Below are 47,575 nucleotides of genomic sequence, written 5' to 3'. Positions count from 1 at the left end.
TCGGAGGGCTTTTTTTGGCCTTCCTATTGCAGCCAAATACGGATATACTTTCGCGAGGAGGCTCTCGTGGCACTGATTCCTTTCCATAAACCCACCTTGCGCAGAAAAGACATGGATGCTGTATTGCAGACCATGGTCGATGAACGCATCGGTCCAGGCGAACGAAAGAATGCATTTCTCAAGCAATTTTGTGAGTTGATCGGCGCCAAAGGCGGCATCGCCCTCCGTTCCTATGTGGATGGACTTTGCTGTGCACTGCAAGCCTGTGAATTGGAGGGCAAGGCAAAAATCGGAGCAAGCATCCTCTCTCCCTCCTGGTATCAGAGTGTGGTAGAGTCCATGGGCTATGAACTGCTGTGTGGCGATATCGATCCCGAGCATGGGTGTCTTGCGCAAGAGGAAGCGCAAAGACTCGTCGAACAAGGCTGCAGCGCCCTGTTGATCCACCTGCCCATGTGCCAGATTCCGATAACCTGCGATTACAAGCAGCTGGGAGTGCCCGTCATCGAGGATATCACCCAAAGTCTGGCAAGTGAGTATGAAGACCGGAGGGCTGGAAGTTTCGGCGACCTGATTCTCTGTGCCTTCGAAGAGGATTGCATCGTAAGCACCGGTGGAGGTGCAGTCCTTGCCTATACCGGTGAAACGCATCAAAAGTCGGTGAAAGCATTTGCCCCCCAAGTACGTCCCTATATCGAATTGCCGGATATGAATGCAGCCCTTGGCATGATCCAGCTGGCCACACTCGGCGAGCAACTGGCCAAACGTCGTGAGCTCTATGCTCTCTTTGCAAAATCCCTGCTGAAGACACCACATCGGATTTTCGGAATCGGCAACATCGATTTTCTCCCCAACGGGTACAGCTTCTGCGTCGCCTTGGACTCAAAGCCCGAGGATGCCATCAAATTTGCCAACAAGTATCAGGTATCTGCGAAGAAAACCTTCACCGATACGCTTGCCATGCATGCCGGCGACCGCTTCGACCTCTATCCGAAGGCTATTCCGCTCTATCTGAGAGCACTGACATTACCTTTGTATCCGTTTCTGAAACAGGGCGAAGTTGAACTGCTGATCAAAGTCATTTCTCACTTGAGCTAAGGAGTCTACCATGGAAGAGAGGCCTGTACGGCATGTATTGATTATAGCAAACTGGGGAAAGGAAGCTTCCCATGCACTCTCAAAGACCATCTCGGAGTATCTGGATGCAAAGGGAATCTCGAATTCAGTCTTCCCGACCAATGCAGAAAATGAACCCTTGGAGGTACAGCAAGGCACCGACTTGGTTATCTGCCTCGGTGGCGACGGGACGGTCCTCTACAGTGCACGATACCTGCAGGACCTTGGGATCCCCATTCTCGCGATCAACTTGGGGACCTTCGGATTCATCACCGAGATATCGGTCGATGAGTGGCAGGAAGCCATCGAATTTTACCTTTCGGGGAAGAACTGCATCAGCAGGCGATTGATGATCCGCACCGCAGTCATTCGTGACGGGGCCAAGGTCTTTACCGGTCACGGCCTCAATGAGATGGTCGTATCCTCAAGCGGCATCAGCAAGGTGATCAGCATGGCGCTGCGCATCGACAACACCGATGCAGGGTTTTTCCGCTCCGACGGCATGATCATAGCAACACCCACCGGTTCAACCGGATACAGCCTGGCAGCCGGCGGTCCCATCCTCGATGTCGACCTCTCCTCGCTGATCATCACCCCGATCTGTCCTTTCACACTCTCCAACCGGCCCCTGGTGGTCAGCGGGGAATCACGGATTACATTGACCATACCCAAGGGGCAAAGAACCGGTCTCGTGCTCTCCCTCGACGGCCAGCAAATCTTTCCTTTGCAGGAGGATGATGTGATCATTGTGGAAAAATCGCGCAGCAAGGCGCTGTTGGTCACAAGCGAAAGGCGTAATTTCATAGAAGTACTCCGTGATAAACTGAATTGGTCGGGAGGAGGACTGCATGCTTGAACGGCTTGAGATACATCACTATGCACTCATAGAGGACAGCGTCATCGAATTTCCTGGGGGATTTAGCGTCATCACCGGTGAAACCGGTGCCGGCAAGTCCATCCTGTTGGGAGCTTTGACCCTGTTGCTCGGAGAGAAAACCGAGGTCCAGTCGATTCGAAGCGGGTGCGATTCTGCAACAGTCAGCGCCTCGTTTCATATTGCCGAACCGATGGGAGCTCATCTGGCTTCCTATTTGGCGAAAGAGGAGTTGGAACTGGAGGACGACACCTTGGTGGCAAGCAGAACCATCAAGAGCAATGGACGTTCCTCCATAACCATCCAAGGCAGGTTGGCAACACGGTCGGAGCTTGCCCTCATTACCGCTGAGTTGCTGGACATCAGTGCACAAAGAGACCATCAGAGTCTTTTGTCCACCTCCCATCAGCTTTCAGTCCTCGATTCCTTCGGTTCTTGCGGGGCGGAAAAATCGGCATACAAGAGCGCATATGACCAGTACCAGAGCCTGAAAGCAGAGCTTGAACGCGTCCAAGCAGACTTGGAGGCGGCAAAACGTGAAATGGACTATCTCAGCTATGCCGTCGATGAGATCGAGAAGGTAAATCCAAAACCGATGGAGGATGAGGAGATTGCAAATCAGGTGCAGGTCATTGCATCCTTCGAGCACATCCACGAGGCATTGAGTCAGGCGGTCTCGCTTCTGCACGGAAATGACCAGGGTTTGAGCACGCTGGCCTTGCTTCATCAGGTGAAAACCCAGCTGGATTTGGCAGGCAAGGCCGATCCCTCCCTGCAAACCCTTGGTGAACGGCTTGAAAGCTCCACGATTGAGATCGAGGACATCTACGAGAGCGTTCGCGACTACCTCAACGGTATGGCTTATAGTGAAGAGGAGCTGGATAGGTTGCAAGGCCGGCTCGCACAATTGCAGCGATTGAAGAAGAAGTATGGTCCCAACCTGGAGGCCGTGCAAGCCTTCCTTGCAAAAAGCAAGGAGAAGCTCTCTCTGTCCGAGCAGGGGGAGATTGTGTTGAGCAAGTTGGAAAAACAGATAAAGCTTGCCTACGGGACACTGCTTGAGCAAGCCCGGGCACTCCAGGACAAACGGAAAGCGTCGGCATTGCTTCTATCGGGCGAAGTGGAAGAGAAGCTGAGAACCTTGGGGATGAAGGAGGCGGTCTTTTCCATTGCTTTTACCCAAACGAGTCCGACGGCAAGCGGGATTGATGAAGTCAGCTTTCAGATTTGTGCAAATCCAGGGCTTGAAATGCGTTCGATAAAGGATGTTGCAAGCGGTGGAGAATTGAGCCGCATCATGCTTGCGGTCAAGACCTCGCTGGCCCAAAGTGACGCAATACCCACCTTGATCTTTGACGAAGTCGATGCCGGAATCGGAGGAAGTGTGGCGCTTTCGGTTGCAGAGCAGCTTAAAAACCTAGCTCGAACGCATCAGGTCATTGTAATTACCCATCTTGCGTCCATTGCAAGCAAGGCTGATCATCATCTGGTGGTGAGCAAGGAAATTCGCAATGCAATGAGCTACTCAACCATTTCCCCGGTCAAGGGTGAACAGCGCCAGAGGGAAATTGCCCGTATGCTCAGCGGAGACGATACCAGCCAGGAGAGCCTCGGGCATGCAAGGAAACTGTTGGAGAAAGGAAGTTGAGAATGGAGTACTACCAGACCGAGAACGGATTTGCCTACGGCAAGCCCCCGGTTGCCTGCATTGTGACCCGAAAGCCGGGTAATGATAAACTTACCATCGACCACACCTATGTTTCGCCGTAGCTCAGGGGGCAGGGCATCGCCCGCATGCTGGTGATGCTTGTTGTCGAACAAGCACAAAAAGAGGGACGTTTGATCGTCCCCCTGTGTTCGTATGCAGCAAGAGTGCTTGCAGAAAATCCCGAGTTATCGGCTTTGGTCACAACCCTGTAATCTTGATGTCGAAGTTCAGGACGTCACCCAACTTGTTGATCAGATCGACATCGGTTGATTGCGGAAGTTGTTTTTGCATGCTCAGGTAGTGATATACAGCATCCTGGATGGCGGTGAGATTGGGTTGGAAACCCCGCTTTCGGATGATGTCCAAGAATTCCAGCACGAACCTGCTGTTCAGATTATACAGTCCGTACGTCTGGATTTTTTGTGCCATGGCCGTCATCTGGTTGTCGAAGAGGGTTTGGATCAAATCAAGGTCGGGTTGTTTGCCGTACTTGATGAAGAAATCGAGCATCAAGGTGAAGTCGCCCTTGAACTCGTCCCACATCGCAAGCGCCCCGAACATGAAAAGATTCTTGATTGCCTGCAGGGAGGACCCGATCAGCTCCTGATAGAGCGAACCCATTGGAAGATAAGGTATGTTTGTAGCCAGGCTTGCATAGTGGCCGAGGTTCTTTGAAAGCTGCTTGATCTGGCTTTGGTCAAAGGAGCATACCGTTCGGTCAATCTGGTCGAACAGCTCATCGCGCATTCTCAAGTTGATATCCTCGTGGTCCAGGTAGTAGATTTGCTCTTCGCTCTCGTTGGAGCCTTGGATGGTCATCGAGTATTCGAGCTTCATGGCAGCCGGGTGCAGGTCTACGGCCTTGCACTCATAGCAGACCAAGGACTGCTTGTTCAGGACAACCAGGTTCACACTGCCGTCTTCCTGCAGGGCGAAGGACTCGAGCTCAAAGTATCCATATGTGGATGCATGGTCGATGCTGTTGGCGATCCTCCGGTTCAAGGTGAAGTACAGAGCAGCCTCAACCTCTCCTTTGAGCTGTTGCAGGCTCTCCATGGCGAGGCTTTGGCCGTTTCCATCCTGCTTTCGATTTGCTTTTGCCTTGCTCAGGTCATCCAGCAGGTTGATCATCAGTTCCCCACCGTTGAATTGCTGGCAGAGCTGGGCAGCCATCAGGGCATAGGTGATGTTCTGCCTGGGTTCCAGACCGGCGAGGTCGTTGAAAAACCAACCGCAACTGGTATAGGAGAAATGCTTGTACTTTTGTGCCAGCAGCAACTGGGCCAACTGCACCTGTACTTCCTGGTTGTCGCTGTACTGCGCCAGGAAAGTCTGCATGTCCATCAGCTCGGAAGCCACCGGGGCGAAAGCATGCAGCAGTGAAGCCGGCTGCACCTGGTCTCCCAAAAGTCGCCTTACTTCTGTAGGGTAGATTGCGTCGATGGCTTGGCTGAGGTTGTCAAACGCCTTGCGCAGGGGAGTCCTCCACTTCTGGTTCCAACTTTCATCACCGCCGGTATGGCAGCCGCAGTCACGATACCATCGGCTGACGCCGTGCGGGCAGGACCAGCTGGTGCCCTTTTCTTCCTCACCCTCATGCAGGTGGGCCCATTCGGTTGCCGGATGAGAAGCGAGGTAGGTCCCGTAATTGGAGAAGGAGAAATCATCGCGATCGTTGACCTTCTTGATGAGGGCCGCCAAGGCCATGTCCCCGTAGGGCTCGTGGTGGCCGTAGATTTCCCCGTCGGTTGCGGCGTGTATGAGCTGGACCTTGTCCCCGTTCCTGATTGCCAGCAGCCGCTCGTACAACTGATCTGCATCCCTGAGAAAGTGTCCGAAACTGATGCCCTCCGCCAACTGGGGGTTGTAGAAGAATGCGTTGATGGTTTTTCCGCTTTTGCCCTGCAGAAGGAACGGCCTGTCATACGGTGCCGGTTTGCCATTGAGTTCCTGGATGCTCGACTCATCCTTGGAAATGGCACGGCACTGCCAGGGCGAGAGGATGACGAATGATACCCCGCATTCTGCGAGTAGGTCGACCACCATGGGGTTTATGGCGGTTTCTGAAAGCCACATGCCTTGGGCTTCCCTGCCGAAACGCCTGTTGAAATCATCCAAACCCCACAGGATTTGGGTCCTGGCGTCTTCCTTGGTGCAGAGTGGGAGTATCGAGTGGTTGAAAGCTTGGGCGATGGCATTGCCCCAGCCCAACCGTTGAACACTTTGTCGGTCGGCTTCCAGGATCAGGTCATAGGTCTGGGGGTGCTCTTTTTGCATCCAGGAAAGCAGGGTGGGGCCGAAGTTGAAGCTCAAGTATGCATAGTTGTTGGTCATGCTGAGGATCCTGCGATACGCCGATAGATAGCGTGAGTGGCTGTTTGCGCTGTAGCAATCAGCATGGATCCGTTCGTTCCAGTCCGGGTAGGGGCTGGCAGAGAGCTGCTTTCCTATGATTCCGGTCTGGGGGTTCTCTCTTGGGGGCTGGTAAAAATGCCCATGAAGAATGAGTGAGGTTTTCTCTTTTTGCAGTGTTTTCATATAGCAGGCCGAAGTATAGCATAGCGTTCCAATCGATAATAGATGCATCTTGCTCTTTAGTCCTTTCTGTTCGAGAATATGATGATAGGAGGAGCTTATGAGCATTCATATAGTTGCCGATCCCTCGAGCATTGCCTCTACGGTTCTTTTGCCCGGCGATCCGCTGCGTGCACGTCACATAGCACAAACCTATTTGACCGATGTCACCCAATATAACGAGATACGGGGTATGTACGGCTTTACCGGCTACTGGCAGGGCAACAGGGTCTCGGTGCAAGGAACCGGAATGGGAATACCCTCGTTCTCCATTTATGCAAATGAACTGATCGATTCGTATGGAGCTAAACGGCTTGTTCGCGTGGGAACCTGTGGAACCATGAGTGAAAAGCTCAAGCTCAAGGACATCCTGATCGCCCAAGCCGCCGACACCGACAGCGCCATCAATAAAAGCCGTTTCGGTTCGTATCAATTTGCCCCGACGGCTTCGTTTGAACTGCTGAACAAGGCATATGGGCATGCAAAGGCGGCAAAGGTTGGCTTTGCCGTGGGAAACGTGTTTACAAGCGACCAGTTCTACGATATGCATGGTGAACAAAAAAAAGCCATCGCCCGATCGGTGGGGACCATGGCCATCGATATGGAGACGTGTGAGCTCTACACCCTTGCCCGTCTGAAGGGAATCGAGGCTTTGACGCTGCTGACTGTCAGCGACTCCTTGCTGACCGGCGAGCAGGTCAGCCCAAAAGAGCGGCAGATAACCTTCAATGCCATGGTGGATCTAGCCCTGCTGACTCTCTTCGACTAAGGCCTTGTATTATACTGTGTTGACTAAGACGGATGATTCTTTTACGATTGAACGAAAGACCATCCGTTTGGATGCATTGCGGGAGTAAGCATGATTCTCATCAATATTGATTCCTTGTCTACTACCGAGCTGCAGTACATTGCCCAACAAGAAGGGCTTGCTACCTGGCAGTCACTGGATCGAGAAGCGCTCATCGATGCTCTTGAGGAGGCATTCGAAGACCAGGATGATGAAATACCTGCTGCTTTGAAAGGTAAGATCAACCGAAACCGATATTGCAACTCCCTTACCGATTACCGTGGAAGCATGCAGCATATCAATGGGTTGCCCGGGGTCGAGGAGCTTCCTGAAAGTTACTTTGACACATCCATCCATCTGTTGCTTCGCGATCCCCAATGGGCATACGCCTACTGGTCTCTCTCACAATCGGCCATGCATACCGTATTCGGCGAGCAAGGGGAGCTGGACGGATTTCTTTTTTTGCGGGTGCAAGAGACAGTGCTCGACACGAACGAGATTAAGACCTTCGATATCGCTATCACCAGTGAGGACACCCAGTGGAACATCAACCTGCCGAATATGGGTTCCTCCTATCTGGTGGACTTGTGCTACCGCGACCACAAGGGCAATGAGATGTCTCTCGCTCAGAGCAAAAGCGTGGAGACTCATTCCTCGTACTGGCAAAACAATGGAGAACAACTTGCTCTGGACGAAGACCTGTTTACGATTCATTTTTCCTCCTTGGTGACCAAGGAAGGGGAAATTGTTGACAATGCAGTGATTCGTGATATCGCTCAATTCTTGAGCAAGGGGGTGCTCTAATGCCTGCCAATTCCGTTGTATTCATCCTGAATGCCCATCTTCCGTTTGTACGTCATCCCGAATACCCACGTTTCCTTGAGGAAGACTGGCTGTTTGAATCCATCAGTGAGAGCTATCTGCCCCTTTTGAGGATGTTCAACAACCTCAAGGCGGACAAGGTTCCCTTTAAATTCACAATCAGTCTTTCTCCGACCCTGTGCTGCATGCTTACCGATCCCGTCCTTCAGGAGCGGTTCGTTCAATATGAGGAGCGGCTCATCGAGCTTGGAGAGAAGGAAGTCGAGCGTTGCGGCAACGAACAACCGGAATTCCTGGAAATGGCCCAATTCTACCTTGGCCAGGCAAAGCAGAACCTCTCCGATTATCAGGACCTCTACCGTACCAATATCCTCGATGGTTTCAAGGCCTTGGAGACCTCCGGGCATCTGGAGCTTGTCACCACCGCAGCAACGCATGCCTACCTGCCGTTGTACACGGAGTACCCGACGGCCATCAATGCCCAGATCGAGCTCGGTGTACAGTCGTTTTTGACCACCTTCGGTCATCTTCCCAAAGGCTTCTGGCTGCCTGAGTGCGGCTACTACCCGGCTCTGGAGGAAAATCTCAAGTACCATGGGATTTCCTGGTTCCAAACGGCAAGCCAGAGCATGCTGCTCTCCCCCGACAAGGTGCAGTACGGTAATTATCGTCCAGTGCGATGTCCCAACGGTGTTGCCGCTTTCCCCCGTGATTTCCAAGGAACCAGCTTGGTCTGGTCCAACACCAGCGGCTATCCGACCGACAAGGCCTATCGGGAATTCTATCGCGATATCGGCTACGATCTGCCGATGGAGTACATCAAACCCTATATCCATGAACCGTCAGTCCGTGTCTTCACCGGATACAAGTACTGGGCGATCACCGGCCACACCGACCAAAAGGTGCCGTATCAGCGCTCCGAAGCGCAAAAGAGAGTAGTTGAACACGCTCACAACTTCATCTACAACCTGAAAAAGAAAGGACGGCAGCTCTCTTCTGCCATGGGCGTAGCCCCACTGTTCACCCTTGCCTACGATGCCGAACTGTTCGGCCACTGGTGGTTTGAGGGAATTGAGTGGCTTGATCAAGTCATCCGTCTTGCCGCAAAAGAAAGTGAGGAGATCTCATTGGTCACTCCTTCGCTTTTCCTTTCCAAAGAGGGTACCAGTCTGCAGACTGCAAGGCCTGCCTTCTCGTCCTGGGGACAAGGCGGGTACAGCGCAGTATGGCTTGACGGCTCCAATGCATGGACCTATCGTCACATCCACAAGGCCATCGAACGGATGGAGGAGCTTGCAGTCAGGTTCAACGACCAGATCAGTCTCAAGCAGCGCTTCCTCAACCAAGCCGCAAGGGAGGTCCTGCTCGCCATGGCCAGCGATTGGCCGTTCGTCCTGTTCAATAAGAGCAGCACCGCATATGCCGAAAAACGGGTACGCGACCATCTGAGGAATTTCAACGTGGTCTATGGGAATATGTGCAAGAATGCAGTCAATACCGAATGGCTGGTGAAAGCTGAAAAGCGAGATATCATCTTCAGCGATATAGATTACAATATCTTCAATCCAGACCGATAAGCCCCTTTTTTCTGATTTCTCAGCCCTTCTCCAACCCGAGAGGGGCTTTTTTGTGTACCGACAAACCTCCAACATTGTAGGAATAGGCTTACACCTGTTAAGCATGGCAGGTGAATTTTGTTGTGTTTGGACGGTGAAAGGGGGAGATCATTGGTTGTGTACTGGTGGTAAGAAGTGTACATTAATGGGTACAAGTGGGAAAAAATCCCAACATTGTGGGAATCACAGAGGAGCAAAGGCATGTTGACTGGTGAATTTTACAACACCATAGACGACAAGGGTCGCATTCTCATTCCCTCCCGATTGCGTACAGCACTCGATGGAGATGCCTTGTATGTGACCCGCGGCCTGGAAAATTGCCTGTGGCTTATGCTCCCAACCGATTTTGAGAAATTGAAGAACACAATCATGAACGGCCCGGGTTCGATGTTCGACCGAAAGTTGCGCATCCTGCAGCGGGGCATGATAGCACCTGCACAGCTGTGCGAATTTGACAAGGTCGGAAGAATCAACATTCCCGCAAGCCTCAGGGAGAGCGTAGGACTCGGTATGAAAGAGGAATCGGTGCTGCTGGGAACCGGCAACTACTTGGAGCTTTGGAACAAGAGCGAGTATGAGCAATACTTGCACACAAGCATGGGTGAATTCCTCGACGCCGCCCAATCGCTCAGCGAAATGATCAGGGAGGAACAATAATGGAGTACGTGCACTATCCAGTCATGGCCCAAGAAATCCTCCAACATTTGGTTGTCGGCAAGGACAGCGAAGCCATCATGGTCGATTGCACCTGCGGCGAGGGGGGGCATACCCATCTCTTTCTCTCAACCTATCCAAAGCTGACCGTCATAGGCCTCGACCGTGATTCGGCCATACAACAGAAGGCTATTGAGCGGATGAAGGAGTTCTCCGGCCGTTTCATTCCAAAGAATATGTGGTTCAACGATTTTTTTGACCAGGGGGAGGAGCAGGTGTATGACTTGATTCTCTTCGACTTGGGAATTTCCAGCTTTCACTATGAAGAGTCGCAAAGGGGCTTCTCGTTCCGCAAGGACGAGGCCCTTGACATGCGCCTCGATGAGCATGCCCCGATCAGTGCGTATGACGTGGTGAACGGATACCAGCAAGAGCGGCTTGCCGATGTCATCTTCAACTTCGGTGAGGAACGGTATTCAAGGCGCATAGCCAGGGCCATCGTTGAAAAACGCAAGCTTGCAAAGATTGCAACCAGCGAAGAACTTGCATCGATCATTTACAAGGCGGTTCCAGCCAATTACCGGTATGGTCACATACACCCGGCGACGCGAACTTTCCAGGCCATCAGGATTGAGGTGAACAGGGAACTTGATCGGATCGAGCCGGCGCTTCGGGGGGCGGTGAAGGCTTTGAAGAGCGGAGGGCGTTTGGCGGTCATAAGCTTTCATTCGCTGGAGGACAGGCATGTCAAGTGGCTGTTCAAGGGAATGGCTGAAGGCGATGAGCCGACTATCCGTCTTCTTACCAAGAAACCCCTGATCCCGAGCGATCAGGAACGAGAGGAGAATGCAGCAAGCAGGAGTGCCAAACTGCGCATTATAGAGAAACGCTAAAAGGGAGTGGGATATGGGCAACGACTGGTATACTACTGATCTGAAGCAACGACCGACGCACAAGCAGAGTGGAACACGGCATGTCGAGCAGCTGGTCATCATTCTTATGTTGCTCTGTGTCATGGGAGCCATTTTCATGCCCCTGTGGCAACAAGGTGTCAACCGTGCCCTTGAAGTTGAATATCAGACATTGCTGAAGAACCGCCAGGTATTGGAAGAGGAGCAACAGGTCCTCAAGGCCTCAATAGCCAGCCTCAGCATGCCGGAGGCACTTGTGCATGGTGCATGGAAACAAGACATCGAATTTAAGCCGATCAAGGCCGAGGCTGTGGTGATGGTGGCAAGGAGCATGCTATGAGTAGTGGATACCAGCATATCGATGCATGCCGCCTCACCGCCGCCTCCATAGCACCGTTGATGCACGCTGATTGCCTGAACGCAAACACCACCCTCATCACCGATGTGCAGATCGATAGCCGTGCCTGCACCAAAGGATCTCTCTTTTTTGCCTTGAAAGGCGAGAAAAACGATGGGTTTTCATTCCTTTCGGATGTCTGTGACCAAGGCGCTGCAGCGGTGGTGGTGCCCAAGAGCCGTGCCAAAGAGGCGAGGGCACGTGTGAGCTGCCCGGTTCTTGCGGTGGATGACGTGCTGACGGCCTTGCACGATTTGGCACAAAGCTACCTGCAGCGCCTGTCGTCGGTCAAGACCATCGGAATCACCGGGAGCTGCGGAAAGAGCACAACCAAGGAAGCCCTTTCCAGGATAACAGCAGTCATGGGCCCGACTGCCAAGACACCGGGAAACCTGAACAGTGAATACGGCCTTCCCTTGAGTATGTTCGGGTTGCAGGAAGACTCCCGGTACGGGGTATTTGAGATGGGCATCGACCATGTAGGCGAAATGGACAGGATGGTCGGCACGCTCAAGCCCTCGATCGCCCTGCTTACCAACATCGGCATCTCCCACCTGGAAAAGATGGGAAGCCAAGAGGTGATCGCCGAGCAGAAAGCACGGATCTTCCATCCTGGCCTGGAAGCCGGGTTTGTCAGCAGCAATTGCTCCCATCTCGACCTGATCGAGCGTGTTGCAGGGAGGAATCTTGTCCGCTACGATTCCAATGAGATCTCTGCAATCGATCTCGGCCTCGACGGCTGGATGCTCACCTATGAAGGCCATACCTTCAGTGTGAAATCAGTAGGGCGTCACCTGCTTGAAGATGTAGTGGGGGCGATCAGGGTGGCTCGTTACCTGGGAGCACATGCAAGCGATATCGCTGAGGCTTTACAGGGGTTTGAACCGATGCAGGGCCGCTCCTTCGTCCATAGGAGCGAGGTGACCATCATCGACGACAGCTACAACGCAAGCCTCGATTCGGCCAACAGCATTCTCACCTACCTGTCCGGTCTCAGCTGGCAGGGCTCGAAGAAGGTGGTGCTCGGGCCTATGAAGGAGTTGGGTGCGCTCTCCAAGCAAGCCCATCGCATGGTTGCCCGAACGGTTGCCTCCTCGTCCTTCGACCAAACCTATTTGTATGGTGCAGAAATGGAGGAAGCCTCCCAGGAGTTGAGAGAGCTTGGATACCGGGGCGAAGTGAGCTATACCCGGGATTTTGAGGAGCTTGAAAGCATGGTGCAGAAGCACAGGCGCAGGGGAGACTTGTTCTTGCTCAAGGCCTCCCGGTCGGTTGCCATGGAGCGGCTGATACCCTCGCTGCAAAGGAGGTCGCTTGGATATGCCATCTAGATACCTCATGCTCCTGCTCTCCTCCTTTCTTGCGACCTTCGTACTATCGAAGGTCCTGTTGTCTGTAATCGGACAGAGCAAGGTTGCAATCAAGCCGGAGTTGCTGGGAACACAGGCAGAGAAGCAAGGCACCCCGGTGATCGGGGGAATCGCCTTCTGCATGGGAACGCTGCTTGCCTCGTTCCTTGATCCTGCGCTGCTTGAGAGCGGGGTTGTCCATCCCTTGCTTGCCTTATTGCTTTTCGCCCTCATCGGATTCATCGATGATCGGATGAAAAGTCGTTCCAGCAACGGGGACGGCCTTTCAAGTCTTCTCAAGCTCGCCCTGCAATGTGCGGCGGCAATGGTGATGCTGCTGCTGCTTTACAACGGAAATTTGCTTGACACCTACCTGGACATCGGTCCGTTCGGCCTGGAGCTGGGCGTGTGGTATTATGGTTTTGCCTGCATGTACCTGTTGTACTTTGTCAACGCAGTGAACATCACCGACGGTCTTGATGCCCTTGCGGCAGGATCTGCCATGCCGCTCCTGGCTCTGTTGCTCCTGCTTGCCCATCGAAGCGGGATCTCCGCTTCCCCGGCATTGTCGGGGTCGTTGCTTGCCTTCCTTGTTTTCAACAAGAAACCCGCCAAGTATTTCATGGGCGACTGCGGCAGTCATGCCTTGGGCGGCTATATTGCAGTTTCGGCCCTTTTGATGGGCTATGAGGTGGTGATGTTTCTTGCCGGCGGGCTTTTCTTGGTTGAACTGGCCACCAGCCTGATTCAAATCATCTCCATCAGACGGTTTGGGCGCAAGGTGTTCACCATTGCCCCCTTGCATCATGCATATGAGCAAAAAGGAGTGGCCGAGGGACGTATTGTCTCCTCCTTCATCCTCGTCTCCTGGGCCTTCGCCCTGCTCTCGCTCTTGATAAGCAGGTGATATGATGGATATACGACGCGAATTTGATGATTGGCAGAACCATGAACAAGCGATGGATGTGATGGGAGGAAGCTTGAGCGCTTTCACCTTCCTCTGCATCATCGTACTCATCACCACCTTGGGGCTGGTCATGCTCTACAGTGCCTCGTACAACGAAGCCCTGATCCACGATCTTCCCCACTACTATTTCTTTACCCGCCAGTTGATGTTCGTGTTGCTTGCCTTGGTTGCCTCCCTTGTCATCCGCTTCATCCCCCTCTCATTTCTCAAGGCATTGAGCTATCCGGTCCTGGCTGTCTCGATCCTTCTGCTTCTTATGACGCTTTTCACACCCTTCGGGCAGGAGAGGCTGGGATCGCGGAGGTGGTTGCAGATCGGGTCTCTGCCCTCTCTGCAACCCTCGGAGTTTGCCAAAATCGCCATCATCCTTTTTTATGCCACCTACTACCAAAAGGACCGCAGCGCGGAGTCCCCCGTCCGTCGTTTCGGAGCCCCGATTATTGTGAGCTTGGTCATCACCGCCTTGATTTTCGCCCAACGGGACTACTCTTCGGCCTTGCTTTTTCTTGCCCTCAGTTTTGCACTCCTGCTTGCCAGCGGTTTCAAACTTGGTCATCTGCTTGTTTTGCTCGCCTTCCTCGCAGCCCCCGCCTTGATCGCCATGTTCAGTCAGAGTTATCGGGTGAAACGGGTTTTCTCCTTCCTGTTTCCCGCCCTCGACCCTGCCGGCATGAATTATCAGGTATCGAACAGTCTGAAAGCCATCAGGGCGGGGGGGCTGTTCGGGGTGGGGTTGGGCAACGGACAATACAAGCTCGGCCTGCTTCCTGAAGTGCAGAGCGACTTTATTTTCGCATCCATCTGTGAAGAAATCGGTTTTGTCGGCAGCTCTTTCATTCTTGTTCTCTTTGCCATGATAGCCATCTTGGGATACAACGCTGCAAGCCGGATGGAAAGCCGGGACCGGTTTTCAAGCATCATGGCTTATGGCCTTACCAGTATGATCCTCTTCCAGGCCATCCTCAACCTGGCGGTTGTGACAGCCCTGCTGCCGCCGACCGGAATCCCCATGCCTTTCTTCAGCCAAGGGGGCTCCAACCTTTTCGTGGTTCTCTCCAGCAGTGCCTTACTCTATCGGATCATGTTGATCAGCAGCGGAAAAATCCCGCTGCAGAAGAGCTCGCTGAAACGTGAAGAGCGAAAGTCCATCCTTTTTCCTGATGCGGGGAGCCTGTCATGAAACCGGTGGCGATCAAGGTGAAACTGACCTTGCTCATCCTTGTATTTGCCATCATCCTGGGCCTGTTGCTTCTCCAATCGATACCCGCCTTCAACCTTCGTACGGTCCAGATTACGGTAGAGGGAGGCAGCGGGGAAGTTCCCGTAGAGGCGAAGCAGCAGTTGGCTTCATTGGTGGGTGTTTCGCTGTTCTCCATCAACATGATGAAACAAAAAAGAGCGCTTACGGACATTACCGGAATACAAAAAGCGGACCTCCGGCGAAAACCGCCCTCGACCTTGCAGGCTACTCTGCATCTTTTTGATGCGTCGGCGGTAATCAGGGAGGAGGATGGAGGGCAGGCCTATTTGGTTGAGGATCATCATTTGAGGAAGCTGCATCCTGATGATGTATCCGCTTGGCAGAAAGTCGTCGTCACCATCGAGGTGCCCGCTTCCTATGCACACATGATGGCAACGTACTCGGTTGACGACTCGTTTCTCCACGTCATGCAGCTGGCAACCTCGCTTGAGGGAAAAACCACCTTGATAACTAAGATAAAATACGATAATAATAGTAGTAACAGCTTTGGAAAGATGGTTCTTGAACTCTCGTCCCTGAATGCCCAAATTTGGGTGAGGGAGCCTGTAGGGGCACCGCAAATACATGCGGCTGTCTCGTTGGTCCTGCAGGACCAAAAAGATTCCCTCTCTTTCCTCAGCTCGGAAGCCAGGCGTTACGACCTCTATCGTGAAGGTTTGGTACGCAGGTGGTGAGACCGACCAGAAGGGGGTTGCTGTAATGGCTGGTGAAAAGATGTTGATGGGATTGGATATCGGCTCGAGCCGGACCAGATGCGTAATCGGCTCGGTGAGCCGGGACGGCCAACTGATGGTCGACAGCATCTGCGAACATCCGAGCGAAGGGGTTCGTGCCGGTTCAATCGTCAATATTGAACAGACTTTGAAGACCATCCAAACCGTAATCAACGAGGCCGAGTTGCAAGCCGGGGCTGAAATGAACGAGGTGATCATCGGTATCGGTGGTGAAAATGTCGTCGGGATCCCCAGCACCGGAGTGGTCGGCATCAACAGCAAGGATCAGGAGATCAAGCGGGAAGATATCTTCAGAAGTCTTGAAGTGGCCCGGGCTTTTGAGCTTCCCCAGGATCGGGAAATTCTCCATACCCTGGTCCAGGATTTTCAGATCGATGGACAGATGGGCATCAAGGACCCGATCGATATGCTCGGCCACCGGCTGGAGAGCCGGGTGCTCATTGTCACCGCTGCATCCTCCATCTGCCAGAACGAACGAAAGTGCATCCAGCGTTCCGGCCTATCCGTGCAGCGCTTGGTGCTTCAGAGCCTTGCCGACTCGGAAGTCGTGCTCAGCAGTGAAGAGAAAGAGATGGGGACGATCCTCATCAACATTGGAAGCGGCATCACCAATATGATCGCCTATACCAACGGGGCTCCGGTGTATACCGGAGGCGTCAACCTCGGCGGCGAGGCGGTAACCAACGACATTGCCTATATTTTGAACAAGACGAGAGCTGCAGCTGAACAGATCAAGTGTGAAAGCGGCCACAGTTACGTTCCTTCGGTTTCCAGCGATGAAATGATTCTTATTCCTCAGGTAGGCGGTCTTCCCGCCATCAAGATGCCGAAGAAGGAACTGAGCAAGGTGATCGAGCCCCGCATGGCTGAGATTTTCTCCCGCTTGCAAAGCGACTTGGAGAAAGCCCAAATCCAGGGCTCGTTCGGTGGAGGGGTGGTGCTTGTCGGCGGCGGGTCCCTGCTCAGCGGGGTTACCGAACTTGCCAGTGAGATTTTCCGTCTTCCCGCCCGCCTTGGGTTTCCCGAGGCCATCGGGGGATTGGACCGAAGCTATATAAGCCCGCAGTACACAACGGTTCTGGGGTTGCTCAAAAGCGAGGCCCGGAAGGTGCGTGAGACGGGAACATCCACCCGCTCGCGCAAGGAACGGGTGCACCGAAAAGAGGGTGGGGCCGCCTCCAAGCTCCGTGGATTTTTCAGGACTTTGTTTTAAGTGAAGCCGAAAGGCAAAGGAATACGCTATGGATTTTGGAATGTTTGAAGTAGAGGATATGGTCCAGGATGAACAGGCTACCTCTACGATCATCAAGGTAGTCGGCGTGGGGGGGGCTGGCGGCAATGCAGTCAACCGTATGATCGCCAGCGGCTTGAAAAAGGTACATTTTGTTACCATGAATACCGATATGCAGGCCCTTCAGCGTTCCAACGCCCAGATCAGGATTCCTATCGGCAAGGAACTGACCGGTGGCTTGGGTGCAGGAGGCGTGCCCGAGGTGGGGGAGAAGGCTGCCCAGGAGAGCAAAGAGGACATTCGACGCGAGATCGAGAATGCCGACATGGTGTTCATCACCGCCGGCATGGGAGGGGGAACCGGCACCGGTGCAGCCCCGATTGTTGCTGAAATCGCCAAGAGCTGCAACGCCCTGACCGTGGCTGTGGTCACCACACCCTTCGCATTTGAAGGCAAGAAGAAGCTGATGCTCGCCCAGGCGGGAATCGAGAAGCTGCGCAAGCAGGTCGACACCCTGATTATCATTCCCAACCAGTACTTGCTGAAGGTGGTGGAGAACAATACACCGATCAAGCAGGCCTTCCTCATGGCCGACGAAGTGCTGTATATGGGTGTTCAGGGCATCAGTGAACTCATTACGGAACCCGGAGAGATCAACATCGACTTTGCAGACGTACGTACCGTCATGAAAGGCAAGGGTGATGCCTTGATGGGAATCGGCTTCGGCGAGGGGGCGAACCGTGCTGTGGATGCCGCCAGGCAGGCCATCAGCAATCCGCTTCTGGAAAATGCCAGCATCGAGGGGGCCAAAAGCGTATTGGTCAACCTTGCAGGCAGTGACTCCCTCACCTTGCAGGAGTATCAGGATGTGGTGGAACTGGTTACCGAACGGTGTGCCGATGATGCTTTGATCATCGCCGGTCAAGCGTTCAACCCGGAGCTCGGGGACCGCATCAAGGTGACCGTGGTTGCAACCGGGTTCGAGAGGAAGGAGGATGTCGTGGGTGCAGAGCTTGCAGACATCGACATGGTAAAACGACGATATGCTACCGCAAAGCGGGAGGATGGCAAGAGCGAGGAATCATCCCAGCCTGCAAAGAAGAGTGAGGAGCAGAGCGAAGTCGCCTCCATTCAGGTGAACCGGTGGCAGGATTTGCAGAAACAGCTAGGCAAGGGACCAAACACCAATGCAAATGATTACACCATCCCCGCCGTTCTTCGCTACTCACGCAATAAAGCGGATGACAATTGATCATGAGCAATGCATCCGACTTGCTTTTGATCGACGATTATACAGATTATCTGGCCATGCAGCGTCGCCTTTCGGAGGCGACGCAGTCTGTATATACCCATGAGGTCACGCTTTTTTTGGCTTCTGGAGTCGATTATGAGAAGGTGGGCGCAAGTTACATTGAGTCCTATCTTGTAGAGCAGGTGCAACTTCGCCGTTTGAGCGAGCGAAGCGTTGCCAAGATGGTATCGGCATTGCGATCATTTTTTTCGTTTCTGCAGTTGAGCAAGATCAGGGAAGACAACCCGGTGTTGATGATCAAGCGGGGACGGCAGCAGCAGAACCTTCCCCAGGTGGCGAGCATCGCCCAGGTGGATGCCCTGCTTGACAGCATCGACACTGCCGACGCTCTTGGATTTCGCGATCGAACGCTGTTCGAGCTCATCTACTCCTGCGGACTGCGGATCAGTGAGGCATGCGACTTGGAAGTCTCCGATTACCAAAGGACCAGCATCCGGGTTATAGGAAAGCGGCATAAGATCCGCATCATCCCCGTCGGAGAGGTCGCCCGCAGCTGGGTTGATGCATATCTGAAGAACGTACGGGAGCACCTTGTAGGAATGCGTGGTTCGACCAAGGCGTTGTTTGTGGGAAGGCGGGGCCGGAAGTTGACCAGACAAGCCGTATACAAACGATTCATCGCTTACTGCGATGCAATCGGACTCGATGCAAAGGTGCATACCCTTCGTCATAGCTTTGCCACCCATCTCCTCGAAGGCGGTGCCGATCTGAGGAGCGTGCAGGAGCTTCTCGGCCACAGCGATATACAGACCACCCAGATGTACACCCATGTCGATACCAGGCAGCTGCAAAAAGCATACGAGCAGTTTCATACCGATGTCGAGGATGGGAACCAGAGATGAGTGTACTGTTCATATTGTGTCCCATCATCGCCTTTGGTTCGTTTGTCGATGCCATAGCTGGAGGGGGAGGCTTGATCACCCTCACCGCCTATGTTGCACTCGGCCTTCCCCCCCAGACAGCGTTGGGAAACAACAAGTTCTCCTCGGCAAGCGGTACCTTGGTTGCATCCATCCAGTACCTTCGACGGTCGCAGGTCTCCTTGTCCATAGGCCTGGTTGCAACCGTGACGAGCTTCATCGGTTCAGCGATCGGGTCTTTCCTTGCAAACCTGTATGCCGATACATATCTGAACTACCTTCTGGTCATCCTGGTTCCCGCCATCGCGCTCTTTATGCTGTTCAAACCCGATTTCGGACAAGCAAAGGAAAAAAGCCGCGTGCTTCTCTACGTTCTGGGCTCGATGACCGGCTTGGTGGTCGGTGCCTACGACGGCTTCTTCGGGCCGGGTACCGGCATGTTCCTTACCCTGATTTTCACTTCAGTCCTGGGAATGGATCTTCTGAAAGCCTGCGGAACTGCTCGAATCGTCAATCTTTCCTCAAATGTTGCAGCCCTTGCCATGTTCCTGTATCACGGGGTGATTGATTTCTCCATCGCCGTGCCTTGTGCGATCAGCGCCGTCATCGGGGGTTTCCTGGGCAGCCGGCTCGCCTTGAAAGTCGGGGTGCATGTGGTGAAACCGGTTATGCTTTTCGTTCTTGCCCTCTTGTTGGTGAAAGTCGCCGTTTCGCTGTTCTGAAGCAATCATCCACCCTTCGGCCCTTTGGGGGCATGAAACTCTCAACCCTTCTTTCCATCAGTCAGCTCTCCCTCGGGGCACAGGAGAAACTCAGCCTGGCCTCCAGCACTCCCTCTCGGGACGACTTGATTCATCTGGGTGCGAATACCGAAAAAACAGAGCGAATGCTTGCATTCCTTGCCCAAGGCAGCGCCCGGGTTGTCTTTTATGGAATGGAATGCTATCCCAAACAGTTCTACCACCTTGAGAATCCTCCGTTTCGACTCATGTACACCAATGGCCTGCCCAATCAGGCAGAACGCATGCTGATGGTATGCGGGACCCGGTATCCCGATGCGCTTGCGAGCCAGAGTTCCTATGAGTTTGCCCTGGAGGCGGGAGCGAATGAAGTGACACTGGTAACCAGCAACAGTCGGGGTATCGACCGCAACTGCCTCTATGCACTGAAGGACAGCAACAGGGCGGCGGTTGTACTGTGCGATTGCGGGCTTGCCGCCAAACGCATCACAAACAATGCACTGCTGCGAAGTTTCTGTACCATCTCAGCCTATGAGCCTGATGAGCAGGCCTTGTCGTTTCGATGCCTCAGTCGCAATGTCCTCTCAGCCGCCCTTGCAGAAGCTTGCGTAGTGATGCAGGCTCCATCCAAATCAGGGGCGATGCATTGTGCAACCTGCGCCCTCGATCTTGGAAAGGATGTCTATGTGCACAGCACGGGAACACGATGTGGCGAAGTGAATGCAGGCTCCCGTTCGCTCGTTGACATGGGAGCCGAGACCATTGATGGATATGCTGATGTAGCCATCAGGCAAAATTGGCCTGCAACAGTGCGGATCCAAGCCGGCTCATTGTACCGTTTCGGGCCCTCGTGCTATAGTCTGGGACATGCGTGAAGACTCTTTGATACCAACATTTCTCCAGACGCAGAAGAGTCTGAGAAGTCTCAGCGAACATACCCTGCTCGCCTATGAGCGGGACCTGTTGCAGTTGCAAGCCTATGTTTCAACGTTGGGCGTATCCCTGCTTCAGCTCACGCGCGAGGATGCACGCATGTATGTGCGTTACTTGGTCAAGGAGAAGCACTACTCCCAGGCGAGCATCAACCGCAAGATCAGCTGTGCACGCAGCTTCTACTCCTCATTGCTCAAGCATGAGGCAATATCCTCCAATCCCTTCTCCCTGATAGCGGTGCACCGCCGCCAGGACAGGCTGCCTTCGGTCCTTACGGTTCAAGAAACAGCGGCCTTGCTCAGTCTTCCGTACGCTGATTTTCCTTCGACCCGTGCCATGGTGGTGTTCACCCTGCTCTACGATACAGGGTGCCGCATCAGCGAATTGCTTTCCATCCAGGAGCAGGACGTCGAATGGGAGCAGCGCCGGATTCGCGTTTTGGGAAAAGGCAGGAAAGAGCGGTATGTCTTCTTTACCGAACGCTGCAAGAACCTGATGACCTACTACCTCTACTTGAAACGGGAACGATTCTCCTGCCCGCATCTGCTCTGCTCGAACAAAGGAAAACAGTTGCCGATGAGCACGGTTGGTAGTATGTTTGCTGTGTATAGAAAGAGACTTGGGTGGCAAAAACCGTTCACACCTCATGTATTGAGGCACACCTATGCAACCCATCTTCTCGACAATGGGGCTGATATCCGTCTAGTACAGGAGCTGCTTGGTCATCAAAGCATCTCGACAACACAGATTTACACCCATGTATCACAAGAGAGGTTGGCCCGCGTCTATGAGTACAGCCATCCTCATGGAAGGAAACAGGATGAGTAGTTTTAAAGGAACCACGATTGTAGCAGTCCGCAAGGACGGGCATGTAGCTATAGCAGGTGATGGGCAGGTAACCGCCGGGGATACCATTCTCAAGGCGAATGCACACAAGGTCCGTACGTTGTATGACGGCAAGGTCATCACCGGCTTTGCCGGTACAACCGCCGACGCCTTCACGCTCTTTGAGTTGTTTGAAGCGAAATTGAAGCAGTTCAACGGTGATTTGACCCGTTCTGCCGTCGAGCTTGCCAAACAGTGGAGGGTCGACAAGCAGCTGCGCCAGCTTGAGGCCATGATGCTGGTAAGCGACGGCAAGAAGATTTTCTTGATAAACGGGGCAGGTGATGTGGTGGATCCCGAGCGGGATGCCATCGGTATCGGCAGCGGGGGCAACTATGCACTCAGTGCAGCCCTTGCGTACCTGGAGGCCGGCCCGACGATGAGCGCGGAGCAGATTGCCCGCAAGAGTGTGGAGATAGCAGCGAAGCTGTGCATCTACACCGACGATTGCATTCATGTAGAGGTATTATAAACGATGGCATATACAGCAAGCAGGAAGCTTGATGAACTCAAGCCTTCCGAAATAGTGAAAGAGCTCGATAAGTACATAATCGGACAGAAGCAGGCAAAGCGGACGATTGCAGTCGCCATTCGCAACCGCACCCGCCGCAAGCGTCTGCCGCTGGAGATCCGCGACGAGGTTTCTCCAAAGAATATCATTATGATCGGTCCCACCGGGGTGGGAAAGACGGAGATCGCCCGCCGTATTGCAAAGCTGTCCAACGCCCCTTTCATAAAGGTTGAAGCGACCAAGTACACGGAAGTAGGGTATGTCGGACGGGATGTCGAATCCATCATCCGTGATTTGATGAGCATCGCCGTGCAGCAGGTCAAGGCCGAGCTCGCCGAACGGGAGCAGGAAAAGGTTGCCCTCAGGGTGGAGGAGCGATTGTTGGACATTCTCCTTCCACAGGTGAAGGAAGACCCTTCGGTGGACATCATCCCGGTAGGCAGCAGTTATACCGACAGCCAGAAGACGACCCGTGAGCGATTTCGGCAGATGCTGCGCGACGGCAAGTTTGATGAGCGAGAGGTCGAGATAAACGTACAGAGCCGCAAGCGCGTCGGCATCGAGGTGCTTGGACAACCCAATATGGAGGAGCTGCAGGATGCGATGCAGAGCATCGGTTCCATTTTCGGAAACGGCAAAGGTCACAACCGCAAGCTGACGGTAAAGCGCGCACGCGAGATTTTCACCGAAGAAGAGACGGAAAAGGCAGTCGATACCGACCGCGCCATCGACGAGGCAAAGGAACGGGTCGAGCAGATGGGTATTGTCTTCATCGATGAGATTGACAAAGTCGCCAAGAGCGGCGGCTCGGGAGGCGGCATCGACGTCTCCCGTGAAGGAGTGCAGCGAGACATTCTTCCCATCATTGAAGGAACCAGTGTCTCCACGAAGTGGGGGGTTGTTGATACAACCCATATCCTGTTCATCGCAAGCGGAGCCTTCCATGTTTCAAAGCCCAGCGACTTGATTCCCGAGCTTCAGGGCCGCTTCCCGTTGCGTGTCGAACTGGATGACCTGAAGGCGGAGGACTTCTACCGGATCCTGACTGAACCAGCCAATGCCATTACCATGCAGTATCGTGAATTGCTCAAGACCGAGGGGGTTCAGATAGTTTTCGAGGACGATGCCATCAGAAGAATCAGTGAAATCGCCTATGAGGTGAACTCCAATCATGATAATATTGGTGCTCGAAGGTTGTTCACCATCATGGAGAAATTGCTTGAGGAACTGAGCTTCAGCGCCGATGAACTCAGCGGTCAGACCATTCCCATTACCAAGGATTACGTGGATGAACGTCTTGGTGATATAATCCAGAATCAGGATTTGTCGAAGTTCATCCTCTAGGAGTGCATTTGGAATTCTTGGATCTTGAAGCGAGTGATTATGAAAGCGCACTCAGGCAGGCCCGCAGCACATACGGGAATGCCGTGCGCATTCACACGCGAAAGGATTTTACCAAAGGTACGACACTCTCCAAGCAGAAGCGTTGCAGGATCACCTTCTATCTGGTGGACCAGAAGCCCCGGGCTGTTGAACAGGAGAGCGAACCTGCTCCTGCATTCGATGCTGAAGCCTGTTTGCAAAAGTTGCTTGCTTCCAACGATGTTCCGCCTGCCCTGCATGCATCGGCCAGGGAGCAGGTGCTTCTGAGCAAGGCAGGGCACACCCAAGCCGAAGTAGAAGTCGGCCTCTTGCAATACTTGTTCGAAGGGGTGCAGTTCGAGGATGAGATAGCTGCTCGATTTGCCGTATTCGTCGGGGCTGCCGGAGTGGGGAAGACCACCACATTGATCAAGACAGCCCTGTATCTGCGGGCTCGGAAAGCGAGAAAAGTCGCCTTGCTGACCCTCGATACCTACCGAATCGGGTCACTTGGGCAGATTCGTCAATTCACCCGTGAGTTTGCACTTCCCTTGTTTGAGGCCCCTTCTTTCAAGGCATTGGCAGGCTTGCTGCCTGAATTGGATGCATATGACCATGTTCTGGTTGATACCTGTGCATTCAGTGCGAAGGATGAAGAACAAAAAATGCGCCAGAACGCCTTGTTGGCCATGATTCATGAACAATCCACCTTTCTGGTGGTGAGTGCCACGTCCAAGGAGAGCGATTTATCGGCCCAATTGCAGTACTTCTCCGACCAGCGCATGAAGGCAGTCATCTGCACCAAGCTTGACGAAACCAGCGGCATCGGAAACCTCTTGGGATTTGCCCGGAAGTCTGCTCTGCCGCTTCTATTTCTTGCCGATGGCCGGACCATCCCCGACGATTTCCATATCGCATCCGCCTCGTATCTGATGACGCATCTGAAGGGTTTCAGCCTCGACCTATCCCAATTTTTCCCGGCAAATTAGCGAATTGCAGTATCCTTGGGTGTCAGCTTTCCCTGGCTCACCAGGGTCTGGACAAGATTTGCTATCGCAGGTGCGGCAATGTTTGAACCCCAAATGGTATTGCCCTTGGGATTTCCGGCTCCGATGTAGATGATGTATTTGGGATTCTCGATGGGTACCATTGCAAGGGCCGAAGCCAAGACAGTCCCATCCTCATAGCTGTTGGTTTGCGGGTTGAGAATCTGAGCGGTTCCTGTCTTCACCCCGATATCAATGCCGCTCACACGTGCATGCACCCCTGTTCCTCCTTCCTCGGTAGCAGTGAACATGCCGCTGCGGATGAGGTTTGCAATTTCACTGTCCAAGACGGTATCGAGCACCACCCGCTGCCGCTCATAGAGTATGCTCCCATCTACCGGTGAAGTGCGTCGGAGAATCAGGTTTGGTTGCAGCAGTTCTCCCGAAGGACACAAGGCGGTTGCCGCAGTTGCAAGATGCAGAGCCGAAGAGAGCAGTTCCTGACCGAATGCGATGGTTGCCTGCGAACGTCCGCTCCAGGTGGACGGCAAGGCGATCTGCGAACGGGCTCGGGAAGGAAGGCCGATATCGTAGGAGCTGTTGAACCCCAAGCGCGACAGGGTGTCATAGAAAGCCTGCGGGTCGGTCTGCAGTGCCCAGTGGACGATGGCCCCGTTGCAGGATTTGCTGATCATCGTCTTAGGATCAACCTGGCCGTGAACTGCGGTGCAGTTGATGGTGATGTTGCTCGCCCCGGCTTTGAAGGTGTAGCTGCCGTCGCACTCAAACAGTTCGCTTGTCTGTGCCTGTCCGGCCTTGAGCACCGATGCAAGACTGAAGAGCTTGAAAACCGACCCCGGTTCAAACAGGTGATTTACTGCATGGTTCTTGCGCTGCTCGGCATTGGATGATGAGAGATTGTTGATATCGTACCAAGGGTAGCTTCCCATGCCCAGAATGTCGGCGTTTGCAGCATCGAGTACGATTGCCATTGCGTAATCGGGATTGTGCTCGTCTGCAATCTGCTGAAGCTGGACATCCAAGGCATATTGGATGTCCAAGTCGAGGGTGAGGGTTATATCCTGCCCGTAGGTGACGAGGGCTTCCCCGATTTCCGGGTATGGGTTCAGATAGGACTCCTGGCTGAGCTCGATTCCCTCGATGCCTTCCCCCTCCGTATTGGTGAAACCTATGGTTTGTGAAGCATGAAACTGGGCGGGGTAGGTTCTTCCTATGCGTTTCTCGACATTCACCTGACCTTTGAGCGAGTATTTTTGGATGGCATCCAAAAGCGGTTGTACCATCTGCTCGTCGATGCGCTCCTTGATTTGCGCATAGGTGGTATAGGAGGCTGCCTTGTTCTGGATTTCCTGGGGATTCATCTGTACGAAGGGGGCTATGACTTCACTGACCAGCTGAAGGTCTTTGACGGCATTCAGGTGAAGATAGACTCCCCAGTAGGGGGTTTGTATGGCGAGAATCCTCTGGTTTCGATCATAGATGGTGCCTCTGACTACCTGCTTTGCAACGTTTGGATTGGTATATGTTTTGACCGGAGTTCGGTCGAAAAGCATTAAAAACCCCAATCTGAGGAGAAGAATTCCTAAAAATATGATACATAGGAGGCACAAGAGCCTGATATAGGAATGTTTTGGACTGGTAGCCATGATTGTTTTATACTACTATGTAGAAAAGGTAATGTCGAGCTATGGCAAAAGACTACTATGATGATATGCAGGAGCGGCCTTCCTGGCGTTCACGCTCAGATGGGCAGCGAACAAAACCCAGCCGTGGTCTGATTTGGACCATCGCATTGGGTATAGCCATCTGTGTGGTGGTCATCGTCATTTGGTATCAGTTCTTTCCAGATCAGACAGGTAAGAGCACTGAAGGCCCAAAGGCGGTTGTCGAAGTGCTGCCGCAGGTGGGGAAGATCAGTGATGCCCCCGAGGTATCGGCAGTGGTCGCCCCCCCGGCGGATGTCACACCGGCTCCAGCCGTCGTTTCACCCTCCGATGCCGCGGTGGTCGACACCCAGGCCCGGTCGCTTTCCGACCGACCGGCACCCGTACGTTCCTCCAGCTCGCTCACCGTCCAGTATGCCGACCACTTGGTTGCTGCAAATGAGGATCTTGCCACCATTGCAGCCATGTACAATCTGAAAACCCAGACGCTGATCAGTGTCAATCAGATACGAAACATCCAGGCCATCCGCGAAGGAGTCACCCTTCGGATCCCGGACCGTGACGGACAACTGTATACCGTTCGCGAGGGGGATATGCTTTCCACCATTGCACGCAAGTACAGCCCCTCGCTCGGGTGGAAAACGCTGCAGGAGATCAACGGCCTGAAGAGCGAGAACATCCTTGTCGGCCAGCAGCTGTTCATCCCCGATACCTCCTCGACTGCCACCAACCAACTTGCCGATGTAGCCCCGATCCAGTTCCAGAAGCCTGCTTCAGGCACCATCACCACACTGTTCGGCCAGCCCTACATTAATCCGGCAACCGGAATCAGCGAGAGCATCAACGGCATTCTGATCGTCGGCAACTGGGGTTCGGCCGTTGTCGCCTCAGCCAGCGGCCAAGTTGTGGATGCCGGGTATGAAGTGAAGGGCAGGGGGCGGTTTGTCGTACTCAGCCATGAAGGCGGTTACCGGACCAGTTATCATCATCTGGAGAACGTGGAGGTGCGCATCGGCATGACGCTCTCCAAGGGTGATACAATCGGCAGCATTGGAACCAGCGGTACTTCGTATGAACGTCCCACGCTCTTCTTCAGCATCGAGCAGTCGGGCATAGCACTCGATCCCATCCAGTTCTTCTAAAGCGAAAAGGACAGGTCTTCACGGTGCCTATGCATTTCTTCCATGACAGTGTTTGTATTTTTTCCCGCTCCCACAGGGACAGGGATCGTTGCGCCCGACTTTGGGTTGGTCGCGCCTGATGGTGACGGGGGCCACGTCGCCGACTCCCTGCACGCGCCTGGCATTGTGCGCCTCTGAGGCGAAAGCTCCTTTGGCCGTGTGCGATTCCACCATTTTCGCTTTGCTGCTTTGTCTCTGGTAGGATTGCTCGGGTCGGGTGATCTGCACCCGCACCAACGTCTGGGCCATGAAATGCTTGATGCCTTCGAGCATCTCGTTGAAGATTTCAAAGCCCTCCACCTTGTACTCCACCAAAGGATTCTTCTGTGCATACGAGCGCAGCCCTACTGCATCACGAAGATCCTCGAGTGCGGTCAGGTGGTCCTGCCAACGCAGGTCGATCTGCCTCAGATAGTTGAACCGCAAGAAATCGTTGAAAGGTTTTTCGCCGGTCAGGGCAACCTTGGAATCGATTTCCGTATCGATGCACTGCACCAGGTGCTTCTTGTACTCTTCGCTGGTGGCTTTCTCATCCAAGAGAGGAACTGAAAGCTGGAAGGTGGTCAGCATCTCAGATAGGATTTTTGATCCTTTCTGCTGCTCCTTTGCATCGGCGAATACTGCATCCACGATGGATGCACTTATCTCATGGCAGATAGCCCTGACGCGTTGCAGCAGATGCTCGTCGGTGAGGATGGCATCGCGCTCGGCGTAGATGAAGTTTCGCTGCTCATTCAGTACATCATCATAGTCGAGCAGGTGTTTTCTGATTTCGAAGTTTCTATCTTCTACCCGTTTCTGCGCTTTCTCGATGGCATTGGAGAGCATGCGGTGCTCGATCGGCTCTCCGTCCTGCATGCCGATTCTTCCCAGGATGTTTTTCAGGTTGTCCGAAGCGAAGAGACGCATCAACGAATCGTCCAGTGATACAAAGAAGCGGCTGGCACCTGGATCGCCTTGTCGACCGCTGCGTCCCCTGAGTTGGTTGTCGATACGCCTTGATTCATGTCGCTCGGTTCCCAGGATATAGAGTCCGCCAAGAGATTTCACCTCTTCATAATCCTTTTTCCAGGAGGGGTAGACCTCCTTGAGGGCCTGGGCGAACTCCTCGGCGGTGGCCTCGGTGCCGCACAGCCTTCTTGCCCTCGCATCGATGCTGCCGCCGAGCTTGATGTCGGTTCCACGACCGGCCATGTTGGTTGCGATGGTGACGGCACCCTTTGCACCGGCTTCCTCGATGATCATGGCCTCACGGGCATGGTTCTTGGCATTGAGCACCTCGTGCTTGATGCCCATGCGCCGAAGCAGCAACGAAAGCATCTCACTTTTCTCGATGCTGATGGTGCCCACCAAGATGGGCTGGCCGGTTTTATGAACCCGTTCAATCTCCTCGCAGATGGCCTTGAACTTGAATTGTTCGTTGTAATAGACCAGGTCGGGGAAGTCCTGACGGATGATAGGCTTGTTGGTGGGGATGACCACCACATCGAGATTGTAGATTTTCAGGAATTCCGGAGCTTCGGTGTCGGCGGTGCCGGTCATGCCGCTGATCTTGTCATACATGCGGAAAAAGTTCTGGAAGGTGATGGTCGCCAAAGTCTTGTTCTGACCGAGGATCTTGATCTTCTCCTTGGCCTCGATCGCTTGGTGCAACCCGTCGCTGTACCTCCTCCCGTGAAGGATGCGGCCGGTGAATTCATCGACGATTTGCACCTGGCCATCGACTACTACATAATCGACATCGGCGCTGTAGAGCCTGAGGGCCTTCACCGCCTGGGTGACATAGTGGACATACTCAAAATTCTCATCGGCATAGATCGAGCCTTTGATGACGTGGTGCTTGTTGAGCAGCTCTTCCATATGAAGCATGCCCTGATTGGTAAATGAGACTTTCTTCTGTTTCTCGTCAAGCTTGTAGTCTCCGCGTTCCTCAAAAGGCTGTGCATTGCGCTCGAAACGGGCAAGCGGGTCTTGTTCATAGTAATCCCCGGTTTCGGGGTTCTTTTCACACTCGACCAAAAAGGAGGCGATTTTTGCAGCTCCCAGCACCTGGGCAGAATCGTCCTCGCTCTGGCCGCTGATGATCAGCGGGGTTCTTGCCTCGTCGATGAGGATGGAGTCTATTTCGTCGATGATGCAGTAGTGGTGCTTGGGTTGGATTTTCTCTTCGGCCGACCACTTCATGTTGTCCCTGAGATAGTCGAAGCCGAACTCATTGTTCGTTCCGTACGTCACATCCCTGCTGTAGGCCTTTCTCTTGGCCTCATTGTCCATATCGGAGAGAATGACTCCCACCGAGAGGCCCAAGAACTCATAAATGGGACCCATCCACGAAGCGTCACGACCGGCAAGGTAGTCGTTGACGGTGACGATATGCACGCCTTTTCCCTCAAGGGCGTTCAGATATGCTGCAGGAACGCATGTGAGGGTCTTGCCTTCACCGGTTTTCATCTCAAGGATTTTCCCTTGATGGAGCACCACCGCTCCCATGATTTGCACATCGTAGTGACGCTCGCCAAGAACACGTTTGGCTGCTTCCCTGGCCAAGGCGAATGCTTTGGGCAACAAACTATCCAATGAGGCTCCCTCTTGCAGTTGTTTTCGAAACTGCTGTGTCTGCACAGGGAATTGGTCATCCGACAACGCAGAGGCCCAAGATTCCTCCTTGTTTACCTGTTCAAGGAGGGGGAGTAATGAACGAAGGTCCTTGTCTTGCTTGGTTCCGAACAGTTTGGTGAAAAATGAGGTGCCCATGGATATCTCTCTTGCCGATAAAGATTGAGGAGCTTGGCCCCTCCTTGCTAGTATACTCATTCTCAAGATGCAAGAAAAGTGAAACCATGCGAAAAAGCTGGGACAAATCTACCCACACTGTATCAAGATGATACAAATCACTAGTCGTTTCAAAGCCGTCGTGGTATAGTCAACCCATGATTGTCTGTTATACAGGGGGTGGCACCCTCGGTCATATCCATCCCGCACTTGCTGTACATGAAGTGCTTTCCAGCAGATCGGGATACCAGGCGTTCTGGATCGGAAGGGAAGACCGATCCGAGCGAGAGGCAGTCCAAAAAGCCGGCATTCCCTTCTTTGCCATCCGAAGCGGAAAACTGAGGCGGTACCGATCGCTTAAGAACGTGCTGGACATCGGCAATGTCCTGGTCGGGTGCATGCAGGCTTTCTCAATCCTGAGGAAAAGCAGGCCGGACGTACTCTTTTCCAAAGGTGGCTTTGTATCCGTACCCCCGGTTCTTGCAGCCTTTCTGCTCGGAATCCCGACAGTCAGCCACGAAAGCGATGCTTCACCGGGTCTAGCCACCCGCATCAACGCCCGCTTTTCCCGCTTTGTATGCGTTCCTTTTGTACAGGGCTTTGAAGCCATCAAGGAGAGCAAGCGCGTGGTTACGGGCAATCCCATCAGGCAAGCCTTGGTTTCCAAGGCTGATGAACCGTACAAAGAGGGTGAACTTGAGTTCATCGGCAGGGACGACAAGCTCATCCTGGTCCTGGGCGGCAGCAGCGGATCGCAGCAGATCAATTCCTTGGTCCGCACCCATCTCGAGGAACTGACCCAAATGGCCTATGTATATCACCAGTGCGGGCCCAACGATGTGCAAAACCTGGTGCACGAGCGGTACACCGAGGTATCCTTCATCAACGACCTGCTGCCGATTCTCTTGAAGCGGGCGGATTTGGTCATCAGCCGCAGCGGGGCTAACACCATCGCCGAGCTTGCACTCTTTGGATGTGCCAGCCTGCTCATCCCATTGAGTCGTCAATACAGCAGGGGGGACCAGATCGACAACGCACTTCGGCTTGCATCCCTCGGGGCATCCCGGGTACTGTTGGATGAGAACGAACTCAATCGATTCATCGAAGAAGTAAAAGACTTGCTGGACAGCCGGCAAAAGCGCACAATGCTCTCTATGAATATCAAGCAACTGGCACAAAAAGAGTGTGCACATCATATCGCAGAGCTGCTTTGCAGCGTGAAGGAGTAAGGTATGCAATGGGGATTGACCATCGGTTCTGTGTATTTCAACTCGATTGACATCATTGTCTTTGTCCTGGCGATCATTGGAGGCATTGCCGACACCCTCACCGGGTTTGCCGATGCATTCTCCCACCGCAGCGGATACATCGTCGGCTTCTTTTCCGGTCTCATGTTCACGCGCATCATTGCCGATGTATTCAGCCAGTCTTTTTCCCTTCCCCCGCTCCTGTCCAGTCTCATCGCCTTTGTTCTCTTGTTCCTTATCGGATATGGCTTGATGCGCATAGTCGGCAATCTGCTGGAGACCGCGTTGAATGCCACAGGACTTCGTGCGGTGAACGGCTTGTTGGGATTTCTCTGGGGTGTGTTCGAGGTGGTTATTGCAGCCAGCGTGGTCATCTATGTACTGGAGCTGCAGAAAGCCTTCGACCTCTCGGCGATTTTTGATGCCAGCCAGTTTGTCCTCAACATAGTCAGGCCTTTGGTGCCTGATACCGTCCACTGGTTCTCCTCCTCGATGCAGGTTGCCCATGTTTGAATTGCTTGAGCCTTTCCAGAAATCCTTGGCTGTCCAGATGCGAAACCAAATCCAAGAAGGGACCTTCAGCCAGGTCAACCTGTTCGGAGGGCCCCGCTACAGCCTGAGGATGAGTTTCGCCTTGGAGGCGGCCCGTGTCCTTTCATGCAGAAGGCAGGGCATGAGCAATTGCAGTTGTGAAAGTTGCAGAAAATTTGCAACACTGGGTGAACCCAATGTGCTGATCGTCAGCCAACGAGACCATAAGAGCTTGATTGAGACACATCTTGATGCTTTTTGCCGGCTGTACAACGATTTTTCCAAGATCGAGCTGATGAGGGCCATCCGCACTCTGCTTTTGCAGTATCATCCGTCCTTCAGCCCGGCAACGGCAAGCCAGACCTCCCTCTATGATGCAGCCTCCTCGGTCAACGAGCTGCTGATATCCCTCGGACAGGAACGGGAGATCGGGCAGAAGGAGGCGAAGAAGTGGGCCGAGGAGATTCGCTCCTCCTTGAAACCCTTGTATGCAGCCAATCGAAAGAACACCACGGTCACCATCGCCCAGGTGAGGGCAATCGATGAATGGGTGAACCAGACCGGCATGGGGTCGAATAAGCGGTTCATCATCCTGGAGGCGATGGAACAGACCAATGTCTCGGCCCGCAACAGCCTGCTCAAGATTCTGGAGGAGCCGCCCGAGGATACCTATTTCTTTTTGATCAGTGAGTTTCCCAACCGGATCATGAGCACCATTCTTTCCCGTGTCCGCAGGTATGTCTTCCCGCCTTTGGGAAAGGAAGCGGTCATGCTCTATCTTAAGCCGTACTACCTGCATGACAGGCAGTATGAGAGTCTTGAACAGTTCTACCTTGAAGGCGGGGGAATGGACCTGAACAAGAATCGCCAGATAGCCGGCATGCTCTTCTCCTCGGTGCAAAGCCGAAGGTACCTGCTCCTGCCCGATTTGCAGCAACTGCTTTCCAATGTGGATGATGTGGATGGCTACGAGTATGTCTTGCGTGCCTTGTTGGACAGGCTCGCAGATGCGTTGGAGGAGGAGAGCCTTTCGGCCGATCTGGCCTATAGGCTTTCGTCCTTGGTGAGCAGCAGTTACTCAGAGGGCCAGCTGTACAATCAGAACGGCCGGCTGATGCTTGAGGCCCTGTATTATCGGATGATGGAGGAGCGATGAAGAATTTTGTCCTGCGGGCGATCCAGAAAATCGACCAACTCGATACGAAGCAGATTGTAGACATCATGCGCTCGCAGGCCGACGATGTTGAAATGCTTGAGAACGTATTGGAGTCCATCCACGATGGTGTCATTCTCACTGACGAGAAATTGACGGTCCTCTATGCCAACTCCAACTGCCGCAACCTTGTTCCCATGGCACGGTTTCGTTCCTATGAAGGGATGGCGCTTGCAAAGGTGCTTGAGGACGAGCATGTGCTGAGGTACATCGAACTGAAAGTGCAGCGGAAGGCAGGCGACGAGGACAACGAGTTCACCTTCCAGAAAGGGGATAAGCTTCAGACGATTGCGGTGACCGTCTTTTCCTACAAGAGCAGTTCCGAACGCGTCCGGTCCTCCTACGTGGTCATGATCAGCGATGTCACCGAGCACAATGCCAACGAGGCCAGGCTTCGGAGAAGTGAGAATCTGGCTTCCATGACCACCATGGCGGCAGGCGTGGCTCATGAGATCAAGAATCCATTGGCAGCGATGGCAATCCATTTGCAGCTGCTTCGGAAGGCGTTCAGCAGGAAGGAATCCCTTACGCTGGATGATGCCCAGCGCTATCTGGATGTGCTCGATGAGGAAATCAACAGGCTCAACTCGATCGTGGTGGACTTCCTGTTTGCCGTCAGGCCGATGGATACCCGCCTGCGCCTGGGCCAGATCAGACGCACCCTTGAAGAGGTTGCCAAGTTCGTGGCGCCGGAGCTCGCAGAGCACCATGTGAAGCTGAAGCTTGACTTTCCCAATTCACTTCCAAGATTGGAGTACGATGAGCATCTGATCAAGCAGGCCCTGCTCAATCTCATAAAGAATGCAATGAACGCCATGGAAGGGGGAGGCATGTTGATCTTGCAGGCAAGGCATGACCAAAACCAGGTTTTGCTGAAAGTCATCGATACCGGAATCGGGATGGATGAGCAGACCCAGCTGAAGATATTCGAGCCCTACTTCACCACCAAGGCGACGGGAACCGGCCTGGGATTGACCGTGGTGTATAAGATCATGAAGGAACACAAAGGTGATATCACTGTCCAAAGCAAGCTTGGTGAGGGAACGACATTCACCTTGTACTTCCCGGTACCACGCAGTGAACGACTCGCGTTGGACAGCCAAGCCGTGACGGAGGCTGATTATGAAGCGTAACATCCTTATCTGTGACGATGAAAAGAATATCAGAGGCGGCCTTGCCCAAGCAATGGAGCTTGAAGGGTATGAGAGCATCGAGGCCGTCGACGGGCGGCAGGCCTGGGAGATAATCAACAAGACGGGAGTCGACTTGGTCATCACCGATTTGCGGATGCCCAACATGAGTGGCGAAGAGCTGTTGAAAAAGATCATCAGCGCCTATCCACGCATGCCGGTGATCATCCTTACCGGTCACGGGACCATCGAGACTGCAGTACAGGCGATGCGCAGTGGTGCAGTTGACTTCTTCACCAAACCGGTGGACCTCGATCGCTTGTCCTTGGTTGTCAAAAAAGCCCTTTCCGACACCGACCTGTATGCCGAGCATGAACGGCTGAAAGAAGAAGTCGAGCAGTTGAGAGCGCGCAACCGCTATGACCGCATCATCGGCAAAAGCCAGAAAATGGTGGAGCTGATGGATACGGTCAGCCAGGTGGCCCCGACCAAGGCATCTGTGCTCATCACCGGCGAGAGCGGGGTGGGCAAAGAGTTGGTCGCTGATGCAATCCATGAGCTGAGCAACCGCAGCAAAGGGCCCTTTATAAAGGTGCATTGCGCCGCCCTCACTGCAAGTTTGTTGGAAAGCGAACTGTTCGGCCATGAGAAAGGGTCTTTTACCGGAGCAGTCAAGGAGAAGAAGGGACGGTTCGAGCTGGCCGACGGCGGAACGATTTTCCTCGATGAGATCGGGGAGATCGACGCCCAGACACAGGTGAAGCTTCTCAGGGTGTTGCAGGAGAGGCAGTTCGAACGGGTGGGCGGCGAAAAGCCGATCTCCGTTGATGTGCGTATTGTTTGTGCCACCAACCGTGATCTTCCCAAGGAAATTGAGAAAGGGAACTTCCGCGAGGATCTCTACTACCGCCTGAACGTGGTTCACCTGGACGTCCCCCCCCTGCGTGAGCGGAAGGATGACATCCCCCTGCTCATGACCAGTTTCCTGCAGCAGTTCAATCAAGAGAACGGCAGGAGCATCGAGGCGTTCTCCAATCAGGCCAGGCGGGCTCTTTTGGCGTATGATTGGCCCGGAAACATCCGCGAGCTGCGCAACTGCATAGAAAGTGCTGTGGTACTGGCGAGAACCACGGTCATCGAGGTCGAGGACCTTCCCTCTCATATCGGCAAGACCCAGAACACCGGCAGTGTCTCCCTCGAGGTGGGCATCACCCTGGCCGAGGCGGAGAAACAGCTGATCATTTCCACCCTTGCCATGTGTGCAGGGAACAAGACGAAAGCGGCCGAAATATTGGGTATCGGGCGCAAGACCTTGCATCGAAAACTACAGGAATATCACATTGACGAAGCATGACATATACGAGATCTTCGACAAGGGAGGTCTGCTGGAGAAGCACTTCAGCGGGTATGAATACCGGGAAGGCCAGCTTCTGATGGCCGAGCTTGTCAGAGAGAGCTATGAGACCGGCGCCATTGCGGCAATCGAGGCAGGAACTGGCATCGGCAAATCCTTTGCATATTTGGCAGTGGCGCTCTATCATGCGATGAGCAGTCCTGATGAGCGGACAGTCATCGCGACCAGTACGATCAACTTGCAAAAGCAGCTCTATGAGAAGGATCTGCCGATGTTGTTTCGGTATCTCGGGCTTTCATGCAAGACTGCTCTTGCTGTAGGGCGGGGCAACTATGTGTGCATCCACAGGTTCGTGCAGACCCGCAATGAGGCCAGCCTGCTCAGCCAGGATCCGCAAAGCGAGCTCTATCAGGTCGGGCAGTGGATGCAAAGCACGCAGACCGGTCTGTTTGCCGATTATCCTTCACGCTTGAGTTTCGAACTCAGGGGGGAAATCTGCTGCGATGGAGATTTATGTCCCAATCACAGTTGCGATTATTTCAAGGAGTGCTTCTTTTTCAAGGCAAAGGCGAAAGCAAAGGAAGCGAAAATCATCGTCACCAACCATCACCTGCTCTTCACCGATGCCCAAAGCAGGCATATCGGCGATGTCGGCTATGACGAGGAGATGATTCTCCCCCCGTTCAATCGTCTGATCATTGATGAGGCCCACAATATGGAATCGAATGCAACCGAGTACTTTACCGATGAGTACGATTCCAAGAAGATGCTGCGCCAGATTCACCGCATCCAGCGTACCGGCCGGTACAGCAGCAAATCGTTGCTTGAACAGGTGGGCGAGTACAGCACCGAGGCCGACATCATAGACCGCATCCAGGACGACATTCACCTGCTGATGCAGGAAGTGGGGACTTTGGATCAGTATCTGCTTGCCGTTTTTCAGAAGAACGACTTCCAGCCGGTGTTGATCAAGGCCGAGCAGCATCATCGCCTGGCCGATTTTGTGAAGGCGGCAACTTCGGTAGCCGAGGCCAGTGGAAGGCTTGCAGCAAAAATCAACGTGTTTCTTGAGCACAACAAGGCTCCCGAGGAGTTGGATGCCAAGCTTGCCGAATTGAGGGTGCGGGGTACGAGAATTTCGATGATGAGCGAGGTGCTCACCCGTTTCTGCAACTTTGGGTTGTGGCAGGACGAGGTGCACTGGTTCAATGCCGAGTCGAACAACCGGGACCGTACCGTCCAGATTCGAATCACCCCCCTTTCCATAGCCGATTTGCTTGTCGATGCCCTGTTCTCCAAGCTGGAGACGGTGGTGTGTACATCGGCCACTCTGGACTTGAGCGACCAGTTCGCATTCTGGTCGGGCAGGGTGGGGCTTCCGTATGATGAGAGCCGTCCGTTTCTGAAAGGCATTTTTCTCTCACCCTTCGACTACAAGAGCCGCCTGATGCTGCTTACCCCCTCCGATGCGCCCCTGCCTGCGAAAGAGATGGAGGAGCCGTATATCAGCTATGTGGCGCAAACCATCTGGGATGCGGTACACAGTTCGGGAGGAGGGGCATTGGTGCTCTTTACCTCATACGTCATGCTCAAGCAGGTGAAGCGCATGTTGGAGTCCAGGTTTGAACAAGCCTCTCTTACCCTGTTGGGACAGGGGGAGCTCGACCGTTACACCCTGCTCAATCGCTTCATAGCGGAACAGGACAGCACCCTGTTTGCTACTTCCTCCTTCTGGGAGGGTGTGGATGCTCCCGGCAACACGCTGAGGATGGTGATTATTGTCAAGCTTCCGTTCACCGTCCCTTCCGACCCGGTATTCAAAGCCCGCTGTGAAGCCATAGACAAGGCGGGCGGAAGTGGGTTTTATCAGTTGGCTTTGCAGTCGGCAACCATGAAGCTCAAGCAGGGTTTCGGCAGGCTTCTGCGCAGTACCGCCGACCGTGGGGTTGTCTTGATTCTTGACAGCAGGGTCATAACCAAGAATTACGGGGTGTATATGCTGCGCGCCCTGCCCGAAAGCTATCATCCGGAGACGGAGAGTGCAGGGCTGTGCACCAAGATTGAAAATTTCCTCTATGGTTGAGAATAAAAAAAGAGGTGGGAACTGCTTCCCGCCTCCTTGTGATTCCTGTGTCTGTATTACTCGATGATTGCAAGGATATCAGACATGCCAAGGATCAGATGCTCTTTGCCATCGATCTTCACAGAAGTTCCGCTGTACTTGTCGTGCATGACGCGGTCTCCTACCTTGACGGTCATTTTGACCTTCTCAGTCCCTTCACCGACTGCGACAACAGTACCGATCTGGGTCTTCTCCTGTGCTGTCTGTGGGATGTACAGACCGCTTGCAGTCTTCTCCTGCACCTCTTCAATTTTCACCAATACTCTGTCTGCCAAAGGCTTAATGGTCATTGTATGTTCCTCCAACCATAGGTAAATGTGGTAGTGTAATTACGAGGGCTTCGCCTTCGCTTCAGATAATATAGTCAAAAGTGGCAAGACAGGCAAGCTGATTTATACAATCAGGCAAGAACCTGTGAAGAACCTGCACAGTGCGAAAAAATCGCGCTCTTGGGTTGCCGTTATTGGGAGGCTTTACTATATTCTTTATACGATCAAAAGGGAATGTGAAATGGAAGCACAGCAAGAACAGAATACACAGCTTATGAAGCAGTCGGATTATGTGTTTCTCAGTGACAAAGCAAGCTTCGAGCAGATGTGGAGACACTTTTATAATCTTGCTTTCTTGTTTGCAAAATCCCAGGACTTGGCAAGCTGTCTCAACTGTTTCATAGACGTGTTTTTGATCAGGGGGAATGAGATGCACAACCCGGACAAGGATTGGCTTGATTTCTTCCGTCGTCAGTTTGCCATGTATCTGATGGGCAAGCGGCGAATCTCCTGCTCGCTGAGTGAAGGCGACATGATTCATGACTTCTTGAAGATGGAGTATGAACAGTTGAAAGAAGAGCTTGAGGCGAGTGAACTTCCTTTCGATCGTGAGAATCTGAGCCAATGGTTTGCTTCCATCGAGCTCGATTTCCCCTGGCTCGTAGGCGAATCTGAGCCAAAATGGTCGGTTGGCTGAACCAGATGGGGCATTATGGGTCAGAATATACCAGAAAACAGCGGGTTTTTCTCAGGCGTGTCAAAAAGAACCAATTTCTTATCTGTATCGCTGCCATTCACCGGTAAAATACACCATTGTAGATTTGTAAAAAAATATAAAAAATTATATTAAAAAGAAATAGATATTTTTAAATAAAGTTGGCACGCTAGTTGCACTTACCTTTCCAACAACCCAGAAGGGAGAATGCACCATGAAAACAAAACGCGCCATGCTTAACAATAACGAAGATTCTTATGCTTATGACGATGCCAACATCCTGAGTATGTACCTCAAAGAAATCAACCGTATTCCGCTGCTCAGTGCAGAAGAGGAATTTGCACTGGCCAAGCGTGTGCAGAAAGGTGATGAATTCGCCCGCAAACGGATGATTGAATCCAACCTCCGCTTCGTGGTGAATGTGGCCAAGAAGTATCAGAATCAGGGGATACCCTTGGTTGACTTGATCAACGAGGGAAACATCGGCTTGATGACGGCTTTGGATAAGTTCGATCCCGACAAGGGCTATCACTTCATCAGTTACGCCGTTTGGTGGATTCGTCAGTCCGTCATGAAGGCCATTAATGAAAAAAGCAGGGCTGTGAGGCTGCCTCTGAACCGAACCAACGAGTTGATGCAGATCCAGAAGGCTCAGCGTTCCCTGATGAAAGACTTGAGCACCGAAGATCCAACCATGGAGGAAATCGGTACCATGACCGGCTTTGAGCCCGAGCATGTTTCCAGCCTGCTCTCCATCAGTCGTGATCTGGTCAGCCTGGATGCACCGGTTTTCAAGGATGGAAGTGCCAGCAGTATAGGGGACTTCATCGAAGATGAGACCCAGAATCCCGAACAATCATTGCTCGATGCTTCCTTGAAGGAGGATGTTCGGTCGTTGCTTGCCACCCTCAGCGACAAGGAACGGGAGATCATCGAGCTGCGCTTCGGACTGGAGGGAAAGACTCCCATGTCGCTGAAGGAAATCGGTGAATTGTACAACCTGACCAAGGAGCGAATCCGCCAGATTGAGAAAAAAGCCCTTGAGAGGCTGAGAAATCCTTCCAAGAGCAAGATGGTCGAAAGCTACATCGCATAACAGCACCGCAGGGTGTATTCATATAGATAGAAAAAGCCGGGCAACTTGAATGCTCGGTTTTTTCGTGTTGACAGGCCTTTGTCTGCATGGTAGTATGCAAACAGATAATTTGTATGCAAATTACTATATTTGTATACAAAAAGGAGGTATGCCATGCGAGCCAAGGATACTGCAAACCATGTCTATGCCTCGTTACGCAAGGAAATCCTGGCTCTGACCATCGTACCCGGCCAGTTGATGCGGGAACAGGACATCTGTGAGCGGTTTGAGGCCAGCAGGACTCCGGTCCATGTCGCGCTTGAGCGGCTTTGCGATGCAGGCCTGTTGGAATTTGTACCCTACAAAGGGGTGCGTGCCACCTTGTTGAAATTCTCGCACATCTATCAGACCATCCTGATGCGCACGATATTGGAGACCAAGGTTCTCATTGACTTTTCTCAACAAGCAGACCCGTTTGCCTTGGAACGCTGCCATCATTGTCTGCGTAATCAAGAAATCCTGCTTGCAAGCGACCAGTTTGAGCCTTCGGCTTTCTATGCATTGGATTCAGCACTCCACCAAACATGGTTTGATGAAGCAGGCTTTCCCTTGTTTTGGGATGCCATCCAGGATTCCGAAGTGTACTACACCCGGTTTCGCATGCTCGATATCGTAGAAATGCATAATTTCAAAGAAATTATACAGGAACATGCTGTATTGCTTTCGTTATTGGAGACACAGCAGTATGATCAGGTGGAAGGGGTGATAACCTATCACTTGTTCGGCGGGATTCGTCGTATGCGGCATATATTGCAATCGGATTTGGGTTCGTATTTCAGCGATGCACAAACTATCGGGTCGTACCTGGACAGGGTTCTGTCCTTATCGCGGCCGGATTGCCTTTCAGAATAGGAGGAATTACATGGACATTCGTTATTCAACAGGAAAAGAGGCGTTCAAGCACATGACCACCGAGGAGCTTCGCAAGGAGTTCTTGGTGCAGAACATCTTCAAGGCCGACGATGTGAGTGCGGTCTATTCGCACATCGACCGGATTGTCACCTTGGGGGCCATGCCTGTAACTGGAAAGCTCGACCTCGCTAAGAACATCGACCCGATGAAGGATTTCGGCGTGGATTATTTCTTGGAGCGTCGGGAACTAGGAATCATCAATATCGGTGGTGATGGCGTGGTGGAGGCGAATGGAGTGACCTACAACCTGGTTCACTTCGACGGTTTGTACCTTCCCATGGGGACCAAGGAAGTGACTCTGGCAAGCAAGGACGCAAAGAACCCGGCGAAGTTCTATATGAGCTGCACCCCGGCCCACCGAGCTTTCCCGGCCAAGCATATTGTGTTCGCCGATGCAAAGCATGTGCCTGCAGGCAGTACAGCGGACAGCAACAAGCGCACGATCAATCAGTACATCCACCCCGATGTACTCGATACCTGCCAGTTGTCGATGGGTTTGACCCAGCTTGAAGAGGGAAGTGTATGGAACACGATGCCCGCCCATACCCACGAGAGGCGCATGGAAGTGTACTTCTACTTTGACATCAAGGAGAAACAGACACTGTTCCACTTCTTTGGGGAACCCACCGAGACTCGTCACATTGCAGTGGGCAATGAGGAAGCCGTGATCAACCCGTCGTGGTCGATCCACAGCGGCGTGGGTACAAGCAACTATACTTTCATTTGGTCGATGTGCGGTGAGAATCGCACCTATACGGATATGGATTGGGTAGCTACCGAGGAGTTGAGGTAAACAATATGACAAAAGTGCAGGATATGTTCTCCCTGAAGGGAAAGGTGGCCTGGATTACCGGAGCCAGTTATGGGATTGGGTTTGCAATCGCCGGTGTGTATGCGCAGGCTGGAGCAAAGATTGCATTCAATGACATCAATCAGGAACTGGTTGACAAGGGACTCGATGCCTACAAGCAGGCAGGAATCGATGCAAAAGGCTATGTGTGCGACGTAACCGATGAGGATGCAGTAATCAGGACCAATGAGCAGATCGTCAAGGATCTGGGGCCTGTCGACATCCTGGTCAACAACGCCGGCATCATCAAGCGCATCCCGATGCACGAGATGGCAGCAAGCGATTGGCGCAAGGTCATCGATATCGACCTTACCGCTCCGTTCATCGTCTCCAAGGCCGTCCTTCCTTCGATGATGGAACGCAAAAGCGGTAAAATCATCAATATCTGTTCGATGATGAGCGAACTGGGACGCGAGACGGTCAGTGCGTATGCAGCTGCAAAGGGTGGGCTGAAGATGCTGACCCGCAACATCGCCAGCGAATACGGCAAGTACAACATCCAGTGCAACGGCATCGGGCCCGGCTACATTGCCACACCCCAGACCGCTCCACTGAGGGAGAGACAGCCGGATGGCAGCCGCCATCCGTTCGACTCGTTCATCGTTGCCAAGACTCCGGCCGAACGCTGGGGGAACACCGAGGACCTAGAGGGCCCCGCTCTCTTCCTCGCTTCGAAGGCAAGTGACTTCGTCAATGGACATGTACTCTATGTGGATGGAGGCATTCTTGCCTATATCGGCAAGCAGCCCTGATTTTTGAAAAGCCCGAGAAGCCCGTTCAAATCCTTTGGGATGAGAGCGGGTTTTTTTGTTGCTGTTTGTTGCAAAAGTTGCGGAATCTATTGGTTCATGGCGAAGAAACTTAGTAATCCATGAATTGTAGGAAAAAACTTGCAAAAGGCAGTAAATCTTGGGGATGCCTGCTTCTTGAAGACGCTGTCTTGTATTCAGGAAAATTGGAATATTGTTCCAAAAATAATTGAACAAATATTTATCTAATAAGGACTTGATATACCTATAATTATTGTTTTACCTCCCGATTTGATTGACAGCACAGCTTTGAACAGGTAGGATTTGCTCGTCAAACATAGAGAATGAACAGGAGTCAGGTATGGCAGAGAAAAAAACCAAGTATGTCTATTTTTTCGGCTCCGGCAAGGCAGAAGGGACGGCTCAAATGAAAGAGCTGCTCGGCGGTAAAGGTGCAAACCTCGCCGATATGACCAGTATTGGTCTTCCCGTGCCTCCGGGCTTTACAATCAGCACTGAAGCGTGTGCGTATTATAGTTCCCATGATGGAGCCTATCCCCAAGGCCTGAGGGATCAGGTGCTTGAGAACCTTGCCAAGCTTGAATCCTTGATGGGGGCAAAGCTCGGGGATAATGAGAATCCCTTGCTCGTATCGGTTCGCAGTGGAGCAGCACAGTCGATGCCCGGCATGATGGATACCATCCTCAATCTGGGGCTCAACCCCACCAGCGTCAAGGCCTTGATCGCCAAGACCAAAAACGAACGCTTTGCCTGGGACAGCTACCGCCGTTTCATGCAAATGTTCGGCGAGGTGGTGATGGGTGTTCCCCACCACGAGTTTGAGAGCGCCCTCCAGGACGTAAAGGATTCCAAGGGAAAGAGCCTCGACACCGAACTTGACAGCAAGGATCTGCAGGAAGTCATCGCCCGCTATCAGCGCCTGTACAAGCGCTATACCGGTGAAGAGTTTCCCGTTGACCCGATCGACCAGCTCTTCAAAAGCATCAACGCCGTATTCAAGTCCTGGAACAACGATCGTGCCATCAAGTACCGACAGATGAATGACATCCGCGGCTTGCTTGGGACGGCGGTCAACATCCAGAGCATGGTGTTCGGCAACATGGGCGAAACCAGCGGTACCGGTGTTGCATTCACCCGCGACCCCTCCACCGGTGAAAACCAGTTCTACGGCGAGTATCTGATGAATGCCCAGGGTGAAGACGTTGTTGCCGGTATCCGTACTCCGCAGTCCATTGAGACCTTGCGTGCGGTCAACGCTGAGGTGTATGACCAGTTGGTGGGCATCCGTTCCATTCTGGAAAAGCATTACAAGGACATGCAGGACATCGAATTCACCATCCAGGAAGGCAAGCTGTACATGCTGCAGACCAGAAATGGCAAACGCACGATTTTCAGCTGGCTTCGCTCTCAGGTTGAGATGGTGGAAGAGGGCTTGATCGACAAGGAAACTGCAGTGGCAAGAGTTCCTGCAGGCGAGTTCGGCAAGCTGTTCGCACCGATTCTCGATGCCAAATACATCCGGGACAATTCCTTGAATGAATTGACCCGCGGCTTGAATGCATCCCCCGGTGGAGCCTGCGGTCAGATTTATTTTACTGCAGACAAAGCCGAGGAGATGGCGGCCCAGGGCAAGGATGTTATTTTGGTTCGTGCAGAAACCAGCCCTGAAGACATCGGCGGCATGGCTGTTGCCAAAGGCGTGGTTACCTGCCGTGGCGGCATGACCAGTCACGCAGCGGTTGTCGCCCGTGGCATGGGTTGTCCGTGCGTCAGTGGTGCAGGTGAGATTCACATCAATGAGGCGAAGAAGAGCCTTGAGGTCAATGGTGCAATCCTGAGCGAGGGCGATTATATGTCCATCGACGGTTTCACCGGTGCAGTATATGGAACCAAGATTCCTGTGCGTTCATCGGAAATCGTTCAAGTGCTCAGCGGCCATATGAAGGAGAGCGAATCCAATCTTTTCCACAACTACAAGACCTTCATGGGATTTGTCCAGGAGCTTAAGAGGCTTGGTGTTTACACCAATGCAGACACTCCCCACGATACCGAGATGGCTGTCGCTTTCGGTGCCGAAGGAATCGGTCTGTGCAGAACCGAGCATATGTTCTTTGGTGGAAACCGCATCATGTCGATTCGCAAGATGATTCTTGCCAACAATCAGGTTGAACGCGAGAAAGCTCTTGCAGAACTGCTTCCGATGCAGAGAGGGGACTTTGAGGCGATTTTCCTCGCACTTGAGGGCAGACCCGCCACCATCCGTCTGCTTGATCCGCCGCTTCACGAGTTCCTTCCCAACGACCACACCAGCCGCCATGAACTGGCGTTGCAGATGGGGCTGACTGTAGAGGAGGTGGCTCAAAAGTCCGCAGCGTTGCATGAATTCAATCCGATGCTCGGTTTCCGTGGCTGCCGTCTTGCGATTGTCTATCCCGAGATTCTCAGGATGCAGGTGAGGGCAATCATCGAGGCTGCGATCAACGTCAAGCGCAAGGGTGTCGATGTCCTTCCTGAGATCATGGTTCCCTTGGTAGGCAACTACAAGGAGTTCGTTTTCTGCAAGAAACATGCACTGGAGGTCATTGAGAAGATTTTCAATGAGCAGGGCATGAAGGTGCATTACAAGATTGGAACGATGATCGAGGTTCCCAGGGCTGCCATCACCGCTGATGAAATCGCCCGCGAGGCTGAATTCTTCAGTTTCGGCACAAACGACTTGACCCAGATGACCTGTGGTTTCAGTCGTGACGATGCAGCTTCCTTCCTCGGTCACTATGTGAATGATACAGACAAGCAGTTCTACGACTACGACCCGTTTGCAACCATCGATATCGCTGGTGTAGGCAAGCTCGTGGACATGGCTGCCAAGCTTGGTCGCTCAACCAATCCGAACATCAAGCTGGGTATCTGCGGTGAGCATGGTGGTGATCCCAAGACCATCGCATTCTGCGACAAGGTCGGTCTGGATTATGTTTCCTGCTCTCCGTTCCGCGTTCCCATCGCCCGTCTCGCGGCTGCCCAGGCATCCATTGCCGCAAAGAAGGCCAAGTAAGCGAATTTCACTTGTATTGATTCCCGGGCTTCGGCCCGGGTTTTCTGTATGCGGGCAAGAAAAAACGGTTCCCGAAGGAACCGTCAGAGCCAAAAAAGGGAATTGAACCCTTGACCTGCTCATTACGAGTGAGCTGCTCTACCCCTGAGCTATTTTGGCCGGATACATAAAACAGGTGCATTTTACCCGAAAGAGGGAAGAAGGTAAAGATGGTATTTCTGTAAATGTCAGATCCACTGTCTTGCCTTGACCTTTGAGGCTTTTGTCTAGTACGCTTAAGTGAGAAGAGGGAGTGCATTGAAAACACAAACGTTGTTCAGCCATGCTGTCGCCCAGGAGGTGGTTGTTTTGCTGAATAGTGAAAAACATGGTGTTGGAACCAAGGTGGGATTGAGCTGGCAGCCTGATGTTGCCCAGTTCCTGCTGGACATGTTCCCTGACGCATTGGAGTATGGACTGCAACTGAGTGACATCGCACCGCTGGTAAGCGAGGATGAATTCGCTTTCGACGAAGAAGATTTCGATTTTCTTGATGATGACTTTTTGGATGAATTTGATGATGACGATGAGGATGACCCTGTATGAAAGTACTGGGGATTGAGACATCCTGTGATGAATGTTCTGCAGCTGTCGTAGAGGACGGACGCACCGTCCTGAGCAACATCATAGCCACCCAGATAGAACTTCATAAACCGTACGAAGGAGTGGTCCCCGAGCTTGCTTCACGCCTGCATACCCAGTGGATCAGTACCGTCGTCCAGACGGCGCTTCAGAAAGCCGACCTCCAACCGCATGATGTCGATGCGGTTGCAGTGACCAACCGACCCGGCTTGTTGGGTTCTCTTTTAGTCGGCTTGAGTTTCGCGAAGGGATTTGCAGCCTCCCTGGATGTACCGTTCATCACCATAGACCATATTCGTGCACACCTCCATGCATCACAGATTGAGCACCCGCTTGAGTATCCCTACCTCGGCCTCTTGGTAAGCGGCGGGCATACAGTCATATGCCGGGTTGATGGCTATGATTCAATCGAGGTTCTGGGAACCACCATTGATGATGCAATCGGGGAAGCCTTTGACAAGGTCGCCAAGCACTACAGATTCGGATATCCCGGCGGTGTAGCCATTGATCGCCTTGCGAGGAAGGGCAATCCGCTTGCCTTTCTTTTTCCGGGTCCGACCTTGCATTCGAAGGATCACCCGTATGATATTTCCTATAGCGGATTGAAAACCGCAGCAATCAACCAACTGGATAAGTTTTGGGACGGCAAAAGTGAAAAGAGTCCTGAAAATATCGCCGCTTCCTTTCAACGGGCTGCCGTGAACATGCTTGTCAAGCGGGTCAAGTCCGCATTGGAAGAGACCGATTTGAAACGGCTGAGTGCCGGGGGCGGCGTTGCAGCAAACAGTTATTTGAGGCAGGAGCTGGAAGCACTCAAGCAAGGCGGTTATGAAGTTTCCTTTCCCTCCCTCAAGCTGTGTACCGACAACGGAGCCATGATAGCGGCCTTGGCATACCGCTATCTGGCCGATGGCATGCGATCTGAGTTCTCCGAGTCTGCTAGTGCTCGGGTGACAGCATTCAAAAAACACTATTGTTGAAAAGAGGCCCTATGAACGCACATTACAATCTGGACAGTGTAATTCGAAAGGTACCCGATTTCCCCAAGCAGGGAGTCCTCTATTATGATATCACCGGTATTCTTGCTGTGCCTGAAGCTTTTCAGTATTGCATCGACCGGATGGAGGTTTTGTGCGAGGGCCGCGAGATTGATGCAATTGCAGCTATAGAGGCTCGGGGGTTCATCTTTGCCGCTCCGCTTGCCCAGCGGCTTGGGCTACCCCTCATATTGGTGCGCAAGATGGGAAAGCTCCCCAACAAGGTCTTCACCAAGAGTTTTGAGCTTGAGTATGGCTGTGATGTGGTCTGTGTCCAGGAAGTGGATATCCACAAGGGCAGCCGCGTCCTGTTGGTGGATGACCTGATCGCAACCGGTGGTACACTGAAAGCGGCTGCTTCGATGTTTGAAGAGCATGGAGCTCAGGTT

The 47,575-nt window shown here is 53.0% G+C and carries 42 protein-coding genes, 1 tRNA gene and 1 pseudogene; 39 read left to right on the top strand and 5 right to left on the bottom strand.

Annotated elements, in window-relative coordinates; genetic code table 11:
• From B3K89_RS10645 to B3K89_RS10630, 4 genes and pseudogenes are all read left to right on the top strand, one after another.
• On the top strand, positions 1–1,098 hold a 1,098-nt coding region (locus B3K89_RS10645; RefSeq protein ID WP_345907380.1), incomplete at its 5' end, for a DegT/DnrJ/EryC1/StrS family aminotransferase.
• A gap of 10 nt (positions 1,099–1,108) precedes the next feature.
• A complete protein-coding gene (locus tag B3K89_RS10640; RefSeq protein ID WP_293895363.1) occupies positions 1,109–1,972 on the top strand; it encodes an NAD(+)/NADH kinase in 864 nt (287 codons plus the stop codon).
• The gene (gene recN / locus B3K89_RS10635) at positions 1,965–3,638 is read left to right on the top strand and encodes a DNA repair protein RecN (protein WP_293895366.1); all 1,674 of its coding nucleotides are present in this window, start codon (positions 1,965–1,967) and stop codon (positions 3,636–3,638) included. The genes B3K89_RS10640 and recN overlap by 8 nt, the downstream gene beginning before the upstream one ends.
• Positions 3,639–3,772: 134 nt before the next feature.
• Positions 3,773–3,910: pseudogene (locus tag B3K89_RS10630) on the top strand (N-acetyltransferase); the annotation flags it as partial.
• Here B3K89_RS10630 and B3K89_RS10625 read toward each other — a convergent pair.
• Entirely contained in the window at positions 3,897–6,236 is a 2,340-nt protein-coding gene (locus tag B3K89_RS10625; protein ID WP_293895369.1) for a DUF3536 domain-containing protein, read from the bottom strand. The pseudogene B3K89_RS10630 and the gene B3K89_RS10625 overlap by 14 nt on opposite strands.
• A gap of 97 nt (positions 6,237–6,333) precedes the next feature.
• Between B3K89_RS10625 and deoD the strand changes: the two genes are divergently transcribed.
• The 19 genes from deoD (at position 6,334) to B3K89_RS10530 (ending at position 24,593) form a co-directional block, all read left to right on the top strand.
• Positions 6,334–7,041 carry a purine-nucleoside phosphorylase gene (gene deoD / locus B3K89_RS10620; protein WP_293895372.1) on the top strand — a complete coding sequence of 236 codons (708 nt, stop codon included), beginning with the start codon at positions 6,334–6,336 and terminating at the stop codon, positions 7,039–7,041.
• A 90-nt stretch (positions 7,042–7,131) separates the two neighbouring features.
• Entirely contained in the window at positions 7,132–7,863 is a 732-nt protein-coding gene (locus B3K89_RS10615) for a DUF4912 domain-containing protein (protein WP_293895375.1), read from the top strand.
• Positions 7,863–9,458: a glycoside hydrolase family 57 protein gene (locus tag B3K89_RS10610; protein ID WP_345907379.1), complete on the top strand. Its 1,596-nt coding sequence runs from the start codon at positions 7,863–7,865 to the stop codon at positions 9,456–9,458. The genes B3K89_RS10615 and B3K89_RS10610 overlap by 1 nt, the downstream gene beginning before the upstream one ends.
• A gap of 240 nt (positions 9,459–9,698) precedes the next feature.
• Positions 9,699–10,154 (top strand): division/cell wall cluster transcriptional repressor MraZ, encoded by a 456-nt coding sequence (gene mraZ, locus B3K89_RS10605; RefSeq protein WP_293895381.1) that lies wholly within the window; start codon positions 9,699–9,701, stop codon positions 10,152–10,154.
• Positions 10,154–11,044 carry a 16S rRNA (cytosine(1402)-N(4))-methyltransferase RsmH gene (gene rsmH / locus B3K89_RS10600; RefSeq protein WP_293895384.1) on the top strand — a complete coding sequence of 297 codons (891 nt, stop codon included), beginning with the start codon at positions 10,154–10,156 and terminating at the stop codon, positions 11,042–11,044. The genes mraZ and rsmH overlap by 1 nt, the downstream gene beginning before the upstream one ends.
• Positions 11,045–11,057: 13 nt before the next feature.
• Positions 11,058–11,402 carry a hypothetical protein gene (locus B3K89_RS10595; protein ID WP_293895387.1) on the top strand — a complete coding sequence of 115 codons (345 nt, stop codon included), beginning with the start codon at positions 11,058–11,060 and terminating at the stop codon, positions 11,400–11,402.
• On the top strand, positions 11,399–12,790 hold the full coding sequence (locus B3K89_RS10590) for a UDP-N-acetylmuramoyl-tripeptide--D-alanyl-D-alanine ligase (RefSeq protein WP_345907378.1): 1,392 nt from the start codon (positions 11,399–11,401) through the stop codon (positions 12,788–12,790). Before B3K89_RS10595 ends, B3K89_RS10590 begins: the two co-directional genes overlap by 4 nt.
• On the top strand, positions 12,780–13,715 hold the full coding sequence (locus B3K89_RS10585) for a phospho-N-acetylmuramoyl-pentapeptide-transferase (RefSeq protein ID WP_345907377.1): 936 nt from the start codon (positions 12,780–12,782) through the stop codon (positions 13,713–13,715). The genes B3K89_RS10590 and B3K89_RS10585 overlap by 11 nt, the downstream gene beginning before the upstream one ends.
• A 4-nt stretch (positions 13,716–13,719) precedes the next feature.
• Entirely contained in the window at positions 13,720–14,955 is a 1,236-nt protein-coding gene (locus B3K89_RS10580; protein ID WP_293895396.1) for an FtsW/RodA/SpoVE family cell cycle protein, read from the top strand.
• Positions 14,952–15,710, top strand: a complete 759-nt coding sequence (locus B3K89_RS10575; protein WP_293895399.1) for a cell division protein FtsQ/DivIB — start codon at positions 14,952–14,954, stop codon at positions 15,708–15,710. Before B3K89_RS10580 ends, B3K89_RS10575 begins: the two co-directional genes overlap by 4 nt.
• Entirely contained in the window at positions 15,685–16,983 is a 1,299-nt protein-coding gene (ftsA, locus tag B3K89_RS10570) for a cell division protein FtsA (protein WP_298501703.1), read from the top strand. Before B3K89_RS10575 ends, ftsA begins: the two co-directional genes overlap by 26 nt.
• A 28-nt stretch (positions 16,984–17,011) precedes the next feature.
• Positions 17,012–18,253, top strand: coding sequence for a cell division protein FtsZ (ftsZ, locus tag B3K89_RS10565; protein ID WP_293895405.1), 1,242 nt, complete (start codon positions 17,012–17,014; stop codon positions 18,251–18,253).
• A gap of 2 nt (positions 18,254–18,255) precedes the next feature.
• The gene (locus tag B3K89_RS10560) at positions 18,256–19,155 is read left to right on the top strand and encodes a tyrosine-type recombinase/integrase (RefSeq protein WP_293895408.1); all 900 of its coding nucleotides are present in this window, start codon (positions 18,256–18,258) and stop codon (positions 19,153–19,155) included.
• On the top strand, positions 19,152–19,895 hold the full coding sequence (locus tag B3K89_RS10555; RefSeq protein WP_293895410.1) for a TSUP family transporter: 744 nt from the start codon (positions 19,152–19,154) through the stop codon (positions 19,893–19,895). Before B3K89_RS10560 ends, B3K89_RS10555 begins: the two co-directional genes overlap by 4 nt.
• 32 nt (positions 19,896–19,927) lie before the next feature.
• Entirely contained in the window at positions 19,928–20,788 is an 861-nt protein-coding gene (locus tag B3K89_RS10550) for a DNA-processing protein DprA (RefSeq protein WP_298501693.1), read from the top strand.
• On the top strand, positions 20,781–21,674 hold the full coding sequence (xerA, locus tag B3K89_RS10545; RefSeq protein ID WP_293895416.1) for a site-specific tyrosine recombinase/integron integrase: 894 nt from the start codon (positions 20,781–20,783) through the stop codon (positions 21,672–21,674). The genes B3K89_RS10550 and xerA overlap by 8 nt, the downstream gene beginning before the upstream one ends.
• Positions 21,667–22,203, top strand: a complete 537-nt coding sequence (gene hslV / locus B3K89_RS10540; RefSeq protein ID WP_293895419.1) for an ATP-dependent protease subunit HslV — start codon at positions 21,667–21,669, stop codon at positions 22,201–22,203. The genes xerA and hslV overlap by 8 nt, the downstream gene beginning before the upstream one ends.
• A gap of 3 nt (positions 22,204–22,206) precedes the next feature.
• Entirely contained in the window at positions 22,207–23,586 is a 1,380-nt protein-coding gene (gene hslU, locus B3K89_RS10535; protein ID WP_293895422.1) for an ATP-dependent protease ATPase subunit HslU, read from the top strand.
• A gap of 8 nt (positions 23,587–23,594) precedes the next feature.
• Entirely contained in the window at positions 23,595–24,593 is a 999-nt protein-coding gene (locus B3K89_RS10530; RefSeq protein WP_293895425.1) for a hypothetical protein, read from the top strand.
• On the opposite strand, the gene B3K89_RS10525 is transcribed toward B3K89_RS10530, so the two are convergent.
• Complete coding sequence (locus B3K89_RS10525) at positions 24,590–26,164, bottom strand: peptidoglycan D,D-transpeptidase FtsI family protein (RefSeq protein ID WP_345907376.1); 1,575 nt, start codon at positions 26,162–26,164, stop codon at positions 24,590–24,592. The genes B3K89_RS10530 and B3K89_RS10525 overlap by 4 nt on opposite strands.
• Positions 26,165–26,298: 134 nt before the next feature.
• On the opposite strand from B3K89_RS10525, the gene B3K89_RS10520 reads away from it, so the two are divergent.
• On the top strand, positions 26,299–27,417 hold the full coding sequence (locus B3K89_RS10520; RefSeq protein ID WP_293895431.1) for a M23 family metallopeptidase: 1,119 nt from the start codon (positions 26,299–26,301) through the stop codon (positions 27,415–27,417).
• A 27-nt stretch (positions 27,418–27,444) separates the two neighbouring features.
• On the opposite strand, the gene secA is transcribed toward B3K89_RS10520, so the two are convergent.
• Positions 27,445–30,210 (bottom strand): preprotein translocase subunit SecA, encoded by a 2,766-nt coding sequence (gene secA / locus B3K89_RS10515; protein ID WP_293895433.1) that lies wholly within the window; start codon positions 30,208–30,210, stop codon positions 27,445–27,447.
• A 176-nt stretch (positions 30,211–30,386) separates the two neighbouring features.
• Between secA and murG the strand changes: the two genes are divergently transcribed.
• The 6 genes from murG to B3K89_RS10485 are packed head-to-tail and all read left to right on the top strand — an operon-like array spanning position 30,387 to position 37,786.
• Positions 30,387–31,457, top strand: coding sequence for an undecaprenyldiphospho-muramoylpentapeptide beta-N-acetylglucosaminyltransferase (murG, locus tag B3K89_RS10510; RefSeq protein WP_293895436.1), 1,071 nt, complete (start codon positions 30,387–30,389; stop codon positions 31,455–31,457).
• Positions 31,458–31,460: 3 nt separating this feature from the next.
• On the top strand, positions 31,461–31,988 hold the full coding sequence (locus B3K89_RS10505; protein ID WP_293895439.1) for a CvpA family protein: 528 nt from the start codon (positions 31,461–31,463) through the stop codon (positions 31,986–31,988).
• Entirely contained in the window at positions 31,981–33,162 is a 1,182-nt protein-coding gene (locus tag B3K89_RS10500) for a hypothetical protein (RefSeq protein ID WP_345907375.1), read from the top strand. Before B3K89_RS10505 ends, B3K89_RS10500 begins: the two co-directional genes overlap by 8 nt.
• Positions 33,159–34,352 carry a two-component system sensor histidine kinase NtrB gene (locus B3K89_RS10495; RefSeq protein ID WP_293895445.1) on the top strand — a complete coding sequence of 398 codons (1,194 nt, stop codon included), beginning with the start codon at positions 33,159–33,161 and terminating at the stop codon, positions 34,350–34,352. Before B3K89_RS10500 ends, B3K89_RS10495 begins: the two co-directional genes overlap by 4 nt.
• Positions 34,342–35,703 carry a sigma-54-dependent transcriptional regulator gene (locus tag B3K89_RS10490; RefSeq protein ID WP_293895448.1) on the top strand — a complete coding sequence of 454 codons (1,362 nt, stop codon included), beginning with the start codon at positions 34,342–34,344 and terminating at the stop codon, positions 35,701–35,703. The genes B3K89_RS10495 and B3K89_RS10490 overlap by 11 nt, the downstream gene beginning before the upstream one ends.
• Positions 35,690–37,786, top strand: coding sequence for an ATP-dependent DNA helicase (locus B3K89_RS10485; RefSeq protein ID WP_293895451.1), 2,097 nt, complete (start codon positions 35,690–35,692; stop codon positions 37,784–37,786). The genes B3K89_RS10490 and B3K89_RS10485 overlap by 14 nt, the downstream gene beginning before the upstream one ends.
• A gap of 56 nt (positions 37,787–37,842) precedes the next feature.
• Here the strand turns inward: B3K89_RS10485 and B3K89_RS10480 are convergent, their stop codons facing one another.
• Entirely contained in the window at positions 37,843–38,115 is a 273-nt protein-coding gene (locus tag B3K89_RS10480; RefSeq protein ID WP_293895454.1) for a co-chaperone GroES, read from the bottom strand.
• A 220-nt stretch (positions 38,116–38,335) separates the two neighbouring features.
• Between B3K89_RS10480 and B3K89_RS10475 the strand changes: the two genes are divergently transcribed.
• The 6 genes from B3K89_RS10475 (at position 38,336) to ppdK (ending at position 45,528) form a co-directional block, all read left to right on the top strand.
• A complete protein-coding gene (locus B3K89_RS10475; RefSeq protein ID WP_293895457.1) occupies positions 38,336–38,791 on the top strand; it encodes a hypothetical protein in 456 nt (151 codons plus the stop codon).
• Between the two features lie 232 nt (positions 38,792–39,023).
• Positions 39,024–39,905, top strand: coding sequence for a sigma-70 family RNA polymerase sigma factor (locus B3K89_RS10470; protein WP_293895459.1), 882 nt, complete (start codon positions 39,024–39,026; stop codon positions 39,903–39,905).
• A gap of 153 nt (positions 39,906–40,058) precedes the next feature.
• The gene (locus B3K89_RS10465) at positions 40,059–40,796 is read left to right on the top strand and encodes a GntR family transcriptional regulator (protein WP_293895462.1); all 738 of its coding nucleotides are present in this window, start codon (positions 40,059–40,061) and stop codon (positions 40,794–40,796) included.
• Positions 40,797–40,806: 10 nt separating this feature from the next.
• Entirely contained in the window at positions 40,807–41,649 is an 843-nt protein-coding gene (gene kduI, locus B3K89_RS10460; RefSeq protein ID WP_293895465.1) for a 5-dehydro-4-deoxy-D-glucuronate isomerase, read from the top strand.
• Positions 41,650–41,654: 5 nt separating this feature from the next.
• A complete protein-coding gene (locus tag B3K89_RS10455; RefSeq protein WP_293895467.1) occupies positions 41,655–42,458 on the top strand; it encodes a gluconate 5-dehydrogenase in 804 nt (267 codons plus the stop codon).
• A 358-nt stretch (positions 42,459–42,816) separates the two neighbouring features.
• Positions 42,817–45,528 carry a pyruvate, phosphate dikinase gene (gene ppdK, locus B3K89_RS10450; protein WP_293892633.1) on the top strand — a complete coding sequence of 904 codons (2,712 nt, stop codon included), beginning with the start codon at positions 42,817–42,819 and terminating at the stop codon, positions 45,526–45,528.
• 87 nt (positions 45,529–45,615) lie between these two features.
• Here the strand turns inward: ppdK and B3K89_RS10445 are convergent.
• A tRNA-Thr gene (locus B3K89_RS10445) sits at positions 45,616–45,687 on the bottom strand.
• 138 nt (positions 45,688–45,825) lie between these two features.
• On the opposite strand from B3K89_RS10445, the gene B3K89_RS10440 reads away from it, so the two are divergent.
• The 3 genes from B3K89_RS10440 to B3K89_RS10430 all read left to right on the top strand — a co-directional run.
• The gene (locus tag B3K89_RS10440; RefSeq protein ID WP_293910676.1) at positions 45,826–46,113 is read left to right on the top strand and encodes a hypothetical protein; all 288 of its coding nucleotides are present in this window, start codon (positions 45,826–45,828) and stop codon (positions 46,111–46,113) included.
• Complete coding sequence (tsaD, locus tag B3K89_RS10435) at positions 46,110–47,129, top strand: tRNA (adenosine(37)-N6)-threonylcarbamoyltransferase complex transferase subunit TsaD (protein ID WP_293910674.1); 1,020 nt, start codon at positions 46,110–46,112, stop codon at positions 47,127–47,129. Before B3K89_RS10440 ends, tsaD begins: the two co-directional genes overlap by 4 nt.
• 11 nt (positions 47,130–47,140) lie before the next feature.
• Positions 47,141–47,575, top strand: a 435-nt coding sequence (locus B3K89_RS10430; RefSeq protein WP_345907374.1) for an adenine phosphoribosyltransferase, incomplete at its 3' end; no start/stop codon positions are given.

Origin of the sequence: Sphaerochaeta sp. UBA5849 (genome assembly GCA_002432715.1) — a bacterium.
Taxonomy (GTDB): Bacteria; Spirochaetota; Spirochaetia; order Sphaerochaetales; family Sphaerochaetaceae; genus Sphaerochaeta.
The sequence above is the reverse complement of the archived record's forward strand: the minus strand, read 5'-3'. Positions and strand labels throughout refer to the sequence as shown.

Coding starts and splice junctions, on each gene's coding strand:
- B3K89_RS10640 (WP_293895363.1), top strand. CDS start 1,109: ATGGAAGAGAGGCCTGTACGGCATGTATTGATTATAGCAAACTGGGGA.
- recN (WP_293895366.1), top strand. CDS start 1,965: ATGCTTGAACGGCTTGAGATACATCACTATGCACTCATAGAGGACAGC.
- B3K89_RS10625 (WP_293895369.1), bottom strand. CDS start 6,236: ATGAAAACACTGCAAAAAGAGAAAACCTCACTCATTCTTCATGGGCAT.
- deoD (WP_293895372.1), top strand. CDS start 6,334: ATGAGCATTCATATAGTTGCCGATCCCTCGAGCATTGCCTCTACGGTT.
- B3K89_RS10615 (WP_293895375.1), top strand. CDS start 7,132: ATGATTCTCATCAATATTGATTCCTTGTCTACTACCGAGCTGCAGTAC.
- B3K89_RS10610 (WP_345907379.1), top strand. CDS start 7,863: ATGCCTGCCAATTCCGTTGTATTCATCCTGAATGCCCATCTTCCGTTT.
- mraZ (WP_293895381.1), top strand. CDS start 9,699: ATGTTGACTGGTGAATTTTACAACACCATAGACGACAAGGGTCGCATT.
- rsmH (WP_293895384.1), top strand. CDS start 10,154: ATGGAGTACGTGCACTATCCAGTCATGGCCCAAGAAATCCTCCAACAT.
- B3K89_RS10595 (WP_293895387.1), top strand. CDS start 11,058: ATGGGCAACGACTGGTATACTACTGATCTGAAGCAACGACCGACGCAC.
- B3K89_RS10590 (WP_345907378.1), top strand. CDS start 11,399: ATGAGTAGTGGATACCAGCATATCGATGCATGCCGCCTCACCGCCGCC.
- B3K89_RS10585 (WP_345907377.1), top strand. CDS start 12,780: ATGCCATCTAGATACCTCATGCTCCTGCTCTCCTCCTTTCTTGCGACC.
- B3K89_RS10580 (WP_293895396.1), top strand. CDS start 13,720: ATGGATATACGACGCGAATTTGATGATTGGCAGAACCATGAACAAGCG.
- B3K89_RS10575 (WP_293895399.1), top strand. CDS start 14,952: ATGAAACCGGTGGCGATCAAGGTGAAACTGACCTTGCTCATCCTTGTA.
- ftsZ (WP_293895405.1), top strand. CDS start 17,012: ATGGATTTTGGAATGTTTGAAGTAGAGGATATGGTCCAGGATGAACAG.
- B3K89_RS10560 (WP_293895408.1), top strand. CDS start 18,256: ATGAGCAATGCATCCGACTTGCTTTTGATCGACGATTATACAGATTAT.
- B3K89_RS10555 (WP_293895410.1), top strand. CDS start 19,152: ATGAGTGTACTGTTCATATTGTGTCCCATCATCGCCTTTGGTTCGTTT.
- B3K89_RS10550 (WP_298501693.1), top strand. CDS start 19,928: ATGAAACTCTCAACCCTTCTTTCCATCAGTCAGCTCTCCCTCGGGGCA.
- xerA (WP_293895416.1), top strand. CDS start 20,781: ATGCGTGAAGACTCTTTGATACCAACATTTCTCCAGACGCAGAAGAGT.
- hslV (WP_293895419.1), top strand. CDS start 21,667: ATGAGTAGTTTTAAAGGAACCACGATTGTAGCAGTCCGCAAGGACGGG.
- hslU (WP_293895422.1), top strand. CDS start 22,207: ATGGCATATACAGCAAGCAGGAAGCTTGATGAACTCAAGCCTTCCGAA.
- B3K89_RS10525 (WP_345907376.1), bottom strand. CDS start 26,164: ATGCTTTTCGACCGAACTCCGGTCAAAACATATACCAATCCAAACGTT.
- B3K89_RS10520 (WP_293895431.1), top strand. CDS start 26,299: ATGGCAAAAGACTACTATGATGATATGCAGGAGCGGCCTTCCTGGCGT.
- secA (WP_293895433.1), bottom strand. CDS start 30,210: ATGGGCACCTCATTTTTCACCAAACTGTTCGGAACCAAGCAAGACAAG.
- murG (WP_293895436.1), top strand. CDS start 30,387: ATGATTGTCTGTTATACAGGGGGTGGCACCCTCGGTCATATCCATCCC.
- B3K89_RS10505 (WP_293895439.1), top strand. CDS start 31,461: ATGCAATGGGGATTGACCATCGGTTCTGTGTATTTCAACTCGATTGAC.
- B3K89_RS10500 (WP_345907375.1), top strand. CDS start 31,981: ATGTTTGAATTGCTTGAGCCTTTCCAGAAATCCTTGGCTGTCCAGATG.
- B3K89_RS10495 (WP_293895445.1), top strand. CDS start 33,159: ATGAAGAATTTTGTCCTGCGGGCGATCCAGAAAATCGACCAACTCGAT.
- B3K89_RS10490 (WP_293895448.1), top strand. CDS start 34,342: ATGAAGCGTAACATCCTTATCTGTGACGATGAAAAGAATATCAGAGGC.
- B3K89_RS10480 (WP_293895454.1), bottom strand. CDS start 38,115: ATGACCATTAAGCCTTTGGCAGACAGAGTATTGGTGAAAATTGAAGAG.
- B3K89_RS10475 (WP_293895457.1), top strand. CDS start 38,336: ATGGAAGCACAGCAAGAACAGAATACACAGCTTATGAAGCAGTCGGAT.
- B3K89_RS10470 (WP_293895459.1), top strand. CDS start 39,024: ATGAAAACAAAACGCGCCATGCTTAACAATAACGAAGATTCTTATGCT.
- B3K89_RS10465 (WP_293895462.1), top strand. CDS start 40,059: ATGCGAGCCAAGGATACTGCAAACCATGTCTATGCCTCGTTACGCAAG.
- kduI (WP_293895465.1), top strand. CDS start 40,807: ATGGACATTCGTTATTCAACAGGAAAAGAGGCGTTCAAGCACATGACC.
- B3K89_RS10455 (WP_293895467.1), top strand. CDS start 41,655: ATGACAAAAGTGCAGGATATGTTCTCCCTGAAGGGAAAGGTGGCCTGG.
- ppdK (WP_293892633.1), top strand. CDS start 42,817: ATGGCAGAGAAAAAAACCAAGTATGTCTATTTTTTCGGCTCCGGCAAG.
- tsaD (WP_293910674.1), top strand. CDS start 46,110: ATGAAAGTACTGGGGATTGAGACATCCTGTGATGAATGTTCTGCAGCT.